General features: G+C 45.3%; 54 protein-coding genes, 2 tRNA genes, 1 rRNA gene and 1 riboswitch (1 of these 58 running past the window's edge). Of the genes, 16 read left to right on the top strand and 41 right to left on the bottom strand.

Going from position 1 to position 57,671, the window contains the following annotated elements; all coding sequences use genetic code 11:
- Positions 1–1,969 carry the 5' portion of a DNA helicase Rep gene (gene rep, locus AACQ42_RS03450; protein WP_094166293.1) on the bottom strand. It extends 50 nt beyond the left edge of the window, so the window shows 1,969 of its 2,019 coding nt (coding positions 1–1,969); the start codon lies at positions 1,967–1,969; its stop codon lies off the left edge, out of view.
- A gap of 139 nt (positions 1,970–2,108) precedes the next feature.
- On the opposite strand from rep, the gene AACQ42_RS03445 reads away from it, so the two are divergent.
- From AACQ42_RS03445 to ubiK, 4 genes are all read left to right on the top strand, one after another.
- Complete coding sequence (locus AACQ42_RS03445; RefSeq protein ID WP_013855653.1) at positions 2,109–2,720, top strand: TetR/AcrR family transcriptional regulator; 612 nt, start codon at positions 2,109–2,111, stop codon at positions 2,718–2,720.
- Between the two features lie 18 nt (positions 2,721–2,738).
- Positions 2,739–3,845, top strand: coding sequence for an efflux RND transporter periplasmic adaptor subunit (locus AACQ42_RS03440; protein ID WP_017042454.1), 1,107 nt, complete (start codon positions 2,739–2,741; stop codon positions 3,843–3,845).
- 11 nt (positions 3,846–3,856) lie between these two features.
- Positions 3,857–6,979, top strand: coding sequence for a multidrug efflux RND transporter permease subunit (locus AACQ42_RS03435; RefSeq protein WP_013855651.1), 3,123 nt, complete (start codon positions 3,857–3,859; stop codon positions 6,977–6,979).
- A gap of 122 nt (positions 6,980–7,101) precedes the next feature.
- Positions 7,102–7,353: a ubiquinone biosynthesis accessory factor UbiK gene (gene ubiK / locus AACQ42_RS03430; protein WP_010319855.1), complete on the top strand. Its 252-nt coding sequence runs from the start codon at positions 7,102–7,104 to the stop codon at positions 7,351–7,353.
- A 192-nt stretch (positions 7,354–7,545) separates the two neighbouring features.
- Here the strand turns inward: ubiK and ilvC are convergent, their stop codons facing one another.
- Positions 7,546–9,030, bottom strand: coding sequence for a ketol-acid reductoisomerase (gene ilvC, locus AACQ42_RS03425; protein WP_013855650.1), 1,485 nt, complete (start codon positions 9,028–9,030; stop codon positions 7,546–7,548).
- A gap of 143 nt (positions 9,031–9,173) precedes the next feature.
- On the opposite strand from ilvC, the gene ilvY reads away from it, so the two are divergent.
- Complete coding sequence (gene ilvY / locus AACQ42_RS03420) at positions 9,174–10,064, top strand: HTH-type transcriptional activator IlvY (RefSeq protein ID WP_013855649.1); 891 nt, start codon at positions 9,174–9,176, stop codon at positions 10,062–10,064.
- Between the two features lie 65 nt (positions 10,065–10,129).
- Here the strand turns inward: ilvY and hemN are convergent, their stop codons facing one another.
- The 5 genes from hemN to AACQ42_RS03395 all read right to left on the bottom strand — a co-directional run bounded on the left by hemN (position 10,130) and on the right by AACQ42_RS03395 (position 14,180).
- Positions 10,130–11,518, bottom strand: a complete 1,389-nt coding sequence (gene hemN, locus AACQ42_RS03415; RefSeq protein ID WP_094166292.1) for an oxygen-independent coproporphyrinogen III oxidase — start codon at positions 11,516–11,518, stop codon at positions 10,130–10,132.
- Positions 11,519–11,656: 138 nt separating this feature from the next.
- Positions 11,657–12,145, bottom strand: a complete 489-nt coding sequence (locus AACQ42_RS03410) for a DUF2489 domain-containing protein (protein WP_017042451.1) — start codon at positions 12,143–12,145, stop codon at positions 11,657–11,659.
- Positions 12,146–12,153: 8 nt separating this feature from the next.
- Complete coding sequence (gene yihI, locus AACQ42_RS03405) at positions 12,154–12,708, bottom strand: Der GTPase-activating protein YihI (protein ID WP_094166291.1); 555 nt, start codon at positions 12,706–12,708, stop codon at positions 12,154–12,156.
- Positions 12,708–13,346 (bottom strand): class I SAM-dependent methyltransferase, encoded by a 639-nt coding sequence (locus AACQ42_RS03400; RefSeq protein ID WP_094166290.1) that lies wholly within the window; start codon positions 13,344–13,346, stop codon positions 12,708–12,710. The genes yihI and AACQ42_RS03400 overlap by 1 nt, the downstream gene beginning before the upstream one ends.
- A 216-nt stretch (positions 13,347–13,562) precedes the next feature.
- A complete protein-coding gene (locus AACQ42_RS03395; RefSeq protein ID WP_013855644.1) occupies positions 13,563–14,180 on the bottom strand; it encodes a c-type cytochrome in 618 nt (205 codons plus the stop codon).
- A gap of 167 nt (positions 14,181–14,347) precedes the next feature.
- On the opposite strand from AACQ42_RS03395, the gene yihA reads away from it, so the two are divergent.
- A complete protein-coding gene (gene yihA, locus AACQ42_RS03390; protein ID WP_081245214.1) occupies positions 14,348–15,061 on the top strand; it encodes a ribosome biogenesis GTP-binding protein YihA/YsxC in 714 nt (237 codons plus the stop codon).
- Positions 15,062–15,572: 511 nt separating this feature from the next.
- On the opposite strand, the gene AACQ42_RS17565 is transcribed toward yihA, so the two are convergent.
- The 4 genes from AACQ42_RS17565 to hemB all read right to left on the bottom strand — a co-directional run bounded on the left by AACQ42_RS17565 (position 15,573) and on the right by hemB (position 20,385).
- On the bottom strand, positions 15,573–15,620 hold the full coding sequence (locus AACQ42_RS17565) for a hypothetical protein (protein WP_438356636.1): 48 nt from the start codon (positions 15,618–15,620) through the stop codon (positions 15,573–15,575).
- Positions 15,621–15,814: 194 nt separating this feature from the next.
- A complete protein-coding gene (gene polA, locus AACQ42_RS03385) occupies positions 15,815–18,604 on the bottom strand; it encodes a DNA polymerase I (protein WP_094166298.1) in 2,790 nt (929 codons plus the stop codon).
- Positions 18,588–18,755 (bottom strand): hypothetical protein, encoded by a 168-nt coding sequence (locus tag AACQ42_RS03380; RefSeq protein WP_156117117.1) that lies wholly within the window; start codon positions 18,753–18,755, stop codon positions 18,588–18,590. Before AACQ42_RS03380 ends, polA begins: the two co-directional genes overlap by 17 nt.
- 583 nt (positions 18,756–19,338) lie before the next feature.
- Positions 19,339–20,385, bottom strand: coding sequence for a porphobilinogen synthase (gene hemB / locus AACQ42_RS03375; RefSeq protein WP_026028265.1), 1,047 nt, complete (start codon positions 20,383–20,385; stop codon positions 19,339–19,341).
- Positions 20,386–20,573: 188 nt separating this feature from the next.
- Between hemB and AACQ42_RS03370 the strand changes: the two genes are divergently transcribed.
- Positions 20,574–21,335, top strand: coding sequence for a TatD family hydrolase (locus AACQ42_RS03370; protein ID WP_094166289.1), 762 nt, complete (start codon positions 20,574–20,576; stop codon positions 21,333–21,335).
- 279 nt (positions 21,336–21,614) lie between these two features.
- On the opposite strand, the gene tatC is transcribed toward AACQ42_RS03370, so the two are convergent.
- Genes tatC through rmuC form a run of 7 tightly spaced genes read right to left on the bottom strand, consistent with a single transcriptional unit; the run spans position 21,615 to position 27,749 of the window.
- The gene (gene tatC / locus AACQ42_RS03365) at positions 21,615–22,367 is read right to left on the bottom strand and encodes a twin-arginine translocase subunit TatC (protein ID WP_010319843.1); all 753 of its coding nucleotides are present in this window, start codon (positions 22,365–22,367) and stop codon (positions 21,615–21,617) included.
- Positions 22,368–22,427: 60 nt separating this feature from the next.
- Positions 22,428–22,835, bottom strand: coding sequence for a Sec-independent protein translocase protein TatB (tatB, locus tag AACQ42_RS03360; protein WP_010319842.1), 408 nt, complete (start codon positions 22,833–22,835; stop codon positions 22,428–22,430).
- Between the two features lie 3 nt (positions 22,836–22,838).
- Positions 22,839–23,075 (bottom strand): Sec-independent protein translocase subunit TatA, encoded by a 237-nt coding sequence (gene tatA / locus AACQ42_RS03355; protein ID WP_010319841.1) that lies wholly within the window; start codon positions 23,073–23,075, stop codon positions 22,839–22,841.
- 51 nt (positions 23,076–23,126) lie between these two features.
- Positions 23,127–24,761: a ubiquinone biosynthesis regulatory protein kinase UbiB gene (gene ubiB, locus AACQ42_RS03350; RefSeq protein WP_088721435.1), complete on the bottom strand. Its 1,635-nt coding sequence runs from the start codon at positions 24,759–24,761 to the stop codon at positions 23,127–23,129.
- Positions 24,758–25,363 carry a ubiquinone biosynthesis accessory factor UbiJ gene (locus AACQ42_RS03345; protein ID WP_047690304.1) on the bottom strand — a complete coding sequence of 202 codons (606 nt, stop codon included), beginning with the start codon at positions 25,361–25,363 and terminating at the stop codon, positions 24,758–24,760. The genes ubiB and AACQ42_RS03345 overlap by 4 nt, the downstream gene beginning before the upstream one ends.
- A gap of 9 nt (positions 25,364–25,372) precedes the next feature.
- Positions 25,373–26,155 carry a bifunctional demethylmenaquinone methyltransferase/2-methoxy-6-polyprenyl-1,4-benzoquinol methylase UbiE gene (gene ubiE, locus AACQ42_RS03340; protein ID WP_010319838.1) on the bottom strand — a complete coding sequence of 261 codons (783 nt, stop codon included), beginning with the start codon at positions 26,153–26,155 and terminating at the stop codon, positions 25,373–25,375.
- A gap of 49 nt (positions 26,156–26,204) precedes the next feature.
- Entirely contained in the window at positions 26,205–27,749 is a 1,545-nt protein-coding gene (gene rmuC, locus AACQ42_RS03335) for a DNA recombination protein RmuC (RefSeq protein ID WP_094166288.1), read from the bottom strand.
- A gap of 140 nt (positions 27,750–27,889) precedes the next feature.
- On the opposite strand from rmuC, the gene AACQ42_RS03330 reads away from it, so the two are divergent.
- Positions 27,890–28,783 carry a DMT family transporter gene (locus tag AACQ42_RS03330; protein WP_094166287.1) on the top strand — a complete coding sequence of 298 codons (894 nt, stop codon included), beginning with the start codon at positions 27,890–27,892 and terminating at the stop codon, positions 28,781–28,783.
- Between the two features lie 47 nt (positions 28,784–28,830).
- On the opposite strand, the gene araC is transcribed toward AACQ42_RS03330, so the two are convergent.
- The 5 genes from araC to AACQ42_RS03305 are packed head-to-tail and all read right to left on the bottom strand — an operon-like array spanning position 28,831 to position 34,282.
- Positions 28,831–29,670, bottom strand: coding sequence for an arabinose operon transcriptional regulator AraC (gene araC, locus AACQ42_RS03325; protein WP_029189931.1), 840 nt, complete (start codon positions 29,668–29,670; stop codon positions 28,831–28,833).
- 48 nt (positions 29,671–29,718) lie between these two features.
- Positions 29,719–30,258, bottom strand: a complete 540-nt coding sequence (locus tag AACQ42_RS03320) for a hypothetical protein (RefSeq protein ID WP_088721439.1) — start codon at positions 30,256–30,258, stop codon at positions 29,719–29,721.
- 54 nt (positions 30,259–30,312) lie between these two features.
- Positions 30,313–31,815: an L-arabinose isomerase gene (gene araA / locus AACQ42_RS03315; RefSeq protein WP_094166286.1), complete on the bottom strand. Its 1,503-nt coding sequence runs from the start codon at positions 31,813–31,815 to the stop codon at positions 30,313–30,315.
- A gap of 9 nt (positions 31,816–31,824) precedes the next feature.
- The gene (locus AACQ42_RS03310; RefSeq protein WP_088721441.1) at positions 31,825–32,586 is read right to left on the bottom strand and encodes an L-ribulose-5-phosphate 4-epimerase; all 762 of its coding nucleotides are present in this window, start codon (positions 32,584–32,586) and stop codon (positions 31,825–31,827) included.
- Entirely contained in the window at positions 32,576–34,282 is a 1,707-nt protein-coding gene (locus AACQ42_RS03305) for a ribulokinase (RefSeq protein ID WP_176429731.1), read from the bottom strand. The genes AACQ42_RS03310 and AACQ42_RS03305 overlap by 11 nt, the downstream gene beginning before the upstream one ends.
- 365 nt (positions 34,283–34,647) lie before the next feature.
- Between AACQ42_RS03305 and AACQ42_RS03300 the strand changes: the two genes are divergently transcribed.
- The 3 genes from AACQ42_RS03300 to araH all read left to right on the top strand — a co-directional run bounded on the left by AACQ42_RS03300 (position 34,648) and on the right by araH (position 38,240).
- On the top strand, positions 34,648–35,649 hold the full coding sequence (locus AACQ42_RS03300; RefSeq protein WP_047690318.1) for an arabinose ABC transporter substrate-binding protein: 1,002 nt from the start codon (positions 34,648–34,650) through the stop codon (positions 35,647–35,649).
- Between the two features lie 75 nt (positions 35,650–35,724).
- Positions 35,725–37,236 carry an L-arabinose ABC transporter ATP-binding protein AraG gene (gene araG / locus AACQ42_RS03295; protein WP_094166284.1) on the top strand — a complete coding sequence of 504 codons (1,512 nt, stop codon included), beginning with the start codon at positions 35,725–35,727 and terminating at the stop codon, positions 37,234–37,236.
- A 14-nt stretch (positions 37,237–37,250) separates the two neighbouring features.
- Positions 37,251–38,240: an L-arabinose ABC transporter permease AraH gene (araH, locus tag AACQ42_RS03290; RefSeq protein ID WP_013855627.1), complete on the top strand. Its 990-nt coding sequence runs from the start codon at positions 37,251–37,253 to the stop codon at positions 38,238–38,240.
- A 137-nt stretch (positions 38,241–38,377) separates the two neighbouring features.
- Here araH and AACQ42_RS03285 read toward each other — a convergent pair whose 3' ends face one another.
- From AACQ42_RS03285 to ftnA, 4 genes are all read right to left on the bottom strand, one after another.
- A complete protein-coding gene (locus AACQ42_RS03285) occupies positions 38,378–39,565 on the bottom strand; it encodes an NAD(P)/FAD-dependent oxidoreductase (RefSeq protein WP_094166283.1) in 1,188 nt (395 codons plus the stop codon).
- Positions 39,566–39,707: 142 nt separating this feature from the next.
- Positions 39,708–40,529, bottom strand: a complete 822-nt coding sequence (locus AACQ42_RS03280) for an HDOD domain-containing protein (RefSeq protein ID WP_019282127.1) — start codon at positions 40,527–40,529, stop codon at positions 39,708–39,710.
- A 145-nt stretch (positions 40,530–40,674) separates the two neighbouring features.
- The gene (gene uspB, locus AACQ42_RS03275) at positions 40,675–40,998 is read right to left on the bottom strand and encodes a universal stress protein UspB (RefSeq protein ID WP_010319583.1); all 324 of its coding nucleotides are present in this window, start codon (positions 40,996–40,998) and stop codon (positions 40,675–40,677) included.
- 70 nt (positions 40,999–41,068) lie between these two features.
- Positions 41,069–41,596 (bottom strand): non-heme ferritin, encoded by a 528-nt coding sequence (gene ftnA, locus AACQ42_RS03270; RefSeq protein ID WP_013855622.1) that lies wholly within the window; start codon positions 41,594–41,596, stop codon positions 41,069–41,071.
- A gap of 154 nt (positions 41,597–41,750) precedes the next feature.
- Between ftnA and AACQ42_RS03265 the strand changes: the two genes are divergently transcribed.
- Together AACQ42_RS03265 and AACQ42_RS03260 are read left to right on the top strand one after the other, a co-directional pair.
- Entirely contained in the window at positions 41,751–42,176 is a 426-nt protein-coding gene (locus AACQ42_RS03265; RefSeq protein WP_010319581.1) for a universal stress protein, read from the top strand.
- 56 nt (positions 42,177–42,232) lie between these two features.
- Positions 42,233–43,108 carry a carboxylate/amino acid/amine transporter gene (locus AACQ42_RS03260; RefSeq protein WP_088733018.1) on the top strand — a complete coding sequence of 292 codons (876 nt, stop codon included), beginning with the start codon at positions 42,233–42,235 and terminating at the stop codon, positions 43,106–43,108.
- A gap of 133 nt (positions 43,109–43,241) precedes the next feature.
- On the opposite strand, the gene AACQ42_RS03255 is transcribed toward AACQ42_RS03260, so the two are convergent.
- Together AACQ42_RS03255 and AACQ42_RS03250 are read right to left on the bottom strand one after the other, a co-directional pair.
- Positions 43,242–43,688 (bottom strand): hypothetical protein, encoded by a 447-nt coding sequence (locus AACQ42_RS03255; protein ID WP_013855620.1) that lies wholly within the window; start codon positions 43,686–43,688, stop codon positions 43,242–43,244.
- Positions 43,689–43,799: 111 nt separating this feature from the next.
- Positions 43,800–44,579 carry a class I SAM-dependent methyltransferase gene (locus AACQ42_RS03250; RefSeq protein ID WP_094166282.1) on the bottom strand — a complete coding sequence of 260 codons (780 nt, stop codon included), beginning with the start codon at positions 44,577–44,579 and terminating at the stop codon, positions 43,800–43,802.
- 155 nt (positions 44,580–44,734) lie between these two features.
- Between AACQ42_RS03250 and asnC the strand changes: the two genes are divergently transcribed.
- Positions 44,735–45,199: a transcriptional regulator AsnC gene (asnC, locus tag AACQ42_RS03245; RefSeq protein ID WP_010319577.1), complete on the top strand. Its 465-nt coding sequence runs from the start codon at positions 44,735–44,737 to the stop codon at positions 45,197–45,199.
- 77 nt (positions 45,200–45,276) lie between these two features.
- Here asnC and tsrA read toward each other — a convergent pair whose 3' ends face one another.
- The gene (gene tsrA, locus AACQ42_RS03240) at positions 45,277–45,558 is read right to left on the bottom strand and encodes an H-NS-like global regulator TsrA (RefSeq protein ID WP_017044523.1); all 282 of its coding nucleotides are present in this window, start codon (positions 45,556–45,558) and stop codon (positions 45,277–45,279) included.
- A gap of 90 nt (positions 45,559–45,648) precedes the next feature.
- Positions 45,649–46,848, bottom strand: coding sequence for a multidrug effflux MFS transporter (locus AACQ42_RS03235; protein ID WP_010319414.1), 1,200 nt, complete (start codon positions 46,846–46,848; stop codon positions 45,649–45,651).
- A gap of 116 nt (positions 46,849–46,964) precedes the next feature.
- On the opposite strand from AACQ42_RS03235, the gene AACQ42_RS03230 reads away from it, so the two are divergent.
- On the top strand, positions 46,965–47,906 hold the full coding sequence (locus AACQ42_RS03230; protein WP_026027502.1) for a LysR family transcriptional regulator: 942 nt from the start codon (positions 46,965–46,967) through the stop codon (positions 47,904–47,906).
- A 158-nt stretch (positions 47,907–48,064) separates the two neighbouring features.
- On the top strand, positions 48,065–49,855 hold the full coding sequence (locus tag AACQ42_RS03225; RefSeq protein ID WP_176429730.1) for an aminopeptidase P family protein: 1,791 nt from the start codon (positions 48,065–48,067) through the stop codon (positions 49,853–49,855).
- Between the two features lie 194 nt (positions 49,856–50,049).
- Here AACQ42_RS03225 and thiH read toward each other — a convergent pair whose 3' ends face one another.
- From thiH to rrf, 10 genes are all read right to left on the bottom strand, one after another.
- Positions 50,050–51,162, bottom strand: a complete 1,113-nt coding sequence (thiH, locus tag AACQ42_RS03220; protein WP_094166280.1) for a 2-iminoacetate synthase ThiH — start codon at positions 51,160–51,162, stop codon at positions 50,050–50,052.
- Entirely contained in the window at positions 51,159–51,929 is a 771-nt protein-coding gene (locus tag AACQ42_RS03215) for a thiazole synthase (protein WP_094166279.1), read from the bottom strand. The genes thiH and AACQ42_RS03215 overlap by 4 nt, the downstream gene beginning before the upstream one ends.
- Positions 51,930–52,139, bottom strand: a complete 210-nt coding sequence (gene thiS / locus AACQ42_RS03210; protein ID WP_010319419.1) for a sulfur carrier protein ThiS — start codon at positions 52,137–52,139, stop codon at positions 51,930–51,932. It abuts the gene before it with no gap.
- Positions 52,127–52,915, bottom strand: coding sequence for a HesA/MoeB/ThiF family protein (locus tag AACQ42_RS03205; protein ID WP_094166278.1), 789 nt, complete (start codon positions 52,913–52,915; stop codon positions 52,127–52,129). The genes thiS and AACQ42_RS03205 overlap by 13 nt, the downstream gene beginning before the upstream one ends.
- On the bottom strand, positions 52,905–54,200 hold the full coding sequence (thiE, locus tag AACQ42_RS03200; RefSeq protein ID WP_094166277.1) for a thiamine phosphate synthase: 1,296 nt from the start codon (positions 54,198–54,200) through the stop codon (positions 52,905–52,907). The genes AACQ42_RS03205 and thiE overlap by 11 nt, the downstream gene beginning before the upstream one ends.
- Before the next feature lie 4 nt (positions 54,201–54,204).
- Positions 54,205–56,154, bottom strand: coding sequence for a phosphomethylpyrimidine synthase ThiC (gene thiC / locus AACQ42_RS03195; RefSeq protein WP_094166276.1), 1,950 nt, complete (start codon positions 56,152–56,154; stop codon positions 54,205–54,207).
- Positions 56,155–56,262: 108 nt separating this feature from the next.
- A riboswitch (TPP riboswitch) is annotated at positions 56,263–56,361 on the bottom strand.
- 52 nt (positions 56,362–56,413) lie between these two features.
- Positions 56,414–56,797 (bottom strand): fluoride efflux transporter CrcB, encoded by a 384-nt coding sequence (crcB, locus tag AACQ42_RS03190; protein ID WP_013855606.1) that lies wholly within the window; start codon positions 56,795–56,797, stop codon positions 56,414–56,416.
- Between the two features lie 367 nt (positions 56,798–57,164).
- A tRNA-Trp gene (locus AACQ42_RS03185) sits at positions 57,165–57,241 on the bottom strand.
- A 60-nt stretch (positions 57,242–57,301) separates the two neighbouring features.
- Positions 57,302–57,378 (bottom strand) — tRNA-Asp (locus tag AACQ42_RS03180).
- Between the two features lie 29 nt (positions 57,379–57,407).
- Positions 57,408–57,523: ribosomal RNA gene (gene rrf / locus AACQ42_RS03175) — 5S ribosomal RNA — on the bottom strand.
- Between the last annotated feature and the right edge of the window lie 148 nt (positions 57,524–57,671).

Below are 57,671 nucleotides of genomic sequence, written 5' to 3'. Positions count from 1 at the left end.
TCGCCATTCGCTCTTCTTGACTTACTGGCTTTTTACTCTGTTCCCACTCAACATCGTCAAAGGGTAATTCATCCAAAAAGCGACTTTGTGTGGGTTTAAGCAGTTCCCCGTATTGACGACGTTCTTTACACATAGTGAAAGTCAGTTCTCGCTGCGCTCGAGTTATCCCGACATACATCAAACGACGTTCTTCTTCGACGTTGTCCTCATCGATACTGGTTTGATGAGGAAGAATACCCTCTTCAGTGCCAATCAAATAAACGTAAGGAAATTCAAGGCCTTTCGATGCATGCAGTGTCATCAACTGAACGGCATCACTCTCATCCTCTTCTTCACTTCGCTCCATCATGTCACGTAGGGTTAAGCGCTGTACAACTTCTTTGAGCGATTTTTCTTGTTGGTCATAGTTGTCACCTTCAAGGTCAGCCACAATCCAAGAATAGAGATCAGAGACGTTTTTCATACGCATTTCGGCCGCTTTGGGGCTGGAAGAGGTTTCATACAGCCAATCTTCATAATGAATATCTCGGACTAACGATCGCACCGCTTCAACGGTATTGCCTCGTTCAGCTTGATCTGAGATAGCCACTAACCATTGCGTAAACTGACGCAAGTTGTCGAGCCCTCTTCCAGACAAATGATGCTCTAAGCCAAGTTCAAAACTGGCCGAAAACAAGCTTTTGCCACGCATATTGGCGTAACTACCCAATTTCTCCAACGTGACTGGGCCAATTTCTCGTTTTGGCGTGTTCACAATGCGTAAAAAAGCATTGTCATCGTCAGGGTTCACCAACACTTTGAGGTAAGCCATGATGTCTTTAATTTCGGCTCTGGCAAAAAATGACGTTCCACCGGATAACTTATAAGGCACGCGGTTTTGCAGCAGCGATTTTTCAATTAAGCGTGACTGATGATTACCGCGGTACAATATCGCGTAATCACGATATTCGGTGCGATTGAGAAATTTATGCGCAATCAGTTCACCAGTGACCCGCTCCGCTTCATGATCTTCATTTTTCGCCAGCAGAACTTTGAGTTTTTCACCCTCAGGGATCTCAGAAAAAAGCGTTTTCTCATACACGTGTGGGTTGTTAGCAATCAGAATATTGGCCGCTCTCAAAATACGGCTGGTTGAACGGTAGTTCTGCTCAAGCTTAATCAGTTTAAGATTTGGGTAATCTTGCCCCAGCAACACGAGGTTTTGCGGTTTCGCCCCTCGCCAAGAATAGATGGATTGATCATCATCACCCACCACGGTTAAACGGCCACGTTCTCCAACCAACAGTTTCACTAACTCATATTGACTGGTATTGGTATCTTGATATTCATCCACCAGCAAGTAGCGAATGCGGTTTTGCCAACGCTGACGAACTTCGGCGTTGTTTTGCAATAACAGTACCGGCATTAAAATAAGATCATCAAAATCGAGCGCGTTATACGCTTTCATTTGCTTTTGATAAAGATCGAAGCAGTAAGCGAACAGCTGTTGTTGTTCACCTTGAGCAAAACCTTTCGCTTGATCTGGCGTCAACATGTCGTTCTTCCAGTTGGAGATGGTGCTGAGTAATTGGCGCAGCAGATCTTTATCGCCCTCGAGCTGTTTCTCTGTCAACTCTTTGAGCAGCGCAAGCTGGTCTTGGTCGTCAAACAGAGAGAACCCCGCTTTCAAGCCCAAAAATTTATATTCCCGACGGATAATATTGAGGCCTAAAGTATGAAATGTGGAAACGAGCAGCCCTTTTGACTCAGCTTTTCCAAGCGTTTGTGCTACCCGCGCCTTCATTTCTCGAGCGGCTTTGTTAGTAAATGTAACGGCAGCAATGTTGCGCGCTTTATAATCACACTGTTGAACCAAGTAAGCGATCTTGTTGGTAATTACGCGCGTTTTACCCGAGCCAGCCCCCGCCAATACTAGACATGGGCCCGATACATATTTGACGGCTTCGTCTTGTCTTGGATTCAGCTTCATGAGGTACTCGTATCACTTTTATTTGGGCCGTCTATGATAATGCCGCGCTTTACTGATTACTACGTCATTCACCATAAGATTTTTGTCATTTTACTACACTAGTGTATTGCATAAGGGGCTATAGTTTGGTCTATAATGAATGAACGTTCATTCACTGTGGGATGTCAGCATGTCTAACTGTATTCACGTGGATAAGTACCAGCAGATATTGGTGGCCGCTGAAAAGCTGATCGCTGAATCTGGATTTCAAGGCTTATCGATGCACAAATTAGCCAAAGAAGCCGGTGTCGCAACGGGAACAATTTACCGTTACTTTGATGACAAAGATCATCTTCTCGTGACAGTTCGCTTACACGTTTGTCAGCACATTGCTGACGCGGTGCAAGCCAATATTGATGATGAGATGCCTTTGAAAGAACGCTTTAAAATGATGTGGCTTAATATCTGGGAATTAGCACAATCAAGCAGTGCAACACTCAGCAACCGAGTTCAATATGAATCATTGCCAACAACAATCAGTTGCAATGTTAAGGAACTTGAGCGAAAAATGTTTGCCAAAGTGGATTTACTATTTGATCAAGGTAAAGAGCAGGGATTATTCAAGCCGTTGGATAACCAGATTTTGTCTGCTTTAAGCTTCGAAACAACGGTCGCCCTTGCCCGTAAAAAAGCGATGGAATGTTATCAACTGGATGACAGCGCACTCAGTGCTGTGATTGACGCCAGTTGGGATGCAATTACTCAACACTAACTTGGAGTTCTGACTAGAATGAAAAAGTGGACATTCTTTATGTTACTTATCGCCTTCCTACTGTTTGGTAGCGTGATAGGTTTTAATCTGTTTAAACAACAAAAAATTGCCGAATTCATGGCCAACCGTCCTGAACCTGAATTTCCAGTGACAGTGACTGATGTAACTCCTGTTGATTGGATCCCAGTGATTGAAGCGATTGGTTTTATTGAACCCAATCAAGGCGTGACACTGACATCTGAAACCAGCGGCGTGATCGATAAGATTTCATTTGAATCAGGGACACAAGTAGAGGAAGACCAACCTTTAGTTTTACTTGATTCTGCGGTTGAGAAAGCGAATTTAAAAAGCTCACAAGCTCGCCTACCTGCTGCAAAAGCGAAATACGAACGCTATAAAGGTCTATTCGCTAAAGGGTCGATTTCAAAAGAAGCTTATGATGAAGCCGAAGCAAACTACTACTCTTTGTCTGCAGATATTGAAAGTTTAAAAGCTTCCATTGATCGTCGTGAAATCAAAGCTCCCTTTGCTGGTGTGGTGGGTATCCGTAATGTGTATTTAGGCCAATACCTACAGCCAGGCACCGATATTGTTCGCTTGGAAGATACCAGTGTAATGCGTCTGCGCTTTACCGTTCCACAAACGGATATTTCACGTATTTCATTAGGCCAGCAAGTAGATATTTTTATCGATGCTTATCCTAATGCAGCGTTTACAGGATCCATTACTGCGATTGAGCCTGCCGTTAGCGTTCAAAGTGGTTTAATCCAAGTGCAAGCCGATATTCCAAATAGTGACGGTAAACTACGCAGCGGTATGTTTGCTCGTGCCAACATCATCCTGCCGAAATTAGAAAACCAAGTCACGCTTCCTCAAACCGCCATTACCTTCACCCTGTATGGTGATAATGTTTACGTGTTGAAAGAAGAAGATGGCGTTAAACGAGTAGAGCAGCGCGTTGTAAAAGTAGGTGAACGCAAAGGTGCTGTGGCGCATATTTTAGAGGGCGTACAAGATGGAGACATCGTGGTCACTTCAGGTCAAGTGCGCTTAAGTAACCATTCGAAAGTTCGGGTAGTCGAAAGTAATGCGACTACACCACCTGCTGAAACACCGATGCTGTAATTGGAGGAATCATGCGTTTTACTGATGTTTTTATAAAACGTCCAGTGCTCGCGGTATCGATCAGCTTTTTGATAGCTCTGCTTGGTTTTCAAGCTATTTTCAAAATGCAGGTTCGTGAATACCCTGAAATGACGAATACCGTTGTTACAGTGAGTACAGGCTATTACGGTGCAAGTGCCGACTTAATCCAAGGTTTTATCACTCAACCTTTGGAACAAGCAGTCGCACAAGCCGACAACATTGATTATATGACTTCTTCTTCGGTATTGGGTAAATCAACGATTACCGTAACGATGAAGCTCAATACCGATCCCAACGCTGCACTTTCAGATGTGTTAGCAAAAACGAACTCGGTACGCTCACAGCTTCCTAAAGAGGCCGAAGATCCGACGGTAACTATGTCTACCGGCTCAACCACCGCGGTGCTGTATATTGGTTTCACTAGTGATGAACTTAGTTCAAGCCAAATTACTGACTATCTTGAGCGTGTATTTAACCCTCAAATATTCACCGTCAACGGCGTCTCTAAGATTGACTTGTATGGTGGCATGAAATACGCCCTTCGCATTTGGCTTGATCCAGCAAAAATGGCAGGACTACAGCTCACTGCGGGCGATGTGATGAACGTGCTGAATGCCAACAACTATCAATCAGCAACAGGACAAGCCACTGGCGAATTCGTGCTGTATAACGGTAGTGCCGATACGCAAGTGTCAAATGTCGATGAGCTGAAAAACCTGGTGGTTAAAACGGGCGACGGCAATGTTATTCGCCTAGGTGATATTGCAAACGTCACGCTAGAAAAAAGCCATGATGTTTACCGCGCAAGTGCAAACGGCCGAGAAGCGGTTGTAGCAGCCATCAACGCAGCACCTAGCGCAAACCCAATCAACATTGCTCAAGATGTGCTGGATCTGTTACCGCAGTTAAAGCGTAATCTACCAAGTAACATCGAAATGAACGTGATGTATGACTCCACGGTGGCGATCAATGAATCGATCCACGAGGTCATAAAAACCATCGCTGAAGCCGCCTTGATCGTACTTGTCGTCATTACTCTATTCCTAGGCTCTTTACGTGCCGTTATCATCCCGATTGTTACCATTCCACTCTCCTTAGTTGGTGTTGCTATGGTAATGCAGGGAATGGGCTTCTCATGGAACTTGATGACACTGCTAGCGATGGTATTGGCTATCGGCCTTGTGGTGGATGATGCAATCGTTGTACTAGAAAACGTTGACCGCCACATTAAGCTGGGTGAATCACCATTTCGTGCCGCGATTATTGGTACTCGTGAAATCGCCGTTCCGGTAATTGCGATGACGCTGACACTGGGCGCCGTTTATGCACCGATAGCGATGATGGGTGGCATAACAGGCTCACTCTTTAAAGAGTTTGCACTCACACTGGCTGGTGCTGTATTTGTTTCAGGTATTGTTGCACTGACACTTTCACCCATGATGTGTTCTAAAATGCTTAAAGCGCACGAAGAGCCCAACAAGTTTGAACAAAAAGTGCATGGATTACTTGATTCAATGAGTAACCGCTACGCGAAATTACTCGAGAAAGTAATGCAGCGCCGTCCTGTCGTGATTGCCTTTGCGGTGATCGTGTTTGCCAGCCTGCCTATGCTGTTCAAATTCATTCCAAGTGAGCTTGCCCCTTCTGAAGATAAAGGCGTGGTCATGTTAATTGGTACGGGTTCTTCGAATGCGAACTTGGACTATTTACAAAACACCATGAATGACGTGAATACGATTCTGTCTGAACAGCCAGAAGTTCAGTTTGCTCAAGTCTTTACCGGTGTTCCAAGCTCCAACCAAGCGTTTGGTATTGCCTCTATGGTGCCTTGGAGTGAACGCCAGGCAAGCCAAGCTGAGGTTGCCACTCGAGTCGGCACCTTAGTGCAAGATATTCCAGGCATGGCCGTGACGGCCTTCCAAATGCCTGAACTTCCCGGCGCAGGCTCTGGATTGCCAATTCAATTTGTCATCACTACACCCAATAGCTTTGAAAGTTTGTTTGCTATTGCCACTGAAGTGCTAACAGAAGTGAAAGCAAGCCCGATGTTTGTGTACTCCGATTTAGACCTCAATTACGATTCTGCGACGATGAAAATCAATATCGACAAAGATAAAGCTGGGGTTTATGGCATCACGATGAAGGATATTGGCACGACATTAGGGACCATGATGGCGGATGGCTATGTCAACCGCATCGATCTCAATGGCCGCTCTTATGAAGTGATCCCGCAGGTTGAACGTAAATATCGCCTCAACCCTGAATCGATGAATCACTACTTTGTGCGTGCCGTTGACGGAAAAATGATCCCATTAGGGAGCCTAATTACCATTGATGTGATTGCAGAGCCGCGCTCACTGCCGCACTTTAACCAGCTAAACTCGGCAACCGTCGGAAGTGTACCGGGCCCAGGAGTTGCAATGGGTGATGCGATTACGTGGTTTGAGGATGTTGCCGCGACTAAACTGCCCGCAGGCTACAACCACGATTATATGGGTGAAGCACGTCAATACGTGACTGAGGGAAGCGCACTCTACGCGACCTTTGGTTTGGCACTCGCCATCATCTTCTTGGTACTGGCGATTCAATTTGAGTCGTTAAAAGATCCATTGGTTATCATGGTATCTGTACCTCTCGCCATTTGCGGAGCATTAATTGCACTGGCTTGGGGCGCAGCAACCATGAACATCTACTCGCAAGTAGGGTTGATTACACTGGTTGGTCTTATCACCAAGCACGGTATTCTTATTTGTGAAGTGGCGAAAGAAGAGCAGCTACACCATAACAAGTCTCGCATCGAAGCGGTGATGGAGGCAGCCAAAGTGCGTCTTCGCCCAATTCTAATGACGACAGCAGCGATGATTGCAGGTTTGATCCCGTTGATGTACGCAACGGGTGCAGGTGCAGCTCAGCGCTTTAGTATTGGTATTGTGATTGTGGCAGGTCTTGCGATTGGTACACTATTTACGCTATTCGTACTGCCTGTAATTTACAGCTATCTAGCCGAAAAACATAAGCCACTGCCTGTGTTTGTTGAGGATAAAGACCTCGAAAAGCTAGCCAGAGTTGACGAGGCCAAAGCAGCACAACGCCGACTCGCTGAAAATAAATAACACAATATAATTAAGACTGCTTCAAAAAAGGCCACCTCAGTGGCCTTTTTCTTACCTTGAATAACGACATTCTCAGCTCAATTGCTTAGAATGGAAACAAACTGACAGGAGTGTAAGCCGCTATGTTTGACCCTAAAAAACTTGAGCAAATTGCCAAACAAATTCACGATTCAATGCCTCAACCCGTAAAAGATTTGGGTGCCGACGTTGATCAAAAAATCCGCCAAGTGATCCAAGGCCAATTAAATAAATTGGACGTGGTAAGCCGTGAAGAATTTGATGTACAGACTCAAGTATTGATGCGTACTCGCCAAAAGCTCACTGAAATGGAGCAAAAATTGGCCGAGCTAGAAGCGAAAATCACCGCCAAATAATATTGCCCGGTTGAGATAAAAATTTCCCAATAAAAAAGGCTTGGTCAACGGCGACCAAGCCTTTTGTTTTATATTGTGTTTGCTTTTGTATTTATTCTCTCCAGTCAGTCTGGAGCTTTACATCATCATTCTCGTCATTGAAAAGGGGCGAACTCTCGACCCCTTCTTAACCACCGGAAGGTGAATTAGCCTTTAGCCACCGACAGCAATGCGTTTCATATCTGTCATGTAACCGCGCAACTCTTCACCGATGTACTCAACCGGATGGTTGCGAAGAATTTCGTTAACTTCAATCAAGGTCGCGTTATCAACGAAATTCGAGCTTTCACCAAGGCCTTTACCAATCACATCAGTAGATACTTTTGGCATGAACTTTTCGCGCAGTAACGGTGTTGCGACATTGGCAAACAGGTAATTACCATACTCTGCCGTATCAGAAATAACCACGTTCATTTCATACAAACGCTTACGTGCTACTGTGTTGGCAATCAGTGGCAGCTCATGCAGGGATTCATAGTAAGCTGACTCTTCAACAATACCGGAAGCCGTCATAGCTTCAAATGCCAGCTCAACCCCAGCGCGAACCATGGCAATCATCAAAATACCTTTGTCGAAGTACTCTTGCTCAGTGATCTGTACATCAGACTGTGGGTAGTTTTCAAACGCAGTTTCACCGGTTTCAGCACGCCAGCCCAGCAAATCAGCATCATCGTTGGCCCAGTCAGCCATCATAGTGCTAGAGAAATGACCAGAAATAATGTCATCCATATGTTTGTTGTACAGTGGGCGCATCAAGTCTTTAAGCTCTTCAGACAGCTCAAACGCTTTGATTTTTGCTGGGTTTGATAGGCGATCCATCATGTGAGTGATGCCACCAAATTTCAGCGCTTCAGTTACCGTTTCCCAACCGTATTGCAGTAGTTTACCTGCGTAACCTGGGTCAATACCTTCTGCTACCATCTTCTCATAGCACACAATCGAACCCGCTTGTAGCATGCCACACAAGATGGTTTGCTCGCCCATAAGGTCCGATTTTACTTCGGCAACGAAAGAGGATTCCAAACAGCCAGCACGATGACCGCCCGTTCCCGCCGCCCAAGCTTTTGCGATATCCCAACCTTCACCTTGAGGGTCATTTTCTGGGTGAACGGCAAGCAAAGTCGGCACGCCGAAACCACGCTTATACTCTTCACGCACTTCGGTTCCCGGGCACTTAGGCGCCACCATCACAACCGTGATGTCTTTACGGATCTGCATCCCCTCTTCAACCACGTTGAAGCCGTGAGAATACCCCAATGCTGCACCTTTTTTCATCAGCGGCATGATGGTTTCGACAACATTGCTGTGCTGTTTATCTGGCGTTAGGTTAATGACCAAGTCTGCTTGAGGGATGAGCGTTTCATAGCTACCCACTTCAAAACCGTTCTCTTTAGCATTTTTATAGGACTGACGCTGTTCGTCGATCGCCGCTTGACGCAATGCATAAGAGACATCAAGGCCAGAGTCTCGTAAATTTAGACCTTGGTTTAAACCTTGTGCACCACAACCGACAATCACTACTTTTTTACCTTTGAGGTACTCGGCTTCGCTTTCAAACTCAGAGCGATCCATAAAGCGGCAACGACCAAGTTGGTCAAGTTGTTGGCGTAGATTTAGGGTATTGAAATAGTTAGCCATGTTAGCGCTCTCCTTTAAAGATTCTTTCCATCAGGTCGGTTTCTAGAACCGAATAAACTGATACTAAAGCAGACATCAAGTTGCTTAAAGTGATATATTCACAATTAGTTATTGCAATTTATGCAACGTGATGTGATTAACTTATGAACATTAAAAACCTGCAGATGTTTATCCATCTGTGTGAGAGTAAAAACTTCAGTAAGACTGCCGCCGCGATGCACATCAGCCCATCCGCGCTCAGCCGGCAGATCCAGAAGCTGGAAGAAGAAACTAGCCAAAGCTTATTTGTGCGTGATAATCGTAGCGTTGAGCTAACGCCAGCAGGCAGTAAACTGGTTCCTGTTGCACTCAAAATCATTACAGAGTGGCAGCAATATAACGTACAAATGAAAAACCAAAACAGCGTATTACAAGGTGAAATTCGTTTGTTTTGCTCCGTCACTGCCAGCTATAGCCACCTGCCTCAGTTACTGTCCGATTTTCGAGTTCGCCATCCGTATATTGAGTTCAAACTCTTGACTGGCGATCCTGCTCAAGCGATTGATAAGATTTTGAATGATGAAGCGGATATTGCCATTTCAGCCATGCCCGAACAGCTACCAGCTCGCGTTGAATTTGAAACGATTGGTGAAATCCCCTTATCGGTGATCGCGCCGCTCGGGATCAGTAGCTTTATCGAACAACTGCAAAATGACACACCCGATTGGTCAGTTGTCCCTTTTATTGTTCCTGAAGCGGGAACGGCAAGAGATAGAGCCAATGCATGGTTTAAAAAAATGAAGATCAAACCCAATATTTACGCGCAGAGCTCAGGGCATGAAGCGATTGTCAGCATGGTCGCGCTCGGTTGTGGTATCGGCATTGCGCCAGATGTGGTGATCAACAATAGCCCGGTGAGAGATAAGATCCAGCGCCTTAAATTAGCACCCGTAAAACCATTTCAGCTCGGTGTGTGCTGCAAACGCTCGCAGCTTGATAACCCATTAATCAAAGCATTGTGGGATGTTGCAGCGAATAAATACCTGACGCCATAACTCATCCCTCTTTTCAAAGAAAAAGCCACTGACGAGCAGTGGCTTTATGATTCATGGTAAGGGCGTTAAATTACCCGCGAAAATTGTTGCTGACGAGCACGAACACGCAAGTATTTATCAAAGCACATGCAGATGTTGCGGATCAACAACCGCCCGCGCAAAGTCACGCGGATCTCTTTTTCATCAGCTTCCACTAACTCATCATCAATAAAGGTTTGTAGTAACTCAAGATCTTGCTTGAAGTAGTGATTAAACGTCACGTCAAACTGTGCTTCAATTTGGCTTTTATCCAGTTTGAAATTGCAGATAAGCTGCTTGATCACTTCGCGACGGAGTAAGTCATCACTATCCAGTGCCACCCCTTTCCAGAGTGCATGACGTAACTCATTGACTTGCTCATAGTATTTTTTCAGCTCTTTTTGGTTCTGCGCATACGCATCCCCAATCATTGAAATGGCTGAGACACCAAAGCCAACTAAGTCGCAGTTACCTTGCGTGGTATAACCTTGAAAGTTGCGATGTAAAATGCCTTCACGCTGCGCGACGGCCAACTCATCATTGGGCAGTGCAAAATGGTCCATGCCAATGAACTGATAACCAGCACCCGTCAAGGTCGCGATCGTGTCTTGTAATATGGCCAGTTTTTCTTCCGCCGTAGGTAGATCTTCATCTTTAATCTTACGCTGCGCAGCAAACAGCTGCGGCATGTGCGCGTAGTTAAATACCGACAATCGACCCGGCTTCATCTCCAACACTTGCGCTAATGTTTTAGCAAAAGAGCCTTTAGTCTGCTTAGGCAAGCCGTATATGAGATCAAGGTTGGTTGAGCGAAAACCCAGCTGTTTAGCTCGTTCCGCCATAGCAAAAATAAAGGTTTCATCTTGCTCGCGGTTCACCAGCTTTTGCACTTCTTTGTTGAAATCTTGTACGCCGATGCTCAGGCGGTTAAATCCTTCGCTGCGCAGGTGATCAAGCATCTCTAACTCGATTTCACGCGGATCAACTTCAATACTGATTTCTGCGTCATTTTCAAAGCGGAACTCACCACGCAAAATGGCCATTAAACGGCTAATTTGCAATTGAGTTAAAAAGGTTGGTGTGCCGCCACCGAAATGCAGTTGTGTGACTCTACGGCCATGCAGCAAAGAGGCTCGTTGGCGAATCTCATGTTCGAGCACATCCAAATAGTCGTCGGCTTTATGCGAATGACGGGTAATCACCTTATTACAACCACAGTAGTAACAAAGTTTGTGACAAAACGGGATATGAATATAAAGCGAAAGTGGCCTGTCAGGGTATTGGGCACACGCCATATCATAATCGGCAATAGTAAATGCTTCATGGAATTCAAGTGCTGTAGGATAAGAGGTATAACGCGGGCCTGAATAGTTATACTTATCTAAAACAGCTTGATCCCATACGATCTGTTGGCTGGGTACGACTTGCGAAGACATGCTGTGCTTTCCGTTCGAAACTTTGACGGGCTATTTTGCCACATGACAATGATGGACGTCGGGTGACAAAACGAAATTTGTGTATAAATGTTCTAAACTGCTAACGCGATCACTCACTCGAAAGAGGCAGTCGAGCCATTACATCATTTGAATCGGAATTTGACTATTCAAAGGGGCAATGCGTTTTTGTAGAACTTTTAACTCTTCAACAATCGCATCCATTAAACGGGCCTCCGCCTTTTGGCGCACTAAGTTATGCTTCATTCGCTCTTGTTTAGCGAGTTGGCTGCGCTCTTCGCCACGCGGCATATCCTTCACTATAGAATACAGTTCGGAAATAGCGGGATACGAACTATCAAAGTCGATTCTCTGTTCGCCTTGAACATAATCCATAATGCAGTAGACACGGATGCTGATCTCGGAGAGATCACATTGGCCTTGAATCCCAGCCATGCAAAGCGTATTTACGCTATCAAAAATATTTGCATTGCGTTTTTCAATGGCCAATGTTTGATGTTGAAGCTGCAAATCCTTTTGCTTTTTCAGTTGCAGCAGAAGGTAACCAGCGTAAGACGCTAAGCCGAGAATAATGATTCCACCAGCAATGGCTAACAAGGTTACATTCATGGCACTTTCTATCCTTTTAAATCATTTAGGTCGAAGCCTTCAAAATCTGATAATAAATCATCATCTGAACGTGATTTTTTGGCACTACCGCCAGTCACGATTGGCTCGAAAACATCTTCTTGCTCTTCAGCATACAGACCAAGTTGCTTCATCAGTGCTTCAATACGATCGAGTTTCTCATCAACGTATTTTTGTAAGCCGGCACCTAGGTTTTCGCCATTATCAATACGATCGAGCAACACGTTCAATTGCGCATCATTTTCCAGCATTTCGAGCTCTTGCTCAGCCGACAAACGACGCTCTTGCTTGGTCATTTTCTTCGCTGGCTCAACCACCAACGGAATTTTTTTCTTGCTGCCTAAACGCGGATCGCGCGCTTTAGCGGCTTCTCGTTGCTGGTGATCTGAACCATCGGAATGGCGGCTACCCGCTTTCAGACCTTTCTGTTTTTTAACTCGCTTACGCAAACGGCCTTCAACATCTGCCTCACTGCGATTACGCGTGACAATCACGTCGCCTTCACCGGCTGAACCCGGCTTTCTCGATTTTTTACTACGGCTCATTACTGGGGTTTCCTCAGTAAAATTACATCATTACCAATAAATTCAAGTTCAAGCTCATCCCGCTTGGCCAAGTACTGGAAGGTTTCACGACTAAAAAAGATCACATGTGTGAGATCATTTTTGTAGTGCCACCCAGCAAACGCCTCCACGTCTTTGACTAGTTTGGTCATTAACCCAATCCAGCCTCCTGGCTTAACTAAATTTAACCATTGCTGCCAAACTTGGTGCGGCTTATGTAAATGCTCAATCACTTCAGTGGCAGTCATAAAATCATAGGTCGCCTGCAACACCTTTTCATCTGGATGAAAAAAGATATCGTATAACGACATTGTGTGCCCAGCCTCTTCCAACATAATGGATAAGGTTGGCCCCGGCCCACAACCAAAATCTAACCCGTTAGATGCCGGAGAAAGCCTCTCCAACATCGGCGCACAAACGCGTGACAAAAACTGGCGATAACCCCTATCCTGCGGGTTATTTTCATGCAAATCATAAAATGCTTTTTCCGCTTTTTCGTCAAGACGATGTTCAGGGCTAACAAACACAAGTGCACAGTGTTGGCAATGCAGATAAGGGCGAACTTTATCGGCAAAATAAGGAACTATTTGTTCACTAAAACATAATGGGCAAATGTGCATGTAACATCCTCAAACAGGGATGCGCAACATACCAGAAAGTGGCATTAGAGTGGAGAGTCAGCGCGTATTTTTTCACCAGCTAGGCAAAAAAAGATAAAAAAAGCGATAGGTAAGCCGATCATTGAGCAAAAAATTACGTTTTCTTCAGCACAAAAGAAAACGCCCTAGCTCAGTGCTAAGGCGTTTTCAAACAACAGTGCTCGAACGGTGTAGGGTTTAGTGAAGGCCGCCAACGTATTTAGAAAGTATTTCGATGTCAGTGTCGCTGAGCTTTTTCGCGACATCACGCATCATGGCATTCATATCATTATTACGAGCGTCATCGCGGAATTTTTGCAGTTGAGCTTTGATGTAGTCAGCATGCTGACCAGAAATTTTAGGGAAACCTGAAAGCTCAGTACCATTACCACGTGGACCATGACACGCAATACAAGCGGTTAAACCACGCTCTGCATCACCTGCGCTATAAAGTGCTTTTCCTTTCACTGCAACGTCTTCAGGCGTTGAGTTCGCTGAAATAGTTTGTGATGCAAAATACGCTGCAAGATCAGCTATATCTTCGTCGCTAAGAGGCATCGCCATGGCACTCATTACGGGATCGTAACGACCTTGTTTGCCACCGCTTGTCATTCCCAGCTTGAGATCATGCAATTGCTTCTCTATGTATTTCTCATGCTGACCAGCAATTTTAGGATAGATTGTAAGTAGACTATTGCCATCAGCACTGTGACAGGCAACACACGTTTGGGATTTTGCTTTACCAGCTTCAATGCTGCCTTGGGCCCACACTGAGCAGCTGGCTAAAAGACTCAAGATTAGCGCTAATTTCTTCATGACATTCCATTTATAATTATCAAGCTTCCAGTACCACTTTGCAGTTGCTACTCACTCTCAGTGGCGACTCATGGTACAATAGGCGACCTTATGCCGAGCACGGTTATTTTACACAATTTCACAAAAAAGTAATCAATCGACTACACAAAGTCGAGATGGAGTTAACAGTGAGCGTAAAAATTCATTATCAAAACACGCATTTCATTACCAGTGCGCCTGACATTCGTCATCTACCTGATGATGAAGGGATCGAAATTGCGTTTGCAGGACGCTCCAATGCAGGTAAGTCGAGTTCGTTGAATCGCTTAACGAATCAGAAGAGCTTGGCTAAAACCAGTAAAACTCCGGGTCGAACCCAACTGATCAACCTATTTAAAGTCACTGAAGGTTGTCATATTGTGGATTTACCGGGCTATGGTTTTGCTCAAGTTCCTTTGGAACTGAAGAAAAAATGGCAAAAATCATTAGGTGAATACCTACAAAAGCGTAAGAGCTTAAAAGGGCTGGTTGTGCTAATGGACATTCGCCATCCGATGAAAGATCTCGACCAACAATTGATTTCTTGGGCTGTCGATTGCTACATCCCAGTACTAGTACTACTGACTAAAGCGGACAAGCTAAAAAGTGGCGCACGTAAAGCTCAAGTGTTAAAAATTCGTGAAGAGGCACGCTCTTTTGGCGGCGATGTCACTGTCGATGCTTTTTCATCATTGAAAGGCTTAGGCGTCGATGTGCTGCGTAACAAATTAGATACGTGGTTTGCACCCGCACTCGCACATTTAGCCGAGCAAGAAACAGTGGAAGAGATGGATGAGTGTGACTCAACTCATTTAGACTTAGAAGAGATAGAAGAGAATCCAGACCATTCTGCACAACACTAATTCTGAAGAACACTAAAAATCGTGACTCCAACAGAGCCCTACCTAATCGTGGGGCTTTTTTATAGGCTTTAAATCCAAATGCGAACGGCAAAGAGAAAAATCCCCACCATCCTGGTGGGGCAACGGGAGAGAAATAGGAGGTAATTTATTATTGTTTTGCTAAGCATTCCTTAATCCCTCCAACTTTTCAATAGGTCAAAGAGTCATCAATTCACTCACCCACAGAACACTCCTCTGGCTCACCCCAATAAAATCAACATAACATAATGAATATTAATGAAATTTAAACATATTCTTTGTGTTTGAGGCGAACTTGATTTCTCATTAGAAATAATCAAAGTGTGACTGTTAGCCAGTTACAGAATTGGGTGTTTATAAAAGAAACAAAGTAACTACTCAGCAATAGAATAGTGTGTTTGTATCACCTAAACTCTCGTAAAAAAACAGTGATGAATATTTTCTTTGGCCCAATAAAAAACGCCCCAGTCAAATACTGACTGGGGCGGCTGAATCAGCCTAATCCAATAACGTGAAACAAAAGGTCTGAAAGATAGAACATCTTACCTCTGTACCCTACGAGAGTTAATGTATAACAAATGGTCAGAAATGAAAACTATTTTTGTAGTTTTTTTTCATGAAAATTTTATTAAACAACACAAAGTTTAAAATCAAGAACACTTGTTTCTAGGCCATAAAAAAGCCGACATTTGTGCGTCGGCTCATATAAATTAGCTAATTCTGCTTAAAAAACAACTAATGCGCCTGATCCCAGTTGTCTCCATGACCAGTATCCGCGACCAATGGCACCGCTAGCGTTGCCGCTGATTCCATCAATTGTTGTACTTTAATTTCAATTTCGGCTAAAGCCGTCTCTTGCACCTCAAACACCAGTTCATCGTGCACTTGCATCAAGAGTTTAACGCGTCCTTGTCCATGCTCCTCAATCCAAGCATCGACTAATAGCATCGCTTTTTTGATGATATCCGCAGCCGTACCTTGCATTGGAGCATTGATCGCAGCACGTTCAGCGGCTTTGCGGCGCATCCCATTACGCGATTTAATTTCAGGCAGATGCAAACGGCGACCAAATAAAGTTTCAACATAGCCAAGTTCACTAGCCGTAGAGCGTGTATCTTCCATGTATTGCATCACGCCAGGATAACGCTCAAAGTATTTATCCATATATTCTTGGGCTTCATAACGAGGAATGCCGAGCTGCTTGGCTAAACCAAAGGCGCTCATCCCGTAAATCAAACCAAAGTTAACCGCTTTCGCACGGCGACGCTGCTCACTGCTGACTTGCTCAATACTCACTCCAAGAATTTCAGCCGCGGTCGCTGCATGAATATCTTTCCCTTGCTGGAATGCTTCAAGCAGCGCTTTATCGCCGGACAAGTGCGCCATAATCCGCAGCTCAATTTGCGAGTAATCGATGGCCAGAATTTTCCAGCCATGAGGAGCGATAAAGGCTTGACGGATCCGGCGTCCTTCTTCGTTACGGATCGGAATATTTTGCAAATTTGGATCGGTTGAAGACAAACGACCAGTGGCGGTTACAGCTTGGTGATACGAGGTATGCACTCGCCCTGTGGTTGGGTTGATCATTTTAGGCAGTTTATCGGTATAGGTTGATTTCAACTTAGCTAAACCACGATGTTCAATGATCACTTTAGGCAGAGGATAACCGTCGAGTGCCAACTCTTGCAGTACTTCTTCATTGGTGGAAGGTGTACCTGTTGGCGTTTTCTTAATCACCGGTAGCCCCATCTGTTCAAACAAAATGGTTTGCAGCTGTTTTGGTGAGCTTAGGTTGAAAGGTTGACCCGCGATATCAAACGCTTGTTGTTCTAGTTGCTCTAAACGAGCAGCGATTTCATGCGATTGCGCGCCAAGCAACATATCATCGATCATCACGCCTGTGCGTTCCATACGTGACAAGACGGGAACAAGAGGTACTTCTATCTGTTGGTAGATGCGATTGAGCTTCTCATCTTGCTCAATATGACTCATCAAACGGTGATGAAGCCGCAAAGTCACATCAGCATCTTCCGCAGCGTACGGTGCCGCTTGCTCAAGTTCGATTTGGTTGAAGGTCAGCTGGTTTTTACCTTTTCCCGCCACCTGTTCAAATGAAATACAGCTGTGTTGCAAGAATCGTAGCGCCAAACTGTCCATATCATGTTTGCCACCGACGCTGTTATACACATAAGATGCGAGCATCGTATCGTGCTTGATGCCTTTCATATTGATACCGTAACGCGCAACAATGCTGGCATCGTATTTTAGGTTCTGCCCCACTTTGGCTTGGCTTTCATCTTCTAAAATGGGTTTAAGTTGGGCGAGTACCCAATCACGGTCCAGTTGCTTTGGTGCGTCAAGATAGTCATGCGCAACAGGAACATACGCTGCAACGCCCTCTTCGGTCGCAAAAGAGAGGCCAACTAAATTCGCTACCATATAATCGAGGCTGTCGGTTTCCGTATCAAACGCAAATACTTCTGCCGCTTTCAGTTTTTCTAACCAAGTATTAAATGTCTCTTCATCTAAAATGGTTTGATATTGGCTGCGATCAATCGTGGCGGCGGTTGTATCCATCTCCCTTGCTTGTGAAGAAGTGTTTACCGCACCCACTTTTTCATCAGCGTCAATCACCCCATTACCACCATCCAGCAATTCTGTTAACCAAGATTTAAACGTGAGCTGACCATAAAGTTTAATCAACTCATCAATATTGGGCTGGGTTTTGCACAAGGTTTCTGGTTTCTCTTCCAAAGCGACATCCAGCTTGATGGTGGCTAATTGGTAAGAGAGAAAAGCGTTTTCACGGTTATCCGCCAGTTTTTGCGCCATGGTTTTAGAGCCGCGAAAACCCAATTGCGCAATTTTATCGAGGTTATCGTAAATTTGCTCTAGGCTGCCAATGCCTTGTAGTAACGCAATCGCTGTTTTCTCACCGACACCCGGTACACCAGGTATGTTATCGACTTTATCGCCCATCAAAGCCAGATAGTCGATGATAAGCTCAGGAGGGATACCGAATTTTTCAATCACCCCTTCACGGTCAAGTACCACATTCGTCATGGTATTGATCAAGGTGACATTCTCGTCCACTAGCTGTGCCATGTCTTTATCACCAGTGCTGATCAGCACTGGCATGCCGGCTTGTGATGCTTGAGAGGCTAGCGTACCAATCACGTCATCGGCTTCGACACCTTCAATCGATATCAGCGGTAGCCCCATCGCACGGATAACATTGTGCAACGGCTCAATCTGACAACGTAGATCATCAGGCATTGGTGGACGGTTAGCTTTGTATTGTGGGTACATATCATCGCGGAAGGTTTTTCCTTTCGCGTCAAAAATAACCACCATACGCTCAGCGGAAAACTGGCGCATCATGCTACGGAGCATATTGACCACGCCATAGACAGCATTAGTTGGAATTTCGCCATTACTCATGGTGCCTGGGTAGGCATGAAATGCACGGTAAAGGTAAGAAGAGCCATCAATCAGAATGAACGGGTTGTCAGGTATGCGAGCCATAGTCTTTTGCAATCCAAAGCGAGTACGAAATGTAATGACTAAGGATGCCATGACTGTCTTGAGGATTCCACGCCAATGCACCTTGAGCAACGAAACATTTTGCTGATTTGTCCACCACCGCAAATGACATTCTGTGGATAACTCTGTTCATAGTTTTTATCCACTGGTTATTAAACAGTGATTAACGAGGAAAACAATGGTATTAACTTATTGTTTATAAATGAATAAAACAAAGATCGAACATTCCTATCATGATCTTTTTACGATCATTGATTGTGGAAAAGACTATCGATGGCCTTTTATTCACAACAAAAGCATCCTCTTGAAAATGAGCGATAAAAAAAGCGACACCCGAGGATGTCGCCTAGCAAAAACAGGTAAAACTAAGTGAAGTGATTCATTCAGCCTTACGATAAAGCTATAAATTACACTGGAAGCAATGTGAGCAATGTCGTGTCAAAAAGAACTTGCGCAAGTTCGTCGCCAATTTGTCTTGTTACTTTTAACACCTAGCAATTCGTTAATCGTAAACTCGACGTCCTTGTGAACTTCGCCATTCCCTAAGACATGGTTAATAATAATGATTCTCATTTAATTATCAACCCCTAAATGAGAAAAAATCTCATTTATTTTCTAATCATGCTAAAAACACCTAACCATCTATTTCATGAAATCTTTTTTTTATTGATTTTCAACTAGATAGAAAAATTCGCTCCCCTGCCTAAATTCACAACTTAGTTGTCTTGATGTAAATATTGTGCCGTTTTGGCGTTATCTTCTGCCAGCCACTGCGCAACGTCTTTAGCAAAATAGGTTAAAATGCCGTCTGCCCCAGCGCGTTTAAAGCACAATAATGACTCCATTACGGTTTCACGTTCTTTAAGCCAACCATTTAAAATGGCCGCTTTATGCATCGCATATTCGCCAGACACTTGATACGCAAACGTAGGAACTTGTAATTCAGATTTCACGCGGCGCACCACATCAAGGTATGGCATGCCGGGCTTCACCATCACCATGTCAGCCCCTTCATTGATATCCATCGCCACTTCGTGAATGGCTTCATCGCTGTTGGCCGGATCCATCTGATAGTTTTTCTTGTCTCCCCCTTTCAGGTTCGAAGAGGAACCAACCGCATCGCGGAATGGGCCGTAATAACATGACGCGTATTTCGCAGAGTAAGCCATGATCTGTGTATGAATAAAACCCGCCTCTTCAAGCGCTTCGCGGATCTTACCAATTCGTCCATCCATCATATCGGAAGGGGCAACCACATCGGCACCGGCTGCAGCGTGAGACAGCGCTTGTTTGATCAACACCTCGGTGGTTTCGTCATTCATCACATAGCCACTTTCATCGATGATGCCATCTTGGCCATGGGTCGTGAAAGGATCCAGCGCGACGTCGGTAATGACACCCATTTGTGGTATATGCTCTTTTAATAATTTCACCGCACGTTGCACTAAGCCGTCAGGATTATGTGCTTCAGCAGCACACAAGCTTTTAGCATCTTGATTAACCACTGGAAAAAGTGCGATGGCTGGCACGCCGAGATTAGCCAAATACAGCGCTTCTTCGAGCATTAAGTCGATAGAGAGACGCTCAATACCGGGCATAGACTCCACTGGCTCGCGGCGATCTTTACCCATCAAAATAAACATGGGATAAATTAAATCATTAACCGATAACTGATTCTCAGCCATCAAACGGCGGCTAAAATCATGCTTGCGTAAGCGACGCATGCGACGCCCTGGGAACTGACCTTGAATGGATACTGACACTCTCTTCTCCTTGTTTATACGCGGTGTGAGAAAGCATTCTTTCTTCACTACCGCTATCGCTCAAGTGTGGCGAAATCATATCACTCTCGCTTTTTGACGCTAGCGGCAATCGACAAAAATCAGAAAAATGACCTCAGGCTCACACTTCCGTATACTGTTCTCCCACTCTCTGTTTATCGAGACACACCATGATTGACACTCACGCTCACATTTATGCCGCTGAATTTGATCACGATCGAAATGAGGTCGTGCAACGCGCTAAGGCGCAAGGCATTGAGGCTATTTTGTTGCCCAATATCGATCTTGCCTCCATTGAGCCGATGCTTAAAACAGAAGCGGCTTACCCTGAACTTTGCCGATCGATGATGGGGCTGCACCCATGCTATGTAGATGGAAATGTGAAGCAAACGCTAGCGGTTATAGAATCTTGGCTCGATAAACACCCTTTTATCGCCATTGGTGAAATTGGCATTGATCTGTATTGGGACAAAACCTTTCAGGCCGAACAAGAGATGGCTTTCGTCACTCAACTTAATTGGGCCAAAGAACGCGATTTGCCTGTTGTCATCCACACCCGTGATTCCATCACTCAAACTCTACAACTGCTGAAAAAAGAGCAAGATGGCTCACTTAGCGGTGTATTCCACTGTTTTGGCGGCACGCTTGAAGAAGCTAAAGCCATTAATGAGCTAGGGTTTCATCTTGGGATTGGTGGTGTATCAACGTTTAAAAATGGTGGTATGGATAAAGTATTACCGCATCTCGATATGAACTTTGTTCTGCTAGAAACGGATTGCCCCTATTTAGCCCCTGTCCCTCACAGAGGTAAGCGCAACGAACCAGCTTACACAACGCTAGTTGCCAAACGCATCGCAGAACTCACCGAACTCTCGTTGGTTGAAGTGAATAACATTACAAACACTAATGCTAACTCACTGTTTAAATTATAATTTATAGAACTATAGATAGAATGACATACACATCATCGTGATATATGTCACAAAAACAATCATACAAACACTATAGTATGCGGCAAAATTTTAATACATAAACGTGGCTAATATGTGTGAACATGGTAATCACTTACAACGTCAACATCGAACCTTCTGGCAAAAACTTCTGGGCATCAAGGAAGTCTATCGATGCTCTCAGTGCGGTTATCTTTTGAAGATTAAATAGTCCACTATCATAGGTACAAAAAAGCGGCTATTCGCCGCTTTTTTCATGTATTAATGACTTTCATCTTCCGGCTCTTCCTCATCTTTGCGCACATAAAAACGAGCAAAGAAAAGTCCAACCTCAAACAATAAACACATCGGAATGGCGAGCAAGGTTTGCGACACCATATCAGGCGGCGTCAGTAACATACCCACCACAAATGCCCCAACCACGATATAAGGCCTTTTCTCACTCAAGGTTTTCGGCGTCGTCGCCCCCGTCCAACACAGTAAAATGATGGCGACGGGAACCTCAAAGGCGATACCAAAAGCGAAAAAGAGCGCAAGCACAAAATCGAGATAACTGGCAATGTCCGTTGCAAACTCAACACCGCCTAAAGAGATGGCCGTAAAAAAGCCAAACACCAGTGGAAATACCACAAAGTACGCAAACGCCACACCGCAATAGAACAACAACGAGCTTGAAAACATCAATGGCATGACTAAACGGCGTTCATGCTTATACAAACCTGGAGCGACAAAGGCCCAGATTTGATAAAGGATAAAAGGCACCGCGAGAAAAGCGGACGCGATCAAAGTAAGTTTGAGTGGCGTGAAAAAGGGCGAGGCAACATCGGTCGCAATCATCGTCGCCCCTTCAGGCAAACGCTCAACCAATGGTTTGGAGACAAAATCGTAGATGTCGCTAGAGAAATAGACTAAGCCGATAAAAATCACGATCACCGCAGCTATTGAACGCAATAAACGATCGCGCAGCTCTAGCAAGTGACTGATTAAAGGCTGTGTCTGCTCAACGGAAGACATATCGAACCTCGTATAAATAGAGCATAAGAGGAGGAGTTACAGTGGTAGCAATAACTCCTCCTACAGAGATGAGTCGGCTTTCTTATCGGCCGTTTCAGGCGACGAAATCGTTGTAGCGGGAATCACTTCAACGCTTTGTTCATCGCGCTCTGTTTTTGTTTCAGAGGGCGATGAGTTCGCATAAGGGCGTTGTACATCTTGCGCAGCCTGCTTGAGCTGATCCACAGAAGATTTCAGCTCTGGAGATAAATTTTCCATTCCCATTTGCTCTGCTTTACGCAAGTTTTCTTGCAGCTCTTGAATTTTGAGCTCATGTGCTAATTCATCTTTGACACTGTTCGCCATGTTCTTTGCCGTGCTAACAAATTTTGCCACACTGCGAATAGCATGAGGTAAACGCTCAGGGCCAAGAACGACCAACGCGACAACCGATATTAATACCAGCTCCCAAAAACCGATATCAAACACGTATTAGGCCTGCTCTTTATCTTTTTTAGTTTCAGCAGTCGCTTCTGTCTTCTGCTGCTCTATATTTTTAGGTTCAAAATCTGCGTCTTTCTTGGCTGGCTCTTCATCGCTCATCGCCTTTTTGAACCCCTTAACCGCACCACCGAGATCGCTACCGATACCACGCAGTTTCTTGGTTCCAAATAGTAATACAACAATCACGGCAATAATTAGAAGTTGCCAAATACTGATACCACCCATTCTCTACACCTCAGGAATTTCTCAACAAATTGATTTCAAATAAAAGACCGCTTAACGACGGTAAGCACTCCAACTGAGTAGCCAAAATACAACACCTGCAATCGCACTGGTTATTGCAAACGGCTGATAAGCACTGGTCACTAATATCGCCGAGCATACGACCAAAGTGGCGCCAATACCAAATAAAAACTTTCCTGTTGCCTGTTGACGCTTACTGGCTCGATAACCTTGATACAACTGATCCAACCTTTGGTTCATTGCTTTACCTTGTTTGAGGCTATCGTAAAGCAGCTCTGGCAATTCAGGTAATTTTTCAGCCCAAAGCGGAGCTCGCTCTTTTACTGCACGGATAAACGCTTGCGGCCCAACTTGGTTCATCATCCATTTTTCTAAAAATGGTTTAGCGGTTTGCCACAAGTCCAATTGAGGATAAAGCTGACGCCCTAACCCTTCGACATACAATAACGTTTTTTGCAGCAAGACCAATTGCGGCTGCACTTCCATATTGAAGCGACGAGCCGTGTTAAACAAGTTTAGCAACACATGACCAAATGAGATTTCGCACAATGGCTTGGCAAAAATTGGCTCACAGACTACGCGAATAGCAAACTCAAATTCATCGATGTTGGTTTCACGTGGAACCCAACCAGAATCAACGTGCAATTGTGCCACTCGGCGGTAATCTCGGTTGAAAAAAGCTAAGAAGTTTTCGGCTAAATAACGTTTATCTTCACTGTTTAAGGTACCGACAATACCACAATCTAAGCCAATCCATTGTGGATTGTCAGGATGCGCGGGATTAACAAAGACATTGCCCGGGTGCATATCAGCATGGAAAAAACTGTCGCGGAACACTTGGGTAAAGAATACGCTCACCCCGCGTTCAGCAAGCAACTTCATATTAGTGCCGTTGGCCGCTAAACCTTCAATATCAGAAACTTGAATGCCGTATATTCGCTCAGAAACCATGACAGTTTCATTACTAAAGTCAGGAATTATCTCTGGAATGTATAACTCTTCACTATTTTCAAAGTTACGACGCAGTTGAATGGCGTTGGCTGCTTCTCGGCGTAGGTCGAGTTCAGCAAGCAGAGTTTTTTCGTATTCACGTACCACTTCAACGGGCTTCAGTCGCCTTGCTTCAGGTAATGCTTTGGCAACAATTTTCGCCATGCGATACATGAGTTTGATATCGGCATCAATCACTGGCCGAATATCTGGCCGAATCACCTTGAGTACGATTTCCCGGCCAGATGATTTGAGTTTGGCGGTATGGACTTGAGCAATCGACGCAGAAGCAAGTGGTTCAATATCAAATTCATCAAACCAAGTTTCTAAAGCGCCGCCCAACGCTTTTTCCATCTGAGTTTTAGCAAGTACACCATCAAACGGAGCGACTTTATCTTGCAGTAACGCAAGTTGGTCTGCGATGTGCGATGGAAACAGGTCACGCCGCGTTGACATCATCTGACCAAACTTAATCCACACTGGACCAAGCTCTTGCAAGGCTAAGCGCAAGCGCTCACCTAATGGTTTGTCCGCATGCTGATTTTTAATCCAGAACAATCCTTTGCGCGCTAATATTGGCGCTTTGGTGAGTTGATGTTCTGGCAACAGTTCATCTAGACCATATTCCAATTGTACCTTGATAATTCGGTACAACCGCTTGAGTTCAGTTGGCGTCATGCTTGCTCCAACAAGTGTTGAATTTTGGCTTCGATACGCGCCGCTTGGCTATTGAGATCATCCACTTGGTCACAAAAATAGGCCACCTCGAGCGAGCTAGGTAATAAACGCCACTCTTCCGTTAACACTTGGCTGAGATGGTTTTGATGCTTGCTTCGTTGTGATTGCAGCGCTTGGCCTATGTCTTTAACACCCTGCACTAAAGCGTGAGCCAGCACATCGCCCGTCAGGCGTGACAACCACTCTTCAACATCCGGCTTGCAATCGGTGATCAACTGGGCAAATTTTTGAGCCAGTTGAATATCGCCCTCCAGCACCAACTTATCTTGTTTGATCAGTTGGGTGATGTTCGCTTGCTCACGTAGCTCGGGCAAAATGGAAACATTGAGCGACAGGTAGCAATTCGACTCGCCTTCGTAAGCCGCTAACACATCAATTTGCTGGCTAAAAATGAAGGTCAGCGTTTTATTGAACTCTTTGAGATGCACTTGGATGACTTGCCCTTTCAGGCGTGATAATCGGCGCACCAACTCAGGATCGTCTTGAATTAAGGTGTTGAGTGTGGTCTCAATCGCGGCGGTAACTAAAGGCTCAAACGGCATGCCCAATCCTTAGAATTTGTAACCACGGTGCAGCGCAACAATACCGCCCGTTAAGTTGTAGTAACTCGTTTGCTCAAAACCAACCTGATCCATCATCCCTTTTAAGGTTTCTTGATCGGGATGCATGCGGATAGATTCCGCAAGATAGCGGTAGCTGTCGGCATCATTGGCAATGATTTGGCCCATTTTCGGCAATAGATGGAACGAATACGCATCGTATACTTTGGATAATGGCTCAAGCACTGGCTTGGAGAACTCAAGTACCAACAAACGGCCACCCGGTTTTAAAACGCGGAACATCGAGCTCAGCGCTTTATCTTTGTCCGTCACATTACGCAGGCAAAAACTGATGGTAATGCAGTCGAAATAGTTATCTGGAAAAGGCAGTTCTTCGGCATTGGCTTGCACGTAATGTACGTTGCCCACTACACCTTTATCACGCAATTTATCGCGTCCGACATTGAGCATCGAGTTGTTGATATCAGCCAGAATAACATGACCTTTTTCGCCCACAATGCGTGAAAATTTGGCGGTTAGATCGCCCGTACCACCACCAAGATCCAAAATACGTTGGCCCGGGCGAGCGCCACTGCAATCAATGGTAAAACGCTTCCATAAGCGATGAATGCCACCAGACATCAGGTCATTCATCATGTCGTATTTGGCCGCAACCGAGTGAAAAACTTGCGCGACTTTGGCGACTTTTTCTTCTTTCGCTACGGTTTCAAAACCAAAGTGAGTGGTATTTTGTGTCTCTAATGCTGTTTTTGATTGCACGCTGGTATCCGTCATGAAGGTTCCTCTTGGGCAGCACTGTTTTGTTAAAGGCGACTGCGAGCGATCAGTTTACTTTATCCTCAGCGTGATGTCTTTCTACTAAAGGTGCATTTTCCACCGCACTGTCTGCCCATGCCTCATTTTGTGCTTGTTCGACCCATTCACTGTTTATGGAACGTTTTATCTCGACGCCAAGCTGTTTAAAACTTTCGGCTTGACGCAGTGCGTTGCCGCGCCCTGTCGCGAGCTTATTCATCGCCCCTTGATAGTTTTGGTTTGCACGGTCTAACGCGCCGCCAAGCCCTTCCATGTCCTCCATAAACAAGCGTAATTTATCGTACAATTTGCTGGCCCGCTCAGCGATCAACTTCGCGTTCTGGTTTTGTCGATCATTACGCCATAAATTATCGATCGTACGCAGCGCAACCAACAAGGTGGTTGGGCTAACCAGCAAAATATTTTGCTCCATCGCCTCTTTTACCAAGCTGGGATCAGCTTGAATCGCCACTTGGAATGCAGGTTCGACGGGAATAAACATCAGCACGTAATCCAAACTTTGTAGCCCTTTGAGCTGATGATAATCTTTCTGACCGAGTCCTTTTATATGGGCGCGCAGCGCAAGTAAATGCTCACTTAATGCGCGAGCACGTTCACTTTCAGTTTGAGCATGGAAATAACGCTCATAAGCCACCAGCGCCATTTTCGAGTCAATCACCACCTGTTTGTCGTGTGGCAAATTGACGATCACATCCGGTTGATAGCGCTTACCAGCCTCGTTTTGCAAACTGACTTGAGTGTGATATTCGTGCCCTTCACGCAGGCCCGATTCGGTCAGCACCCGCGCGAGAACCACTTCGCCCCAATTGCCTTGCTGTTTATTGTCGCCTTTCAGTGCTTGGGTCAAATTGAGTGCCTCTTGCGCCATCTGTTCATTGAGGCGTTGTAAGTTTTTCAATTCATGAACCAACGTATGGCGCTCTTTCGCTTCATGATTGAAGCTGTCATTGACCTGCTTTTTAAACCCTTCGAGCTGCTCTTTCAGTGGAGAAAGTAGCCCTTCCAAACTTTGACGGTTCTGCTGATCCACTTTCGCGGTTTTGACTTCAAATAACTGATTGGCTAGCTGCTCAAACTGCTGCTTTAGGCGTTCCTCAGCGTGTTCAAGTAACTGTAGTTTTTCTTGGCTCGATTGAATTTGCTGTTCATGCCGTGCTTCTTGCTCACGCAGTTGAGCCTCAAGTTGCGATTTCAGCTCACGCAGAGCATGCGCATCTTCCATGCTCTGTTGCCGCTCTTGCTTAACCACTTCGAAATAGCGCAACTTTTCCATCGCGGCCATGAATTTCCCGTGCGATTGCTTAAGCTCAAATGCGGCTTTATCTCGTTCTTCATCCAGCTCATCTAGCTCCTGTCGCGCCTGTTGCAAGGCTTGTTTGAGTTCGATTATCTGCTGATGATGATGGGATTGATGAGTCTCTAATTGTTGTTGTAATAACTCACTTTTCAAATTGAGCTTCTGCTTAACCCACCAGCCAGCCACTGAGCCGCTCAGCACCGCGCTGCCTAACGTTGAAAGCACTAACGCTTGATTTTCGATAATCCATTGCATGATAACGGGTTAACTCATTTTATCAGTCATGGACAAATGGTATTTCGATACTGGATAAATGTCCAGTTTGTACAAGTTAACAGCAAACTATAGACTTGCGCCGCTGAACACTATTTCAACAATTATTCTAACGAGGATTCATGGACGAACGACGCGCACTCGGCTTTGGCTTATCTGCCGTATTATTGTGGTCAACGGTTGCCACGGCTTTCAAACTTACGCTGGCTGAATTTACGCCGATCCAGATGCTGACGGTTGCGAGTGCTGTCTCTGGGTGCGTACTGCTGGGCATTTGCGCGCTGCAAGGCAAGCTCAACCAAGTGGTGAGTACCTTTCTCGCTAACCCTTGGTATTACTTATTATTGGGCTTAATTAACCCTCTCGCATACTACCTCATTCTGTTTAAGGCCTACTCACTGCTGCCCGCCTCTCAAGCGCAAGCAATCAACTACAGTTGGGCCATCACCCTGACACTGATGGCCGCTGTATTTTTAGGACAAACCATTCGTAAACAAGATTGGATAGCGTGTGCACTGAGCTATTTTGGTGTGGTGGTTATCGCGACTAAGGGTGATATTTTAGCCATGCAGTTTGATAGCCCGCTGGGTGTTGGGCTGGCACTACTATCAACGCTTCTTTGGGCTGGCTACTGGATTCTTAATACCCAAAACACCGCCGACCCCGTGATTGGCGTTTTACTGGGGTTTTTGATCGCCATCCCTTTTGCGATTGGTTTAAGTTGTTATGAAGGTGCAAGTTGGCATCAGATTACGATTAAAGGATGGAGCGCGGTAACTTATGTCGGCTTGTTTGAAATGGGGATCACCTTCGTGCTGTGGTTGAGTGCATTAAAACTCACGGCCAACACCGCAAGGATCAGCAATCTCATTTTTGCTTCACCTTTCATCTCACTGCTGTTGCTGGCTACTATTATTGGCGAAACTATTCACCCCACCACTCTGATTGGTTTAGTGCTGATCATCGCAGGGCTTGTCGTGCAGCAGTTTAAAACGACTAAAACGATCACTCAATGACAGCGACCCAAATTGACGAAAAGCCCAAACGGACAGATTGCATAGGTTTACAAAGTAATTTGATCGCGGTAAATCTTAGGGCTCACACCGGCCTTACGTTTAAAAACACGAGAAAAATAGAGTGGGTCTGAATAGCCCACAATTCGACCAATGTGATTGACCGAGTAGTTAGACGTGACCAGTAATTGTTTGGCTCGGCTGATCCTTTGGTCGTCGCGCCATTGGGTTATGGTCATCTCCATTTCAGAACGAAATAGGTGGCCTAAACGCGATGGTGATAAACAGATATGGGCCGAAACATCCTCGATAGTGAAGTCTTGATTGAGGTTTTGCGTCATATAATTCATCGCTTCCACCACCCTAGGGTCAAGCGGTTTGCTGACGACATCCGGTTGCAGTGTCTTACATCTAATCAATAATTGTTCGAGCAAGTTAATCGATAAATCATTTCGATAAGGGACATCTTGTTTTGAAGTGTATTCAATATCGATAAACAGGTTTTCAATATAGCGAATGGTATTCTCATCCAACCCTTGCGTTAAGTAGACGCCATTTTTTTGCTGTTGCCATGTTAGCCAGTCATGCCAAAAGGCTCGTGGCCGAAAATAAACCCAACGGTGAAACCAAGAAGCACAATCTTTTTTTCGATGATAATAGTGAGCCGCTGTTGGAGGGAAAAGAAGTAAGTCTCCAGGTTTCACGTGAAACTCATCTTCGCCATAAAAAATGGTTCCCTCGCCTTTGCTCGTAAAATTGACAATAAAACCTTTCATGCCATTAGGTCGATCAATCGTAAAATCCAGTTCATCTCCCTCAATAATTGGCGTTAGTCCAGCCACTAAATGAGCATTAAAGTTATATCCAGGTTTTAGAGGGTTATTCTGCATGGGGGCAATATTCACTGTAATTTACGTGTAGTGTAAGCAACCTCTTCGTTAAGTACGATTTTTCAGTTCACACTTTTCATCTAAGACTATCCATTGGGTCGCAGAAAAAGCCTCACAGAAGCCATGCCCTACGGGTTCGATTAAGTATTCACTGGGTTGGCCATTACGTTTTCTTTGCCAACCTTTAATCGAAGAGATGATGTCTTTAGGTTGCGTGGCCAGTTGGTGGCTAACGTCTGTTTGAGTAATGTGATGTCGAATATCAAGCCGAGTTGGGATGCTGTTTCGCGCAAGATAATCAATCACCAATGCACCTTGAAAAAAGGTGTAAGTCATACTCAATGAGAGTGTTTCGTTAAGCTGAATGTTGCACCACTGCTCTAAATGGTTTTGCTTAGATCTGAAATGCCAAACCACAGAGCGCATATCAATGATAAGCCCATTGTTGATCAGCTCAAGCTGCCCAACGAATACAGGTTTATCCTCACAACACAGCTGAAATTGATCGGGTGTATCGGCTTTTAATTCCAAATACCACTCTTTATAACGCAGTAATGGTAAGCCAGTGGATAAAGGAAGAGCATTCATGTTCACACCATAGCTTAATGAACACTCCCTCAGATGAGGGAGTGTTCCGCGGGTTTAAATACCTGAAGATAAACGGTAATAAACGCTGTTTGTTTTGAGTGCGGACTTGAATGGATACAAGGAGGTTTGGTTATCGATTAATACTATTTCGATCCCCGCCATTTCGGCATAATCCGCTAACATCTCAACGCTCACCGCTTGGCTGTATACGGTATGATGCGCGCCACCCGCATGGATCCATGCTGCGGCTGCCGTCTCAAGGTTGGGTTGCGGCGTCCATAACGCATGCGCCACGGGTAATTTAGGTAGCGATTGTGGTGGAGCTTGAGTATCGACCGTATTGACTATCATGCGAAAGCGATTTCCAAGATCAATCAAGGATACGTTTACCGCAGGCCCCGCTTTTCCGCTGAACATCATACGAGCAATATCGCATTTGCAGCCAATAGTGTGACGATGAATTTCAATCTTTGGCTTGTCTTGAGCAATAGAAGGGCAAACTTCCAGCATATGCGCGCCGAGCACTTGGCTTTGCTGACCAAAGTTGTAGGTGTAGTCTTCCATGAACGATGTTCCGCCCACTCGGCCTTGCCCCATCACTTTCATAATGCGAGTCATCGCTGCGGTCTTCCAATCCCCCTCACCGCCGTACCCGAAGCCTTTTTCCATCAAGCGTTGTGTGGCCAAGCCCGGCAGGTTCGAAATACCCGATAAATTTTCAAAGGTGTTGGTGAATGCCTTCGCGTCCACGGAATCCAAGAAACGCAGCATACCCAATTCCAACTTCGCTTCTTGGGTTAGAATATTGATACTTGCGCTGTCTTTGAAAAGTTCAGGGCTCATGGTGTAGCAAGAAGCGTATTCATCCATTAAAGCCTTAGCATCACTGTCTGAAACTTGATTGACGCTCTCGCTCAGCTCACCCAAACCATAGCCATGAACTTCATAACCAAATTGAATTTGCGCAGAGACTTTGTTTCCTTCCGTCACCGCGACTTGACGCATGTTGTCGCCAAAACGCGCTACTTTAAGCGACTTCCCTTCATGAATAGCAATCGCTGCACGGCACCAATCATCCACCTGTTGGTGAACAATCGGGCTCTCCCAATGCCCCACGACTACTTTTCGATCAATCCCCAGTCGCGTGCCAATAAAACCAAACTCACGACAACCATGGGCACTTTGATTTAGGTTCATAAAGCCCATATCAATTTCATCCCAAGGCAGGGCCGCATTGAATTGAGTATGAAGATGCAAGAACGGCTTGTTGAGCTGACTTAACCCTGAAATCCACATTTTTGCAGGCGAAAAAGTGTGCATCCAAAGCACGAGACCAATACATGAATCATCATTATTGGCTTGGCGACAAACCTCTAATATCTCATCTGGCGTCTTCACTGTACCTTTGTTCACCAAAGGAACCGAAATGGCTGGAGAGTGATTTAAACCATGGATAATTTCTTGGCTATTTTGCGCGACATTTTGTAATACTTGAGGTCCGTAAAGGTGCTGCGACCCAGTGACAAACCACACTTGTTGATTGGTAAACGTGTTCATTGTTATCCCTTATTTATTTTTTACATTACTTTGACCGTAATAAGCATTAGCTCCGTGTTTACGTAAGTAATGTTTATCCAGTAGGGCTTGATTGATGAATGTCACTTGAGGATTGATCTGCAAAGTTTGCAGTGCCATTTTGGCGACAACCTCCATGACAACTGAGTTATGAACGGCGTGATCAGCATCCTTACCCCAGCTGAATGGGCCGTGTTCATTAACAATAACCCCAGGAATGGCCAACACTTCGCCACCACTGATCGTTTCAATGATGACCTTGCCTGTATGGTGTTCGTAGTCGGTGGCGATTTCGGCATTGGTCAAGGGGCGAGTACAGGGAATGCTGCCGTAGAAATAGTCAGCATGAGTAGTACCCAATGCTGGGATGGCTTTACCTGCTTGAGCCCAAGAGGTGGCATGAGGAGAATGCGTGTGCACAATGCCGCCAAGTTCTGGGTAAGCGCGATATAAGGCCAAATGGGTAGCCGTGTCAGAAGAGGGTTTAAGATCGCCCTCGACAACCAAGCCATTCAGATCAACCACCACCATATTGTCGGCATTGAGTGCTTCGTATTCGACACCACTTGGCTTAATCACAACTAACCCTGTTAAGCGGTCAATGCCTGATACATTGCCCCAAGTAAAGGTAACTAAACCGTGGGTCTGTAGCGCCATATTGGCTTGCCATACTTGCTGCCGAAGCTCACTCAGACGTTGCTTTGCTTGTGGGTCGCTCGCTAAATCGAAGCCTAGAGAAGTCTTAACACTCATCAGTACGCTCCTGTGCCAACAAGAATTCAGAAAATTGTTCGATCTGCTGCCCTAACTGGCGATAAGCGTGGTAACGCCATTCGCTCGTCCCTTTGGTATCAGCATCTGGGTAGTAAACATCGCAGATTGGGCTCGCCATTTGAGTTTGAGCTTGCTCGGCATCGCTATAAACCCCGGCCGCAACAGCTGCAAAAATGGCCGCACCTAATGCACAACACTGCTCTGAAGCGACAACGGCGATCTCTCGCCCAATGACATTGGCACAGGTTTGCATCACAAATGGTGACTTCTGAGAAATTCCGCCAATGGCGATGACACGTTTCACTTCGACACCTTGCTCAACGAAACAATCGACGATTGATTTCGCACCATGAGCCGTTGATTCCACCAGTGATGCAAAGATATCTGGTGCGCTAGAGCCTAAATTCAGCCCCGTAATTGCGCCTTTGAGACGCTGATTGGCATAAGGCGTTCGCCGCCCGTTATGCCAATCTAAGGTAAGAGGCGTTTCCAGTTGCAGACGTTTTGACTGTGCTTCCGCCGTAAGTTGAGGAATTAACAAGGCCTCAGCGGCGTCCAGATCAATTCCTAATTGTGGGTTTTGCTTAGCCAGTTGTGCGATTGGCCACAACATCACACGTTTGTACCAAGCATAAATATCACCAAATGCTGATTGCCCAGCCTCCAGTGCCATTAAGTCTGGCATCGCACTACCCGTAACTTGGCCACATATTCCATGAATGGTTCGATCACCGATACTTTGTGCATCCACCATCAAAATATCGCATGTTGACGTACCAATAACTTTCACTAAATCATGTTCGCCAGCGCCAGCGCCCACCGCGCCCATATGGCAATCAAAAGCACCAATGGCAATGGCAATTCCCTCTGGTAAGCCTAACCGCTGCGCCCACTCCGCACTCAGATGCCCAGCTAATTGGTCTGAGGTGTATACCTCAGTAAACATTCGATCTCGCATATCATCGAGCGTGGGAGAAATGGCCGATAAAAAATCTTGCGAAGGTAAACCGCCCCAGCTTTCATGCCACATCGCCTTATGCCCTGCAGCACAAATACCGCGGCGTAAATTTGTAGGATGCTGACACCCTGCAAGGAGAGCTGGAACCCAATCACACAACTCAACCCAGCTATGGATATAAGGAACAAGCCCTGCATCTTGTTCCGCTACCCACGCGGCTTTCGCCCAAAACCACTCCGATGAATACAATCCCCCGATGTATTTGGTGTAGTCTGGAAAAGTGTGTGAATGGGCCAGCTCATTAATGCGTTCCGCTTTGGTCACGGAAGTATGATCTTTCCATAAGATAAACATGGCGTTGGGGTTATGCTCAAACTCAGGAAGCAACGCCAACACATTGCCCTCTTTATCGATAGGGGCTGGAGTTGAACCCGTACTGTCCACGCCAATGCCAACAACAGATTGTGCGATCTCTGTGGAAACCTGCGCCAACGTTTCTCGGACAGCAATGGTCAGAGACTCAATATAATCAAGAGGATGATGACGAAATTGAGATTGGTTCGAGTCGCTGTATTGTCCTTTTGCCCACCTTGGGTAGTTAGCCACGCCAGACGCAACCTCTTCACCATTGCGAGCATTCACCAATAAAGCTCGTACAGAATCAGAGCCAAAATCTAAGCCGATCACGTAAGGTGAATCTATATTCAAATTATTCATGGTCACTCCACATCAGACCGATTAACTGCCTATTTTTATAACGGTCTTACGTCAATATCACCATGAACCCAATAGCTAAAAATATGGATAAATTAGTCGACACACTCATTCTGTGCTAATGGTTTTAAAATCATCACTTCAGCTTTTCTCCAGAAAAAAAAGCGCATAAAAACGCCAAATAGCCGATGGACATATAAAATCAAACACATAAAACCATAAAAAGTGAGAGGTACTTCATGCCCTACCTCGCTACATGAATGGACAAAAACGCTACATTTTTCTGCTGTGATTTTCATCACTTCAAAGCTCGTCAACTTCCTTAAGTATGGAGATGAAACAACCCTACCAGTGGACGGACAAATAAGATGAAAAGCATAAAAACCACACTCGCTGCCGCAATACTCACCGGAACCGCATTATTCAGTATTTCTGCTAATGCCTTTTTCGGTAGCAACGATGAACTCAAATTAGGTTATTTGGTAAAACAACCTGAAGAGCCTTGGTTCCAAACAGAATGGAATTTTGCTGAGCAAGCAGGTAAGCAATATAACTTTGAAGTGATCAAAATGGCGGTGCCTGATGGAGAAAAAACACTGAACGCTATCGATACGCTAGCGGCAAGTGGCGCCAAAGGCTTTGTCATCTGCACACCTGACCCTAAGCTTGGGCCTGCAATTATGGCTAAAGCAAAAAGCTACGATTTGAAAGTCATCACGGTTGATGACCAGTTCCTTAATGCGAAAGGCGAACCGATGACAAACGTGCCTTTGGTGATGATGGCTGCCAGTGAAATTGGTTATCGCCAAGGTTCTGAACTGTACAAAGAGATGACAAAACGTAACTGGGATACCGCAACAACGGGCGTTATGGCCATAACCGCAGACGAGCTGGATACCGCGCGTCGTCGTGTCGATGGTTCGATTAAGGCACTGAAAGAAGCGGGTTTCCCATCCAACCAAATTTACCGCGTGCCAACCAAAGCAAATGACATCCCTGGCGCTCTGGATGCAGCAAACTCGCTACTGGTGCAATACCCAATGGTCAAGCAGTGGCTTATCGTCGGTATGAACGACAATACCGTTCTCGGCGGAGTTCGTGCGACAGAAGGACAAGGGTTTAACGCAAGTAATGTTATTGGTGTTGGCATTAATGGCGTCGATGCTGTCAGTGAATTAGCTAAATCGAAACCAACAGGGTTCTATGGTTCTCTTTTACCGAGCCCAGATGTACACGGCTTCAAAAGCATCGAATCACTTTATAAATGGGTGAAAGACGGTGTTGAACCACAAAAATTCGTTGAAGTGACGGACGTTGTCTTAATTACTCGCGACAACTACGAAGCAGAACTGGCGAAGAAAGGCCTGTAAGGCGTTCGTCGTCAATGGCTAAAAGCGGTACAGCTTCTTCGTACCGCTTTCGCGAAGTAAACAGGAGTACAGACTATGGCAGCTTCACACTCTTGCTTAGAGTTTTGCCAAATATCAAAACACTTTACGGGTGTTAAGGCACTGACCGACATTAGCTTTCGCGTTAACAGCAGTAGTGTTCATGCCTTAATGGGAGAGAATGGGGCCGGGAAATCGACTCTATTGAAAACGCTAAGCGGGCTGCATCAACCCACTCACGGCAAGCTGCTCATTGATGGGCATCCAGTAACATTTCAATCAACGGTTGACGCATTAGAGCAAGGTATCGCCATTATTTATCAAGAGCTTAATTTGGTTCCTGAACTCAGCGTGGCAGAAAACATTTTCTTAGGGCAACTTCCCACTAAACATGGCCGGGTCGATACCGAAACCCTCAATCGTAACGCACGTAAACAGCTATTGCGCTTGGGGGAAAATTTTGACCCCTCTCGCCCATTAAAAGAGTTTTCTATTGGCCAGTGGCAAATGGTTGAAATTGCTAAAGCGCTAAGTCGCAATGCACACATCATCGCTTTTGACGAACCAACCAGTAGCTTGTCTCAACGTGAAATTGAAAACCTATTTAAAGTGATCCGCGAATTGCGCGACGACGGCAAAATCATTCTTTACGTTTCTCATCGTATGGAAGAAATATTCGCTCTGTGTGATGCAATCACCATCTTCAAAGATGGTACCCATGTGCAAACCTGTTATGACCTTTCGACTCTCACTCATGACCGTTTAGTTGAGTTAATGGTTGGCCGGGAAATCAATGACATTTACAACTACCGCTCTCGTCCTCTTGGTCAAAGTGGATTAGCGATTAAAAACCTGATGGGCAGAGGGCTCACCGCTCCTCTCTCGCTAGAAATAAAGCAAGGCGAAATATTAGGTTTGTTTGGTCTGGTCGGTGCGGGCAGAACAGAACTTACCCGTTTGATTTTCGGAGCAGAAAAAGCCACCGCGGGCGAGGTTTATCTTCACGGACAAAAAATACGGATAACTAAACCTGAAGATGCCATTCGGGCGGGCATTACCTTATGCCCTGAAGATCGCAAAGCAGACGGTATCGTGCCTATTTTATCGGTGCAAGAAAACACCAACATCAGCGCTCGTCCATGGCATCTAAAGCTTGGCGGGTTAATCAACTTCCAGTGGGAGTCGAGCAATGCCCTCAAACAAAACCAGTCATTAAACGTCAAAACCGCTTCGTTAGATCAACCCATTGGCGAGCTCTCCGGTGGCAATCAACAAAAAGTGATCCTTGGTCGTTGGTTATCTACCGATATGAGCGTCATTTTGCTAGATGAGCCGACGCGCGGCATTGATGTTGGCGCTAAGTCGGAGATATACGAGTTGATCTTCAAATTGGCAGAAAATGGCGTGACTGTCTTAGTTGTCTCTAGTGACATGCCTGAAGTGCTTGGTATCGCTGACCGATTACTGGTTATGAAAGATGGCAAAGTAACGGGTGAATTAACACGAACTGAATTTAACGAACAATCTGCGTTACGTCTTGCCATGATTGGCAACGACGTCGCTGCGTAAAAAGGAATATCCTAATGGCTGTAACGAGTTCAACCAAAATAGACAATACCGAGAGCCCGACTCGCTCTTTTAAGTTCTCTTCCATCTGGGATAAGTTCGGCATGCTGATGGTCTTTGCTGGCCTATTTTTGCTTTGCAGTTTATTTGTCCCTTATTTTGCTACATTCATTAATATGAAAGGGCTCGGTCTGGCTATTTCCATGAGCGGCATGGTTGCGTGCGCCATGCTCTTTTGCCTAGCCTGCGGGGATTTAGATCTCTCGATTGCTTCGGTTATTGCCTGCTCTGGCGTAGTCACGGCGGTAGCGATTAACGCAACCAGCAGTGTGGTATTGGGTATCGGCGCAGGCTTACTTTCAGGTGTACTCTTTGGTTTGCTAAATGGCTTCGTTATTGCCAAATTGCAGATCAATGCGCTGATAACGACTCTCGCAACGATGCAAATAGCTCGTGGTCTTGGTTATATCATCTCTGACGGTAAGGCGGTTGGGATCACTGAAGAACACTTCTTCACCCTAGGTAACTCCTCTTTACTTGGTATCCCAACGCCAATTTGGTTAACCATAGTCACCTTCGCTATTTTTGCCTTTTTACTAAATCGTACGGTTTATGGGCGCAATACATTAGCGATTGGCGGTAATGAAGAAGCCGCACGATTAGCAGGTGTTAACGTCGTAAAAACTAAAATCATCATTTTCACTATCTCTGGCTTTATCTCTGCGCTCGCTGGGGTTATTTTAGCCGCGCGTATGACCAGCGGTCAGCCGATGACTTCCGTCGGTTTTGAGTTAGTGGTCATCTCTGCTTGTGTGCTCGGTGGGGTATCGCTCAAAGGCGGGATAGGTAAAGTATCTTACGTTATTGCGGGTGTGCTCATCCTCGGTACGGTAGAGAATGCGATGAATCTACTGAATATGTCACCTTTTTCTCAATACGTAGTGCGAGGAACTATTTTGCTCGCGGCGGTTATCTTTGACCGCTATAAACAAAATAAATCCAGCTAGAAGCAATTCATTGCCACACAACAAAAAAGAAGGGCTAACCTGTGCAGCTCTTCTTTTTTCTAAAAAACTATCCATTGGTTTGACAGTGCTCTTCAGTGACATTTATCGTTGAGGATGGCTTTTTATCTCGAAACAGCTTACACCCATTGTCCGGCGACATAGCCGCTTGACCAACACCACTGAAAATTATAGCCGCCAAGCCAGCCCGTCACATCCATTACCTCACCAATAAAATAGAGGCCAGGAACCGATTTGCATTCCATGGTTTTCGATGAGAGGCAATCGGTGTCTACGCCACCTAATGTGACTTCGGCTGTGCGATAACCTTCAGTACCATTGGGAAGAATCGGCCAATGTTGTAAGTCGTGTGCGATAGCGGTTATTTCGTGTGGGTTTAACTGTTTGAGCGGTTTATCGACAAAAGCTTTGCGCTCAATCAGCACTTCAACCAAACGCTTAGGCAGTACTTTCGCGAGTGTGTTTTTTACACTTTGATTCGGGTGCGCTTCACGTGATTCATTCAATAGCCGCTCGATGTCTACTTCCGGCACTAAGTTGATACTGACCTTCTGCCCCGCTTTCCAGTAAGAAGAAATTTGCAACACCGCCGGCCCAGATAAACCACGATGAGTAAACAGCAGTGCTTCTTTAAACACAGTGCCATCTTCAGTAGTGATTTCAGTTGGAATGGCAATGCCGGCCAGTTCGGCGAAATCTTCTTTATCTTGTTTATGCAGTGTAAAAGGCACGAGCCCGGCCGTGGTTGGGATTACCGCTAATCCAAACTGCTCTGCAATTTTGTAACCAAAAGGAGTCGCACCGAGTTTAGGCATCGACAAGCCACCCGTTGCGACCACCAGTGACTGGCATTGGATTGGCCCGTCATTGGTGGTGAGCTGAAAGCCGTTTGGCACCTTATCTATCGATTGAATCTCGACTTGATAACGCTGCTTGACCGTCGGTAAATCGCACTCTTTTAGCAACATATTGACGATGTCCTTCGCCGAATCAAGGCAAAAGAGCTGGCCATGATCGCGCTCTTCAAACGCAATATTGTATTTACTGACCAGCGAGATAAAGTCCCACTGGCTGTACTGCGATAACGCTGATTTAACGAAATGGGGATTGCGGCATAAATAGTTGGCGGCCGATAGTTCATAATTGGTGAAATTACAGCGACCGCCACCTGAGATCAAAATTTTACGGCCAGGCTTTTTGGCATGATCGAGAACGCATACGCTGCGCCCGCGCAGGCCAGCTTGCGCGGCGCACATTAGCCCGGCGGCGCCAGCACCAATAACGACAACATCAAACGACTGACTCATGCTTTCACCTTCATTTAATTAGACGCACACGCACCTAATGACAAACAAAAAGGATGCAGCGCTGGTGGCGTACATCCTTATCAATGGGGGACATTTTAACGACTAATTGAGTGAAGACAAGGTTAATCCACCAGCGACGGTATTAGACGAGCTGCTCGGCAAGCTCGCGCCCTTTTCCGCGAACGGCGTCAATTGTTTCAGCAAATGTGGCAGATATTGCCAGCACACGAGCATCTGGGTGCTCAGCCAGAAATAAGCGTTTTTCTTTTTCGGTCAGGATATCCCATTGATGGTGGATATCACGGGCAAAATGCAATACACGGGCAAGTTTTGGTGAAAGCTGCGCTTTTTCTGGCTGCGCAGAGTAGGCGATCGCATCGACCATCTCATCAGGAAACTTCCAAGCTTTGGCTAGCTTCGCCCCCAGTACATTCGCATCGGTATGGATGATTTGCTGTTGTGCTTCTAGTTCAACTTCACCAGCATCAACACAAAGGCGAATTTTCAACGCTTCTTGCGGCGCTAATGTGTGGATCATCAATTGGCCAATGTTGTGCAATATTCCGGTAGTAAAAACGCTATTGGCATCGAGTTTACAAGCGGCCCCCAGTTTGCTGGCGATAATGGCAATTTCAAAGGTATCGGACCAATATTGCTGCAGATCCAAGGTGTCAATTTTAGGAAAAGCACTGGATAATACCGATGCCACCACCATAGTTCTCACCGAGCCACTTCCGACACGAATCACCGCATCATTGATAGAGGCCACTGTGCGGCTTCCGCCAAAATGTGCCGAATTTGCAAGGCGAAGCAGCCGCGCACTCAACACTTGTTCCATGGCAATTTTTTTTGTGAGCGCACCAAAATCGACCTCTTCCTTATTAACCATTTCGAGTAGTTCTTGTAATACTTGTTGAATACGAGGTAACTCATTCAAACGTGCGAGCAGTGCTTTTTCATCCATTATTTTTCTCCTTTCGATTGCTCTTGCTAATAATAGTCGCCGCACAATGAAGATGCATAATAGTGAAGAAATAAGTCGATGACTTTATACAGACGATAAAAAAGGAGCACGATAGCTCCTTTAATCAATACAATGACTGGCTCAGTTATACGATACAAGCCGCGAAGGTTGTCACGGCCAGCAATGACATCGACAAGATAAACAGCGCTCTAACGCGATCACACTTGCCCGTAAATAGGGGATCGTGGTGATGGTGATACTCTTTACCTTTCAAATAATGGAAAAGACGAACCTGCTTGGTGACATTACCGTGAGTGGTAAAAAAGCCACCGCCATCCACTTGTTGATAAAGCAATGGATGAGCTTCACGCATGATGTAAATAAGTGAGCGTAGCGCAGTAAGATACCTGACTAGGTTAACCCCAGTGACCAGCATTAGCGCAAATAAAATTGTATCCCCAGTGATCATCTTTTCCTCCCTACACCTTTGCATAGAACCCAAAGAAAAAGACGATCGCTTCATACTCTTTCTGCTGCGATTACACAGCTTGGGTATCCATTACAGAAGATGAGCCGGCTTTTGCCATTGCGGCTAGATCTTTGTCGATGAAGAACAGCGCCTTACCATCATCACCCACAAGCTCTAGCTTATCTAAAATCCCTTTAAACAACTTCTCTTCTTCATGTTGCTCCGCAACGTACCACTGAAGGAAGTTAAACGTTGAGTAGTCTTGAGATGTGAACGCCGCATGAGCGAGTTTATTAATCTGCTGAGTAATCATCTGCTCATGTTGATAAGTTTCGCGAAACACTTCACCAAGGCTCGTAAACTTATGTTTTGGCGCTGCGATCGCACCAAGGATAGGCAGTGCACCCGTTTCACTCACGTAGGTGAATAAACGCTGCATGTGCTGCATTTCTTCTACGGCATGAGCGCGTAAAAACTCGGCAGCACCTTCAAATCCTTTATCTTCACACCAAGCACTCATTTGTAAGTATAGATTGGATGAAAAAAATTCCAGATTAATTTGTTCATTCAGTTTTTCAACCATAGCTTGTGACAACATGTCGACTCCTAGTTTATGTAACGATTTGAATTGACTATACCATGAACCTCACCATAACACTTTGAGCCAGGTATGCGGATATGAGATCACGACGACAAAAAACTCTCGGCCTCAGTGCTAATCTTTAATCAGTACCCCATCAGGAGATAATACAATGAGTTATCAACATATTTTGGTTGCCATTGATCTTTCAGAAGACAGTAAACTCTTAGTCGACAAAGCTGTTGCACTGGCAAAACCACTCGATGCTGACGTTTCTTTCATTCACATTGATGTCAACTATGCCGAGCTGTATACCGGACTCATTGATATCAATTTAGCAGAAACTCAACATCACGCGATGGAAGCGTCACAAAAGCAGCTGCAAGCCTTAGCGGAACACGCGCAATACCCTATCCGCCATACACTAGTAGGCAGCGGCGACCTCAGTAATGAGCTATGCGAAACCATCGCTGAATTCAGTGTTGATTTGGTGGTCTGCGGTCATCATCAAGATTTTTGGAGCAAGTTACTCTCATCCACTCGGCAACTGATTAACTGTTCGCCAGTCGACATGCTTGTAATACCACTTCACGACTGACGACAAGCCAAAACTCGGTTAGACTGCAGGTTATTTACTGTTCAGCGTTGTTTGTTATGGCCTATCTCTCTGCAGTCACCCTACTTTGGGCATTTTCATTTAGCTTGATCGGCGTTTATCTCGCCGGTCAAGTTGATTCTTGGTTCGCGGTTTGGATGCGCGTTGCATTAGCGAGCTTAGTATTTCTACCTTTGATCAGGTTTAAAACCGTTCCTGCTCCGTTGATCGCTAAGTTGATGACCATTGGTGGAATCCAACTGGGCCTGATGTACTGTTTCTACTATCAATCATTTTTACTGCTATCGGTTCCTGAAGTTTTGCTGTTTACGGTGTTTACACCAATCTACGTCACGCTGATCTACGATCTACTGAAAGGCCGCTTTTCTCCGTGGTACTTAGTGACGGCGGCCATTGCCGTAATCGGTGCCGTTTTTATTAAATTTGCGGCAATAAACGAGCACTTTTTGCTGGGCTTTTTGGTGGTGCAAGGGGCTAACCTCTGTTTTGCTATCGGCCAAGTGGCTTATAAATACCTCATGGAAAAAGAGACCATTACTTTAGCGCAACACAGCGTATTCGGTTATTTCTACTTAGGTGCATTGGTGGTAGCAAGCGTGGCATTTTTACTGTTTGGTAATAGTGAAAAACTGCCCACTACCTCTTTGCAATGGGGTATTTTGATCTACTTAGGGGTAATTGCTTCTGGGCTTGGTTACTTCGTGTGGAACAAAGGAGCCTGTTTAGTCAATGCAGGCGCATTAGCGATTATGAATAATGCGCTGGTTCCCGCCGGATTAGTGGTGAACATTCTGATTTGGAATCGCGACGTAGATTTAATCCGCCTTGCCATTGGCGGCGTGATCATTTTGTTCTCACTGTGGGTCAATGAAACTTGGGTAAAACGCAAAGTCGCTGCCAGCCGTACTCACTGAATCAGGTTGAGCGTTAAAAACAACAAAGCCCGCAATCATCGCGGGCTTTGTTGTTGAAAAAGGGCCATCGTAGCTCGGTTTAACTCACCATCTGTTTTCAGTAAACCATCTATTTTTAGTAAACTATCTGTTTTTAGTGAATCTGCCGTTGTAGTGAACGTTCACTAACCGAAGAAATTCGTTGATTCACATCGGCAAACTTTACTTGTAATGCAGGGTGTTTCTTTAACAGTTTTTGCTGCTGTTTCAGCACTTTTTCTAACTTCTTCAGTACTTTTTTTTGTTTTTTTAACGCTTTCTTGTTCTGTTTTTCCGATCGCTTGGCGGCCTTTTTACCTTTGTCCGTCATGCCATTTGACGTACCAGAGCGCAGTTGTTTCTTCCCTTCCGAAACAAGCTTTGTCGATGCACTCGGAATAGCAGCAGGCTTACACAGCGTGTTTTTATCCGATGATGAACGAGCACATGAGCGACAAAGAAATTTTGGCGCAGCCACAATCTGATGGATATCCCCAAGCTGGCTAGTAATATCGTGTCGGTTCAATTTGCATAAACGCTTATTCATGTACGCCTCGATCACGAATAGGAATAATTATTAGTTAGATATACAATTCCAAACACGATTAAGCAAGCACTAAATTACATCTATGGGCCACGAGATTTTCTCGCCAAAGCTAACGTATTGAATGCGTTAGATCATCGCCGCTTTCACATACACATCAAAACGATTTTTCTTGGTTTCAATCGCCATACTCGGCTTCTGTTTGTCTAACCAATCGGCATAGTCAGGACGCTTCACCACCACGCGTTTGGTCGCCAAACTTAAGGCTGGGTTTAATAATGCATCAGCATCCAAGTCAGCGCCCACCAGCGATTGAAAGACGCGCATCTCCTTTTTTACCAAAGCCGTTTGTTTTTTATTTTCCGGGTGCGGGTACATGGGGTCAAGATACACCACATCTGGCTTTACAAAATTTTCATCTTGCGCCAGTTTTTCGAGCGCATCATGACTCGAAGCGTGAAGTAACGACATACGCTCGCTTACCCAGCCACCAATCTCTGCATCTTGCTTGGCACGCTCTAAACCATCATCGAGCAGCGCGGCCACAACGGGATGCCGCTCGACCATTTGCACTTTACAGCCAAGCGAGGCCAACACAAAAGCATCACGACCTAACCCAGCCGTTGCATCTAACACGGTCGGTGTCGCTCCTTTGTTTAGTCCAGCAGCTTTGGCTATCGACTGACCTTTACCGCCACCAAATTTACGTCGGTGAGCAACCGCCCCCGTGACTAAATCGACATAAATAGCGCCGAGTTTAGGCTCATCCAGTTTACGCAACTCAAGACGATACTGAGTTAATACCAAGGCAAATGGGCTCTCGGCGCATGGTTTTAATCCCCAACGCGCGGCTAATGTATCCAAATGTGCTTGCTGAGCAGGAACTTCGCAAATCAGTTGTAGCTGCAAGTTAACTCCGAAACAAAGGAAATAATGAGGAGGCTTGAGTTTACCCAATTTTCACTGACGTGACTAAAGCTTATCGCTTTTCTTAAACGGCGGCTTACGAGAAACAACGACCAGTGATAAACTGAGCGAACCATTTCAATGATAAGGATGCTGTAATGCAAGCCACTACCGCTAAACTGGACGAACTCGACCGCGCCATTTTAAAAATTTTAATGGACGATGCACGCACGCCCTACGCAGAAATGGCCAAGCAGTTCAACGTTAGCCCTGCCACTATCCATGTTCGTATTGAAAAGATGAAATCGGCCGATATCATTCAGGGTACGGAAGTGATCGTCAATACCAAAAAATTGGGTTATGACGTGTGTTGTTTTATCGGTATCAATCTCAATGCCGCGCGAGACTACCATTCGGCGCTCGCCAAACTCAATGCGCTGGATGAAGTGGTGGAAGCCTATTACACCACAGGAGCCTATAATATTTTTGTGAAGTTAATGTGCCGCTCGATTGAAGAATTACAATTTGTGCTGATCGACAAATTACAGGCTATTGATGAAGTGCAATCCACAGAGACGCTTATTTCCTTGCAGAACCCGATTAACCGAAATGTGAATCCTTAACCACCGAAGCCGCAAACACCACGCAATAAAAAGCCCGAAACTAAATTCCGGGCTATGGCATCGGTACTGATAATAAATTATTTGTTCAGATAAGTTAAAAGCTCTTCAGCCGAAATACCCTGCTTTGCCAATTCCTTCGCCATGATTTCGACTTGCTCGCCTTTACGCGCTTCAATCACTTGTTGAAACTGAAAGACTAAATCACGCAGAACTGGTAATGGTACTTGTTTGGCGGCACTGCGAATACGCTCACTACTTTGGTTGCCTAATTCATTCAGCAATTTTCCGAACATGACCTTTTCTGGAGACTCGTCGAGTTGTTCCCAAATTCGAGCCATTTCATAGGTTGTCATTGACATTGTTGTTTCGTTTCCAAAGTGCAATTGAAATAATTAAGTGGCTAAATATACACCCGTTAAAAAGAATATAAAACAGCAGGTGACAATTTATTAATTCACCACTAATTGATGCCAATAACGCCCTGCTTTAGAAAACAGGATAAACAACGCTGGCGCAATCAGCCACATTTGCAGTGCAATTAATATCTGAGGTTCTAACCCAACACGCTGCATGGTGCCAACTAACAGGCCAGCACCACTCATCTGAAACAAACCAAGCAGTGCTGCGGCGGTTCCCGCACGGTCACCAAATGGCGCCAGTGCTTTTCCTGCGGCCGCTCCCAGAATCCAAGCAAAACCGATTGATGACATAAAAATGGGCAGCATAAAGGCAATCGCCGTTTTCTGTTGTGCCAGCGCGACCATGGTAGTCCCCGCAACCAATAACGTGCCAATTCCAACCACCAGCGCCATATGGGTACCAAATCTATCCATAAATTTCGGCGCACTTAGGCAGGCAACGATATTAATGATGGCATTGAGTCCAAACCAGAAAGTAAATTCGTTCATGGTTAATCCATAACCTTCCATCAATACCACTGGGGCAGAAGTGACATAGGCTAAAATAACCGCCATCGCTAACATACATAATGAAGCATGGAAGAGAAAAGATGGTGTTTTCAATACGGACCAGTAACGCGATAACTTAAAGAACGCTTGCTGTTCGGTGGCTTGCGGGTTGGTTTCTTTCATACCAATCACCATCATTAAACCCGCGACCACGGCAAAACCAGCCATAAAGCTGAAGTTACTGCGCCAGCCAAATTGCTGAGTTAACCAACTACCAAGGATTGGCGCTAATGCAGGAATAAAACAGATTGCACCATTTAAGTAGCTGATCATTTTGCCGCTACGTTGTGGGCCAAAAATATCGCGAACTGTTGCAAAAGCCGCTACCGATGTCGCGCACGCACCGAAGCCTTGTAGTAGCCGAGCCATCAGCATCCATTCAATACTTTGAGCGGCCCACGCCAAGCAAGCACTCAATGCATAAATACTGATCCCTCCTAATGCAACAGTTCGACGACCGAGTTTGTCCGCTAGCGGGCCAGCAAAGAGTTGACCGACTCCCATAGCAAACAGAAACCAAGTAATCGTATCTTGTGCATAAGCGTGTTCCACGTGAAACGTTTGAGAAATTTGCGGTAAAGCTGGTAGATAAATATCAATCGCTAACGGGCTAAACAGAACCAACAAAATCAGTAATGCCAATTGACGCTTGCTATGCGCGTCAGAGGTTATTTGCTTCACGAAACACTCCAGTAATGAGAAAGAACACACTTTTACAACTCGGCTATAGTAGAGCAATGATGATATGAATAGAAATGGCTTATACTCATCACAATTATTCCCAAATGGAAATACAGATGAATATAGAAAAATTAGCCAGAATCGATCTTAATTTGCTTGTTTGTCTGTCCGTACTGCTAGAAGAACTGAACGTAACGCGCGCCGCCCATCGCCTCTGTTTGAGTCAATCTGCCGTCAGTAAATCGCTTGCCAAGCTTCGTCAGCAGTTTAATGACCCGTTGTTTATTCGTAATTCACATGGCTTAAAGGCCACACCGCAGGCGCTCTATCTCAAACCCAAACTCGACACCCTCATCAATCAGCTCGAGCTACTCACTCAACCACAACAGTTTTCACCACAAAGCAGTGAATACCGTTTTCATATTGCGGCAGTAGAAAGCGTCTACCCATTGATTCTCCCCCATTTTTTGCCCGCTATTTTCAGCCAAGGTCCAAATCTCAACATCAATACTCACTCTTGGAATGACCAAACCTTTAAGAAATTGCAGCTTGGTGAGTTGGATTTAGGCATTACCGGCAAGGACATTGATATCAACGATGCCAAATTAACGATGCTGCCACCCAGTGATATCTGTGAGCAAGAGATCTATCGAGATAGCCAAATGTGCGTGGTACGTAAAGACCACCCAGCATTACGAGACAATTGGACGTTAGAGCGCTATTTATCGCTACGTCACGTACAAGTGCGCTGCGATGGTAATGATCGCTGGCTACTCGACTATCGCTTGGCGGATATCGGCCGAGAAAGGGACATCGCAATTACAGTACCGGATTTCAATAGTGCCGCCAGCCTTTGTACTTATACTGATTTTATCTTTACCGCGCCGAGCCACTTCACCCACCTAGTAGCCAAGCAGATGGATCTCGTCGTGTTGCCATTACCGATGGAATTTCCACCTATGGCTTATACGTTATTTTGGCACAGAGACAGAGAAAGTGACCCCGCATTGAGCTGGTTAAGGCAGATGATCCAAACCAAAACACTGCATCTCAGGTGAAGCTGCGGTTTGCGCCAGTTCGATAAAAAGAGTAGCTTATTGAAGCTCGTCCCCATCGCCACAACCCCATAGACACAATAATAAAGTCAGGGTTTGCTATGGATTTGCACAGCTCCCTACACCTACAACGGACGGTTATGAGAAAGGATATAACACAGATGCATGATTCAATCGCACAACGCGTATCAGCCTTACGTGGCTGGCTCACACAGCAAGGGCTTGATGCCATCATCATTCCACACGAAGATGAATATCTCGGGGAATATGTACCGCAACACAACGAACGCCTGCATTGGTTAACTGGTTTTACTGGCTCGGCAGGCGCGGCTGTGGTCACCCACGATAGCGCGGCTATTTTTGTGGATGGCCGCTATACCGTGCAAGTTCGTAAACAAGTGCCAGAGGCAACCTTTGAGTACCGTCACTTGATTGAAGAGCCCGTTCTCGATTGGCTCCAAAGCGCATTGGTCTCAGGTAGTAAAGTGGGATTTGATCCGCGCATGCATCGAGCAAGCTGGCTTAAAGCAGCACAGGCAAAATTGTCTGATGAGTTACAGCTTATTGCCGTCGGCAGTAATCCAATCGATGAGTTATGGAAGGACCGTCCTAGCGCTGCAATTTCAGCAGTGCGCTTGATGGGTAATGAACTCGTCGGTATCAGTAGCCATGATAAGCGTGAGCAAATAGCTCATCAGCTGAGTAAGAAAAAGATTGATGCGGCGGTACTGACAGAACTTGATTCCATCTGCTGGCTGCTAAATATCCGTGGCCTTGATGTTTCCCGATTACCAGTATTACTTTCCCATGCCATTATTTATGCTGACTCCAGCGTCGATTTCTTCCTTGACCCTGCTCGTCTTCCTGCGGAATTTGCCAAGCATGTCGGTGGCGGCGTTCGCGTTCACCATCCAGATCAACTAGAAAAGCAGCTTAATTTACTCGCAGGTAAAAAAGTGATGATCGACCCTGCTACCAGTAATGCATGGTTTACGCTGACTTTACAAAATTCCGCTGCTGAAATCATTAATGACGCCGATCCGTGCTTACTGCTAAAAGCGGCAAAAAATGCAACCGAAGTCTCTGGAATGAAAGCGTGCCACGTGCGTGATGGTGTGGCGATGACCAAATTTCTTGCTTGGTTGGATAATGAAGTGGCGAGCCAAAGACTGCACGACGAAGGCTATTTATCTGACCGCTTACAAGCATTTAGAGAGGAAGACCCTACTCTAGCCGATCTTAGTTTTGATACTATTTCAGCGGCAGGCAGTAATGCAGCTATGTGCCATTACAACCACATAAACCAAGTAAAACCAGGACAATTAGCTCAAGACTCACTTTATCTTGTCGATTCTGGCGGCCAATATTGTGATGGTACGACTGATATTACGCGTACCATTGCTATTGGTAATCCTAGTGAAGAGATGAAAAAACAGTTCACTTTAGTGCTGAAAGGTCATATTGCACTAGCCAGAGCACGCTTTCCAAAAGGCACTTGTGGTCATCAGCTTGATGTACTTGCCCGTCAGCACCTATGGGCTAATGGCTTCGATTATGATCATGGCACTGGTCATGGAGTCGGCCACTTTTTGAGTGTCCATGAAGGGCCACAACGCATCAGCAAAGTTTTCAACAACGTCGCACTGCTTCCGGGTATGGTACTGTCGAACGAGCCCGGTTATTACCGTGCCGATGCGTTTGGCATTCGTATAGAAAACTTAGAACTGGTGGTCGAAGTTGAAACACAAGGTGATTTCTCTGTGTTGGGGTTTGAGTCACTCACGCGTTGCCCGATTGATAAGCGCGCGATCAACATCAATATGTTAACTCGACCAGAGCTCACATGGTTAAATGACTACCATCAAAAAGTATGGGATCAAGTTAGCCCACTCGTTGAGGGTGATAACAAAGCGTGGTTGCGCCAAGCGACGCTATCTATTGAGCATGATTAAACTTCAACATGATAGAACAAATGCGCTGTAGGTAGTTTCCCTGTAGTAACTTAACCTAGAAAGATGAAAGGCGACCTCGGGTCGCCTTTACTTTAACTTATGATTATCTTAACTCGAATTCACCTTATTAGCCAAATCACCATACTTTAATGAATGCATCCATATGTTTCACGTGAAACGTGCAAGCCATAACCTCATCCAGAATAGGCAGCATGCCAATCTCGCCACACGACTTCAAAGCCTTGCCCTTTAACAGCGGCGGCAACTTGTGCGGCTGTACGTTCATCGCTAATCATAAATTGCTCAAGCTCAGCCTCTTGCATTGCATAACCTCCAGGCTGTGTTTTTGATCCCGCCGATATGCTGGTGATCCCTAGTGGAATGAGCTTATCCCTAAAGTGCGCCGATTCACGGGTAGAAAGCGAGAGTTCCACTTCTGAATTGAGCAAACGAAATGCACAGATGAGCTGAACCAGCTGCTTGTCAGACATAACCGATTTAGGTTGCAGGCCTCCTTCACAAGGTCGCAAGCGAGGAAACGAAATCGAATAGCGCGTCTTCCAGTATCTCTTTTCAAGATAATCCAGGTGAGCGGCCACGTAAAAACAATCAGTCCGCCAATCTTCTAAGCCAATCAAAGCGCCAAGACCAATCTTATCAATCCCCGCCCGGGCAAGTCGGTCCGGTGTTTCAAGGCGAAAGTTAAAATCCATTTTGTTGCCTCGCAGATGATGTAAAGCGTAAGTCGATGGATGATAAGTCTCTTGATATACCATTACCGCATCTAAACCTAAGCTCTTTAGCTCCGCATAGTGCGCTTGCTGAAGCGGTTGAACCTCCATAGCAACATAGCTGACTTGACGCTTTATCAACGGCAGTATCTGCCGGAAATAGTTCATGCCTACTTTGGTTTCATGCTCACCGGTTACCAGCAACACATTATCAAACTGCATCTGCTTGATAACCGCTAATTCACGTTCAACTTCATGCAAACTTAATGTACGCCGCTTGATGCGATTCTCCATCGAAAATCCACAATAAGTGCACGCATTGGCACACAAATTTGAAAGATAAAGCGGGATATAAAAAGAAAGAGTATTGCCAAAGCGTTGCCTCGTCAGTGAGTAAGAAAGTTGCGCTAACTGCTCGATATAAGGCTCAGCAGCAGGAGAGATTAATGCCTTAAAATCCTCCAAATCGCGCTTCTCTTTATGCAATGCTCGCTCGACATCTGACGCTGTTTTGGAACGGATTGATAACGCAATATCGTCCCAATCGAGTTGTTTGAAACGTTCTAAAAAGCTCATCGCGATTGATCCAAAAATGCAGTTAGAGGGCTGGATGCGATAGCATGATGAACCTGAGTTGCAAGCCCTGCCTCATAAGCCATTCGACCCGACTCCACCGCCAACTTAAATGCCAACGCCATTTGTATCGGATCGCCCGCGGCCGCAATTGCGGTGTTAACTAAGACAGCATCCGCGCCCAATTCCATCGCAAAAGCCGCATGCGAAGGTGCGCCAATACCGGCATCAATAATCACGGGTACACGAGCTTGGTTGATGATGATTTCTAAAAAATCTCGTGAGACCAGTCCCTTATTCGATCCAATTGGCGCACCTAATGGCATTACGGCCGCGCACCCCACCTCCTCTAAACGCTTACACAACACGGGGTCAGCATGACAATAAGGCAATACGGTAAATCCATCTTTCACCAATTGTTCCGCTGCTTTTAACGTTTCGATAGGGTCAGGCATCAGATACTTAGGGTCGGGATGAATTTCTAACTTCAACCACGATGTCGATAACGCTTCGCGCGCTAAATGGGCTGCAAAAATCGCATCCTTCGCATTTTTCGCACCCGATGTGTTGGGTAAAAGATGGACGCCTAACTCGATAAGTGGCCCTAAAATATCATCATTTAATTGATTAAGATCGACTCGCTTTAATGCCATCGTCGCCATTTGTGAACCAGATATGGCAATAGCTTTTGTCATTAACTCTCGGTTGGCAAATTTCCCCGTACCAGTGAACAGGCGAGATTCAAACTGTTTATTCGCTATCGTTAACATTTAGCCTCCTGCAATGGCTTGAAACAGCGATATTTGATCGCCTTCACTTAATAGGGTCGTTGACCACGCACTACGTGGCACCACGCTCTGATTCAGGGCAAACACACAACCGGTAATAGTGATCGAAAGCAGTTTGGTGAGATCCGCAATACTGGTTCCCGCTGAAACTTGATGAAACTGCTGATTAATCTTGATGGTTATATCTGACATGTGGCTTCTCCCTTTATCTGATCAGCCTGTGGGTACCCACACACCTCGCACTGAGGATCTTTAACAACATTTAAGGTTTGGAATTGAAACAAATGAGCATCAAACAGTGTCAGTTGGTTAGCATTACGCATCGTCTGTCGAGTCAATATCATGATGGCTTGTAAAGCTTGCAGGGTTCCGATGATTCCGACGACAGGCCCCAGAATACCGAATTCATTACAACGCTGCGCGGCAGGCAGTTCGCTATCAGGCACTAAACAGTGATAACAAGGTGACAACGGCAGTTGATCAAAAGCAATGACTTGCCCCTTCCATCCAATAGCCGAACCTGAAATCAATGGTTTAATTAGTTTGCGGCACAACTGGTTAATTTGCTGACGACTGTGGATGTTATCCGTGCAGTCAAGAACGACATCAGCATTCAGCACTTCCAGTTCGAGCTGAGTACCAATAAGGCGTTTAGATATCGCTCTTACTCTGCAATCAGGGTTGATGGCTTTAATTTGCTCTGCCATCGCATCGACTTTGGTTTGACCAATTTGCCTCTCTCGGTAGATCACCTGCCGAGGTAAGTTGCTGCTTTCAACTCGGTCATCATCCACTATTACCAGTTGTCCAATACCAGCACTCGCCAAATACAAAACGGCCGCAGACCCTAAACCACCACAACCAATAACCAGCACTCGGCTATCAAGTAAAGATTGCTGTCCATTCTCACCTATTTCAGGGAGCGCAAGTTGCCTTTGATAACGGATAAATTGCGCATCAGAAAGCATAATCACATACCTCCTCAGCACTACTTGGTAATCGGTTTTGTATGATTCGATTGAAACTATCAATGACCAACTGAGGTGATTTTGCTTCTGTCACTGCACGTACAACGGCCAAGCCGGATACATCGCACTGCCAAACTTGCAATGCGTTCTCTAGGTTAATTCCGCCAATTGCAACTGTGGGTATTTTTGCACTTACAACTTCATCTGAGTTGGCGGCACAACTTAAACTCTCAATTAGCTGCTGGTAAAGTTTCAACCTAACAAGCCCCTGTGGCTTAGAGGGCATAATTTTGGTGGTGGTTGGGAATATGTGACCCAAAGCGATATAGCTGGGATTTAGTGAAGCGATGTTCAGAATCTCATAATAGCCGTGAGTTGAAATGCCTAAACAGATCCCAGCTTGAGCAATTTGTGCTAAATCTGCATTGGTGAGATCTTCTTGTCCAAGATGAATGCCAAAAGCACCATGCTTTATCGCAAGCTGCCAATGATCATTAATAAAAACCTGTGCTTGATAGGCTTGTCCAAGCTCAATAGCGGCGATAATTTGTGATTCGAGATCAGGATGTGTTGAATCTTTTATTCGCAGTTGGATTGTCTTTACATCAAACTTCAATAACCGCTCGACCCACTCAGCGCTATCCACAACAGGATAAAGGCCAATATTTTTGTCTATCTTTGAAAAACAGATGTGATTTTGTTTATCGTCAGCAAAGATGCCAGCTGCTGAATGTAGTAGCTGAGGAAAATATCGGCTATCTGTTGGCCATGTTTCACGTGAAACACTCATTGCCGCCCGAGTAACCACTAAAGCATCCTCTAGTGGAAAGTCGAGACACAACAATGATAGAATCCAAGCAAAGTGCTCACTCTTTGCATCAGCAGCATGAGCATTCGTAGAATATCTTATACTACGCAGCTCTTCTCCGTGATACCACCCATCGACATAGTCGTGTGAGTCAGCCGCTGTCAGCCCTATCTTGACCAAACAAGTTTCTCGTTTCTGGGAGTGCTCAAATGGCATTTGAGCGCAAAAATTGACTTGGTATTGCAAGAATAAATTGGGCTTATCAGTTAAAGCACTTAGCGCATCTTCGCACGAGGCTAAGCAATCACTGCCAATCAAAGATGAGCATGACGGCGTTACTAATTGACAATATAAAGTTGGGCTGGCACCCAAATAAATATCATCGATATCAAAACCATGATGCTTGGCCAATAGCAAAACCTGTTGTACTTGAGCAGTCAACGCAATGTCATCACGGGGGATAAGTAATTGAATCATCTAATTACTCCTCACTAACGACTGACCGTTGAGTAACAGCAGGATGATAAAGCTCTGATCCTGAGGCTTTAAACTCTTGTGATTTCTGTCTCATGCCTTGTAACGGGTCATCTAGCAGCGTAAGGGAAATGAGCGCATCAGCAGCAACTTGCTTGGTATCTAGCGCATACTCTCGAACCTCTTGAGAGATTTTCATCGAGCAGAATTTCGGCCCGCACATAGAGCAAAAATGCGCAACTTTACCAGACTCTTGCGGAAGAGTTTCATCGTGAAAAGCACGCGCCGTAACTGGGTCTAATGCAAGATTGAATTGGTCTTCCCAACGAAACTCAAAACGTGCTTTCGATAACGCATTATCGCGCACTTGTGCTCCCGGGTGCCCTTTCGCAAGGTCTGCAGCATGTGCTGCCAATTTATAAGTAATTAAACCCGTTTTAACATCTTCTTTGTTTGGTAAACCAAGGTGCTCTTTCGGTGTTACATAGCAAAGCATCGCGCAACCATACCAGCCAATCATCGCAGCGCCAATGCCGGAAGTGATGTGATCATATCCCGGAGCAATATCGGTAGTTAATGGGCCCAAGGTATAGAATGGCGCTTCATGGCAATGCTTTAATTGTTCATCCATATTCTCTTTAATCAAATGCATGGGGATATGGCCAGGGCCTTCAATAATGACCTGTACATCATATTCCCACGCTATTTTGGTCAACTCACCTAAAGTGCGCAGCTCTGCAAATTGTGCTTCATCGTTAGCATCGGCAATGGATCCTGGCCGTAGTCCATCCCCTAAGGAAAGAGCGACGTCATACTTGGCGCAAATTTCACAAATTTCACGGAAATGAGTGTAAAGAAAACTCTCAGTATGATGGGCTAAACACCATTTAGCGATAATAGAGCCGCCACGCGAAACGATGCCAGTAACACGTTTCGCGGTCATTGGCACATAACGAAGCAATAAACCAGCATGAATTGTAAAGTAATCAACACCTTGCTCCGCTTGCTCAAGTAAGGTATCGCGCATTACTTCCCATGATAAATCCTCCGCAATACCATTTACTTTTTCCAATGCTTGATACATAGGCACAGTGCCAATCGGTACGGGGCTATTACGCAAAATCCATTCTCGAGTTTCGTGAATATTGCGCCCAGTAGAGAGATCCATCACGGTATCCCCACCCCAGCGGGTTGCCCATACCAATTTTTCAACCTCTTCTTCAATTGATGAAGAGACAGATGAGTTACCGATATTCGCATTCACTTTGACGAGAAAATTACGGCCAATGATCATCGGCTCTGATTCAGGATGGTTAATATTCGACGGGATAATGGCTCGTCCTTCGGCAACTTCACGACGCACAAACTCAGGAGTTATTCGCTTTGGTAGATTAGCCCCCAAATGAATCCCTGCATGTTGCTGGCTCAGCTGTGCATCCATACACTCTCCCCGTCGCGTATTTTCGCGAATGGCAATGTATTCCATTTCGGGTGTGATAACACCTTGCCGCGCATAATGAAGTTGAGTAACGCACTTCCCTTTCTTTGCTCGGCGTATGGCTGGCAAGTTCCCATAACGTAGTTCGTCCAATGTATCATCAGATAAACGTTCTTTAGTGTAAGCAGAACTGACCTCATCAAGCCACTCGGTATCATCCCGCTCAGCGATCCATTTTTCCCTTAATTTAGGCAAACCTTGATATAAGTCGATAGTATGAGATGGGTCGGTATAGACACCTGAAGTGTCATAAACGCATATAGATTCATTCGGTTGATAAATCGGTGAGGACTTTGTACCCCCGACCAAGCTGTCAGCTAGTTTAATCTCACGCATTGGCACGCGGATATCCGAACGTGAACCAGTAATATAGATTTTAGAGGAATTTGGGTAGGGTTCGACAGACAATGTGTCAATGAATTGTTTGGCTTTCAGTCTCGCTTGTTTGCGACTCGACATAGCATCTTCCTTTTTGTACTAGGGATAAATGCTTGACGGATTAATGCACAAGAGTTGATCAAAATAGAGTTTTGATCTTAAGGATATAACGCTAGATAGATCACTAGCAGGTTATATTCTCTTGTTCCCTTCGCAGGTATTAGCCTGATCAGGTTCAACGGATCCCGAAAATACGGTCTCAGCCTTATGGCACTCCGACAAGTTGAGTCACGATTATAGGGAAAGACTATCCATTAACCAAGATGAAATTGTAATTTCGTTAACTTCTCATCAACAACTGGAAACCTATCCAAGCTGCTGAGATACTTAGCACCACGTTTAATAAGACATTAACACCCATTTTCAGAAAGGCTCCTTGCTGCATCAGCAATACATTATCCATAGAAAATGTAGAAAATGTGGTTAATGCACCCAAGAAACCCAAACCAATAATCTGGCGCCATGGCTCAGTTGCAAGTAATTCACTCTCAAAAGCAGCGATCAATAATCCCATAATAAATGAACCGACAACGTTAACGGTGAGCGTTCCATAAGGAAACCCGCGTCCTAACAAGAACACACATAGCTCGGTAACTAAATAACGTGCACATGCGCCAAATGCGCCACCTAATGCAATAAAACCTAAAATAGACAGCTGTCCCATAGCGAATTCCTAAAAGTAACCGTCGTTATTTTAACCGCTAAGCATAATAAATCGAACCTAATTACTAAAATAATCAAGGAAAGTTATGCTGATAATCTAGTGCTTTTAAAAAATTACATCCGTCACTTACTGAGTAAATGGATAAGCTAAACCGCTCTTAATGCCAATTGAAGTAACAATATGATCTAATTAAGGCTATTTCACGCTCGGGATCGCTTTCTTGGATACAGCTTGAGTACAGAGAGCTGGCCACAAAAATGTGCCGAAGGGATGAGGTAAACGGAATTAGTTAATTTTTCGGATTGCTATCATAGAGGAAGTGAACAGATAGCAAAAAGCCTCAGCATTTCTGCAGAGGCTTGATAGATGGCAGGGGTGGAGAGATTCGAACTCCCAACACGCGGATTTGGAATCCGCTGCTCTGCCAGTTGGAGCTACACCCCTAAATAATTTATGCTTCTCATTGAAGAAAACCTCAACATGACTGCTGAGGCTCTTAATAAGTGGCGGAGCGGACGGGACTCGAACCCGCGACCCCCGGCGTGACAGGCCGGTATTCTAACCAACTGAACTACCGCTCCGCAGCGTGTCTGGTTAGACAATATTCAAAGCCTGGCGATGTCCTACTCTCACATGGGGAGACCCCACACTACCATCGGCGCTGTTGTGTTTCACTTCTGAGTTCGGCATGGAATCAGGTGGGTCCACAACGCTATGGTCGCCAAGCAAATTTCTTAATTCGGAAAGCTGCTTCGTTCTCATTCACACATTCAATGTTCTTCAATTGAGCCCACAAAACCCCTTCGGTGTTGTATGGTTAAGCCTCACGGGCAATTAGTATTGGTTAGCTCAACGCCTCGCAGCGCTTACACAC

Source organism: Vibrio sp. V12_P9A6T4 (assembly GCF_963874835.1).
GTDB classification, from domain to species: domain Bacteria; phylum Pseudomonadota; class Gammaproteobacteria; order Enterobacterales; family Vibrionaceae; genus Vibrio; species Vibrio anguillarum.
Note: the sequence above shows the minus strand (reverse complement) of the source record. Positions and strands in the feature narration are given on the sequence as shown.

Bases quoted from the DNA above. Each gene is read 5' to 3' on its own strand.
- AACQ42_RS03445 (WP_013855653.1), top strand. From the start codon at position 2,109: ATGAACGTTCATTCACTGTGGGATGTCAGCATGTCTAACTGTATTCAC.
- AACQ42_RS03440 (WP_017042454.1), top strand. From the start codon at position 2,739: ATGAAAAAGTGGACATTCTTTATGTTACTTATCGCCTTCCTACTGTTT.
- AACQ42_RS03435 (WP_013855651.1), top strand. From the start codon at position 3,857: ATGCGTTTTACTGATGTTTTTATAAAACGTCCAGTGCTCGCGGTATCG.
- ubiK (WP_010319855.1), top strand. From the start codon at position 7,102: ATGTTTGACCCTAAAAAACTTGAGCAAATTGCCAAACAAATTCACGAT.
- ilvC (WP_013855650.1), bottom strand. From the start codon at position 9,030: ATGGCTAACTATTTCAATACCCTAAATCTACGCCAACAACTTGACCAA.
- ilvY (WP_013855649.1), top strand. From the start codon at position 9,174: ATGAACATTAAAAACCTGCAGATGTTTATCCATCTGTGTGAGAGTAAA.
- hemN (WP_094166292.1), bottom strand. From the start codon at position 11,518: ATGTCTTCGCAAGTCGTACCCAGCCAACAGATCGTATGGGATCAAGCT.
- AACQ42_RS03410 (WP_017042451.1), bottom strand. From the start codon at position 12,145: ATGAATGTAACCTTGTTAGCCATTGCTGGTGGAATCATTATTCTCGGC.
- yihI (WP_094166291.1), bottom strand. From the start codon at position 12,708: ATGAGCCGTAGTAAAAAATCGAGAAAGCCGGGTTCAGCCGGTGAAGGC.
- AACQ42_RS03400 (WP_094166290.1), bottom strand. From the start codon at position 13,346: ATGCACATTTGCCCATTATGTTTTAGTGAACAAATAGTTCCTTATTTT.
- AACQ42_RS03395 (WP_013855644.1), bottom strand. From the start codon at position 14,180: ATGAAGAAATTAGCGCTAATCTTGAGTCTTTTAGCCAGCTGCTCAGTG.
- polA (WP_094166298.1), bottom strand. From the start codon at position 18,604: ATGGCTCGCATACCTGACAACCCGTTCATTCTGATTGATGGCTCTTCT.
- AACQ42_RS03380 (WP_156117117.1), bottom strand. From the start codon at position 18,755: ATGAACAGAGTTATCCACAGAATGTCATTTGCGGTGGTGGACAAATCA.
- AACQ42_RS03370 (WP_094166289.1), top strand. From the start codon at position 20,574: ATGATTGACACTCACGCTCACATTTATGCCGCTGAATTTGATCACGAT.
- tatC (WP_010319843.1), bottom strand. From the start codon at position 22,367: ATGTCTTCCGTTGAGCAGACACAGCCTTTAATCAGTCACTTGCTAGAG.
- tatA (WP_010319841.1), bottom strand. From the start codon at position 23,075: ATGGGTGGTATCAGTATTTGGCAACTTCTAATTATTGCCGTGATTGTT.
- ubiB (WP_088721435.1), bottom strand. From the start codon at position 24,761: ATGACGCCAACTGAACTCAAGCGGTTGTACCGAATTATCAAGGTACAA.
- AACQ42_RS03345 (WP_047690304.1), bottom strand. From the start codon at position 25,363: ATGCCGTTTGAGCCTTTAGTTACCGCCGCGATTGAGACCACACTCAAC.
- ubiE (WP_010319838.1), bottom strand. From the start codon at position 26,155: ATGACGGATACCAGCGTGCAATCAAAAACAGCATTAGAGACACAAAAT.
- rmuC (WP_094166288.1), bottom strand. From the start codon at position 27,749: ATGCAATGGATTATCGAAAATCAAGCGTTAGTGCTTTCAACGTTAGGC.
- AACQ42_RS03330 (WP_094166287.1), top strand. From the start codon at position 27,890: ATGGACGAACGACGCGCACTCGGCTTTGGCTTATCTGCCGTATTATTG.
- araC (WP_029189931.1), bottom strand. From the start codon at position 29,670: ATGCAGAATAACCCTCTAAAACCTGGATATAACTTTAATGCTCATTTA.
- AACQ42_RS03320 (WP_088721439.1), bottom strand. From the start codon at position 30,258: ATGAATGCTCTTCCTTTATCCACTGGCTTACCATTACTGCGTTATAAA.
- araA (WP_094166286.1), bottom strand. From the start codon at position 31,815: ATGAACACGTTTACCAATCAACAAGTGTGGTTTGTCACTGGGTCGCAG.
- AACQ42_RS03310 (WP_088721441.1), bottom strand. From the start codon at position 32,586: ATGAGTGTTAAGACTTCTCTAGGCTTCGATTTAGCGAGCGACCCACAA.
- AACQ42_RS03305 (WP_176429731.1), bottom strand. From the start codon at position 34,282: ATGAATAATTTGAATATAGATTCACCTTACGTGATCGGCTTAGATTTT.
- AACQ42_RS03300 (WP_047690318.1), top strand. From the start codon at position 34,648: ATGAAAAGCATAAAAACCACACTCGCTGCCGCAATACTCACCGGAACC.
- araG (WP_094166284.1), top strand. From the start codon at position 35,725: ATGGCAGCTTCACACTCTTGCTTAGAGTTTTGCCAAATATCAAAACAC.
- araH (WP_013855627.1), top strand. From the start codon at position 37,251: ATGGCTGTAACGAGTTCAACCAAAATAGACAATACCGAGAGCCCGACT.
- AACQ42_RS03285 (WP_094166283.1), bottom strand. From the start codon at position 39,565: ATGAGTCAGTCGTTTGATGTTGTCGTTATTGGTGCTGGCGCCGCCGGG.
- AACQ42_RS03280 (WP_019282127.1), bottom strand. From the start codon at position 40,529: ATGGATGAAAAAGCACTGCTCGCACGTTTGAATGAGTTACCTCGTATT.
- uspB (WP_010319583.1), bottom strand. From the start codon at position 40,998: ATGATCACTGGGGATACAATTTTATTTGCGCTAATGCTGGTCACTGGG.
- ftnA (WP_013855622.1), bottom strand. From the start codon at position 41,596: ATGTTGTCACAAGCTATGGTTGAAAAACTGAATGAACAAATTAATCTG.
- AACQ42_RS03265 (WP_010319581.1), top strand. From the start codon at position 41,751: ATGAGTTATCAACATATTTTGGTTGCCATTGATCTTTCAGAAGACAGT.
- AACQ42_RS03260 (WP_088733018.1), top strand. From the start codon at position 42,233: ATGGCCTATCTCTCTGCAGTCACCCTACTTTGGGCATTTTCATTTAGC.
- asnC (WP_010319577.1), top strand. From the start codon at position 44,735: ATGCAAGCCACTACCGCTAAACTGGACGAACTCGACCGCGCCATTTTA.
- tsrA (WP_017044523.1), bottom strand. From the start codon at position 45,558: ATGTCAATGACAACCTATGAAATGGCTCGAATTTGGGAACAACTCGAC.
- AACQ42_RS03230 (WP_026027502.1), top strand. From the start codon at position 46,965: ATGAATATAGAAAAATTAGCCAGAATCGATCTTAATTTGCTTGTTTGT.
- AACQ42_RS03225 (WP_176429730.1), top strand. From the start codon at position 48,065: ATGCATGATTCAATCGCACAACGCGTATCAGCCTTACGTGGCTGGCTC.
- thiH (WP_094166280.1), bottom strand. From the start codon at position 51,162: ATGAGCTTTTTAGAACGTTTCAAACAACTCGATTGGGACGATATTGCG.
- AACQ42_RS03215 (WP_094166279.1), bottom strand. From the start codon at position 51,929: ATGTTAACGATAGCGAATAAACAGTTTGAATCTCGCCTGTTCACTGGT.
- thiS (WP_010319419.1), bottom strand. From the start codon at position 52,139: ATGTCAGATATAACCATCAAGATTAATCAGCAGTTTCATCAAGTTTCA.
- AACQ42_RS03205 (WP_094166278.1), bottom strand. From the start codon at position 52,915: ATGCTTTCTGATGCGCAATTTATCCGTTATCAAAGGCAACTTGCGCTC.
- thiE (WP_094166277.1), bottom strand. From the start codon at position 54,200: ATGATTCAATTACTTATCCCCCGTGATGACATTGCGTTGACTGCTCAA.
- thiC (WP_094166276.1), bottom strand. From the start codon at position 56,154: ATGTCGAGTCGCAAACAAGCGAGACTGAAAGCCAAACAATTCATTGAC.
- crcB (WP_013855606.1), bottom strand. From the start codon at position 56,797: ATGGGACAGCTGTCTATTTTAGGTTTTATTGCATTAGGTGGCGCATTT.